The 57,671-nt window shown below is 45.2% G+C and carries 50 protein-coding genes and 3 pseudogenes (1 of these 53 running past the window's edge); 19 read left to right on the forward strand and 34 right to left on the reverse strand.

What is annotated here, in order from left to right; all coding sequences use genetic code 11:
- The first annotated feature begins 106 nt into the window (after positions 1 to 106).
- Positions 107 to 409: a hypothetical protein gene (locus tag NL643_RS10910; protein ID WP_253644395.1), complete on the forward strand. Its 303-nt coding sequence runs from the start codon at positions 107 to 109 to the stop codon at positions 407 to 409.
- 78 nt (positions 410 to 487) lie between these two features.
- Here NL643_RS10910 and NL643_RS10915 read toward each other — a convergent pair whose 3' ends face one another.
- From NL643_RS10915 to NL643_RS10955, 9 genes and pseudogenes are all read right to left on the reverse strand, one after another.
- Entirely contained in the window at positions 488 to 1,186 is a 699-nt protein-coding gene (locus NL643_RS10915; RefSeq protein WP_101911857.1) for an ABC transporter ATP-binding protein, read from the reverse strand.
- 22 nt (positions 1,187 to 1,208) lie between these two features.
- Positions 1,209 to 2,492: an ABC transporter permease gene (locus NL643_RS10920; protein WP_253644396.1), complete on the reverse strand. Its 1,284-nt coding sequence runs from the start codon at positions 2,490 to 2,492 to the stop codon at positions 1,209 to 1,211.
- A 2-nt stretch (positions 2,493 to 2,494) separates the two neighbouring features.
- Positions 2,495 to 3,709: an ABC transporter permease gene (locus tag NL643_RS10925; RefSeq protein WP_253644397.1), complete on the reverse strand. Its 1,215-nt coding sequence runs from the start codon at positions 3,707 to 3,709 to the stop codon at positions 2,495 to 2,497.
- The gene (locus tag NL643_RS10930) at positions 3,706 to 4,977 is read right to left on the reverse strand and encodes a TolC family protein (RefSeq protein ID WP_253644398.1); all 1,272 of its coding nucleotides are present in this window, start codon (positions 4,975 to 4,977) and stop codon (positions 3,706 to 3,708) included. The genes NL643_RS10925 and NL643_RS10930 overlap by 4 nt, the downstream gene beginning before the upstream one ends.
- Complete coding sequence (locus NL643_RS10935; RefSeq protein ID WP_253644399.1) at positions 4,970 to 6,103, reverse strand: efflux RND transporter periplasmic adaptor subunit; 1,134 nt, start codon at positions 6,101 to 6,103, stop codon at positions 4,970 to 4,972. Before NL643_RS10935 ends, NL643_RS10930 begins: the two co-directional genes overlap by 8 nt.
- Positions 6,104 to 6,330: 227 nt before the next feature.
- A pseudogene (locus tag NL643_RS10940) lies at positions 6,331 to 6,890 on the reverse strand (GNAT family N-acetyltransferase).
- A 3-nt stretch (positions 6,891 to 6,893) separates the two neighbouring features.
- Positions 6,894 to 7,319, reverse strand: a complete 426-nt coding sequence (locus NL643_RS10945; protein ID WP_176320014.1) for a GNAT family N-acetyltransferase — start codon at positions 7,317 to 7,319, stop codon at positions 6,894 to 6,896.
- Positions 7,320 to 7,338: 19 nt separating this feature from the next.
- A pseudogene (locus tag NL643_RS10950) lies at positions 7,339 to 8,094 on the reverse strand (class I SAM-dependent methyltransferase).
- A 25-nt stretch (positions 8,095 to 8,119) separates the two neighbouring features.
- Positions 8,120 to 8,332, reverse strand: a pseudogene (locus tag NL643_RS10955) (class I SAM-dependent methyltransferase); the annotation flags it as partial.
- 398 nt (positions 8,333 to 8,730) lie between these two features.
- Between NL643_RS10955 and NL643_RS10960 the strand changes: the two are divergent.
- The gene (locus NL643_RS10960) at positions 8,731 to 9,264 is read left to right on the forward strand and encodes a hypothetical protein (RefSeq protein ID WP_015297004.1); all 534 of its coding nucleotides are present in this window, start codon (positions 8,731 to 8,733) and stop codon (positions 9,262 to 9,264) included.
- A gap of 49 nt (positions 9,265 to 9,313) precedes the next feature.
- On the opposite strand, the gene NL643_RS10965 is transcribed toward NL643_RS10960, so the two are convergent.
- The 5 genes from NL643_RS10965 to NL643_RS10985 all read right to left on the reverse strand — a co-directional run bounded on the left by NL643_RS10965 (position 9,314) and on the right by NL643_RS10985 (position 14,958).
- A complete protein-coding gene (locus NL643_RS10965; RefSeq protein ID WP_253644401.1) occupies positions 9,314 to 9,829 on the reverse strand; it encodes a protein disulfide oxidoreductase in 516 nt (171 codons plus the stop codon).
- The gene (locus NL643_RS10970; RefSeq protein WP_253644402.1) at positions 9,826 to 11,937 is read right to left on the reverse strand and encodes a protein-disulfide reductase DsbD; all 2,112 of its coding nucleotides are present in this window, start codon (positions 11,935 to 11,937) and stop codon (positions 9,826 to 9,828) included. The genes NL643_RS10965 and NL643_RS10970 overlap by 4 nt, the downstream gene beginning before the upstream one ends.
- Positions 11,938 to 12,002: 65 nt before the next feature.
- On the reverse strand, positions 12,003 to 12,401 hold the full coding sequence (locus tag NL643_RS10975) for a hypothetical protein (protein WP_104975005.1): 399 nt from the start codon (positions 12,399 to 12,401) through the stop codon (positions 12,003 to 12,005).
- A 102-nt stretch (positions 12,402 to 12,503) separates the two neighbouring features.
- Entirely contained in the window at positions 12,504 to 13,106 is a 603-nt protein-coding gene (locus tag NL643_RS10980) for a response regulator transcription factor (RefSeq protein WP_253644403.1), read from the reverse strand.
- Positions 13,107 to 13,131: 25 nt separating this feature from the next.
- The gene (locus NL643_RS10985) at positions 13,132 to 14,958 is read right to left on the reverse strand and encodes a sensor histidine kinase (RefSeq protein ID WP_253644404.1); all 1,827 of its coding nucleotides are present in this window, start codon (positions 14,956 to 14,958) and stop codon (positions 13,132 to 13,134) included.
- A 180-nt stretch (positions 14,959 to 15,138) separates the two neighbouring features.
- On the opposite strand from NL643_RS10985, the gene dsrO reads away from it, so the two are divergent.
- From dsrO to NL643_RS11030, 9 genes are all read left to right on the forward strand, one after another.
- Positions 15,139 to 15,906: a sulfate reduction electron transfer complex DsrMKJOP subunit DsrO gene (gene dsrO / locus NL643_RS10990; RefSeq protein WP_182036440.1), complete on the forward strand. Its 768-nt coding sequence runs from the start codon at positions 15,139 to 15,141 to the stop codon at positions 15,904 to 15,906.
- Positions 15,903 to 17,033, forward strand: coding sequence for an NrfD/PsrC family molybdoenzyme membrane anchor subunit (gene nrfD / locus NL643_RS10995; RefSeq protein WP_182036439.1), 1,131 nt, complete (start codon positions 15,903 to 15,905; stop codon positions 17,031 to 17,033). Before dsrO ends, nrfD begins: the two co-directional genes overlap by 4 nt.
- A gap of 17 nt (positions 17,034 to 17,050) precedes the next feature.
- Positions 17,051 to 20,143, forward strand: a complete 3,093-nt coding sequence (locus tag NL643_RS11000) for a tetrathionate reductase subunit A (protein WP_253644405.1) — start codon at positions 17,051 to 17,053, stop codon at positions 20,141 to 20,143.
- A 160-nt stretch (positions 20,144 to 20,303) separates the two neighbouring features.
- Entirely contained in the window at positions 20,304 to 20,915 is a 612-nt protein-coding gene (locus NL643_RS11005) for a c-type cytochrome (protein WP_017448376.1), read from the forward strand.
- Positions 20,916 to 20,923: 8 nt separating this feature from the next.
- The gene (locus tag NL643_RS11010; RefSeq protein ID WP_199804033.1) at positions 20,924 to 21,976 is read left to right on the forward strand and encodes a c-type cytochrome; all 1,053 of its coding nucleotides are present in this window, start codon (positions 20,924 to 20,926) and stop codon (positions 21,974 to 21,976) included.
- Positions 21,977 to 22,273: 297 nt separating this feature from the next.
- Entirely contained in the window at positions 22,274 to 23,605 is a 1,332-nt protein-coding gene (locus NL643_RS11015; protein WP_006742665.1) for a paraquat-inducible protein A, read from the forward strand.
- The gene (gene pqiB, locus NL643_RS11020) at positions 23,598 to 25,244 is read left to right on the forward strand and encodes an intermembrane transport protein PqiB (RefSeq protein ID WP_199804034.1); all 1,647 of its coding nucleotides are present in this window, start codon (positions 23,598 to 23,600) and stop codon (positions 25,242 to 25,244) included. Before NL643_RS11015 ends, pqiB begins: the two co-directional genes overlap by 8 nt.
- Entirely contained in the window at positions 25,244 to 25,822 is a 579-nt protein-coding gene (locus NL643_RS11025) for a membrane integrity-associated transporter subunit PqiC (protein ID WP_047010031.1), read from the forward strand. Before pqiB ends, NL643_RS11025 begins: the two co-directional genes overlap by 1 nt.
- 208 nt (positions 25,823 to 26,030) lie before the next feature.
- The gene (locus NL643_RS11030) at positions 26,031 to 26,270 is read left to right on the forward strand and encodes a hypothetical protein (protein WP_005397103.1); all 240 of its coding nucleotides are present in this window, start codon (positions 26,031 to 26,033) and stop codon (positions 26,268 to 26,270) included.
- Between the two features lie 65 nt (positions 26,271 to 26,335).
- On the opposite strand, the gene NL643_RS11035 is transcribed toward NL643_RS11030, so the two are convergent.
- The 8 genes from NL643_RS11035 to sohB all read right to left on the reverse strand — a co-directional run bounded on the left by NL643_RS11035 (position 26,336) and on the right by sohB (position 35,437).
- A complete protein-coding gene (locus NL643_RS11035) occupies positions 26,336 to 28,174 on the reverse strand; it encodes an extracellular solute-binding protein (protein ID WP_164666438.1) in 1,839 nt (612 codons plus the stop codon).
- Positions 28,175 to 28,671: 497 nt separating this feature from the next.
- On the reverse strand, positions 28,672 to 29,373 hold the full coding sequence (pyrF, locus tag NL643_RS11040) for an orotidine-5'-phosphate decarboxylase (RefSeq protein WP_005397105.1): 702 nt from the start codon (positions 29,371 to 29,373) through the stop codon (positions 28,672 to 28,674).
- An 83-nt stretch (positions 29,374 to 29,456) separates the two neighbouring features.
- A complete protein-coding gene (lapB, locus tag NL643_RS11045; RefSeq protein ID WP_005376665.1) occupies positions 29,457 to 30,632 on the reverse strand; it encodes a lipopolysaccharide assembly protein LapB in 1,176 nt (391 codons plus the stop codon).
- 18 nt (positions 30,633 to 30,650) lie between these two features.
- On the reverse strand, positions 30,651 to 30,947 hold the full coding sequence (locus NL643_RS11050; protein WP_005397112.1) for a LapA family protein: 297 nt from the start codon (positions 30,945 to 30,947) through the stop codon (positions 30,651 to 30,653).
- 263 nt (positions 30,948 to 31,210) lie between these two features.
- A complete protein-coding gene (gene ihfB / locus NL643_RS11055; protein WP_005385816.1) occupies positions 31,211 to 31,492 on the reverse strand; it encodes an integration host factor subunit beta in 282 nt (93 codons plus the stop codon).
- Between the two features lie 213 nt (positions 31,493 to 31,705).
- Positions 31,706 to 33,376 (reverse strand): 30S ribosomal protein S1, encoded by a 1,671-nt coding sequence (gene rpsA / locus NL643_RS11060; protein WP_005385817.1) that lies wholly within the window; start codon positions 33,374 to 33,376, stop codon positions 31,706 to 31,708.
- Between the two features lie 110 nt (positions 33,377 to 33,486).
- Complete coding sequence (gene cmk / locus NL643_RS11065) at positions 33,487 to 34,167, reverse strand: (d)CMP kinase (protein WP_005397113.1); 681 nt, start codon at positions 34,165 to 34,167, stop codon at positions 33,487 to 33,489.
- 208 nt (positions 34,168 to 34,375) lie between these two features.
- Positions 34,376 to 35,437, reverse strand: coding sequence for a protease SohB (sohB, locus tag NL643_RS11070; protein WP_005385819.1), 1,062 nt, complete (start codon positions 35,435 to 35,437; stop codon positions 34,376 to 34,378).
- 254 nt (positions 35,438 to 35,691) lie between these two features.
- Here sohB and NL643_RS11075 point away from each other — a divergent pair, with 254 nt between their 5' ends.
- The 4 genes from NL643_RS11075 (at position 35,692) to NL643_RS11090 (ending at position 41,770) form a co-directional block, all read left to right on the forward strand.
- Positions 35,692 to 36,438, forward strand: a complete 747-nt coding sequence (locus NL643_RS11075) for a YciK family oxidoreductase (RefSeq protein ID WP_046874431.1) — start codon at positions 35,692 to 35,694, stop codon at positions 36,436 to 36,438.
- Positions 36,439 to 36,567: 129 nt separating this feature from the next.
- Positions 36,568 to 37,260 (forward strand): translesion DNA synthesis-associated protein ImuA, encoded by a 693-nt coding sequence (gene imuA / locus NL643_RS11080; RefSeq protein ID WP_253644406.1) that lies wholly within the window; start codon positions 36,568 to 36,570, stop codon positions 37,258 to 37,260.
- A 4-nt stretch (positions 37,261 to 37,264) separates the two neighbouring features.
- On the forward strand, positions 37,265 to 38,668 hold the full coding sequence (locus NL643_RS11085; protein ID WP_253644407.1) for a DNA polymerase Y family protein: 1,404 nt from the start codon (positions 37,265 to 37,267) through the stop codon (positions 38,666 to 38,668).
- A 27-nt stretch (positions 38,669 to 38,695) separates the two neighbouring features.
- Positions 38,696 to 41,770 carry an error-prone DNA polymerase gene (locus NL643_RS11090; RefSeq protein WP_253644408.1) on the forward strand — a complete coding sequence of 1,025 codons (3,075 nt, stop codon included), beginning with the start codon at positions 38,696 to 38,698 and terminating at the stop codon, positions 41,768 to 41,770.
- Positions 41,771 to 41,844: 74 nt separating this feature from the next.
- Here NL643_RS11090 and NL643_RS11095 read toward each other — a convergent pair whose 3' ends face one another.
- Together NL643_RS11095 and NL643_RS11100 are read right to left on the reverse strand one after the other, a co-directional pair.
- On the reverse strand, positions 41,845 to 42,798 hold the full coding sequence (locus tag NL643_RS11095) for a chemotaxis protein CheV (RefSeq protein WP_253644409.1): 954 nt from the start codon (positions 42,796 to 42,798) through the stop codon (positions 41,845 to 41,847).
- Positions 42,799 to 43,168: 370 nt separating this feature from the next.
- A complete protein-coding gene (locus NL643_RS11100; protein WP_253644410.1) occupies positions 43,169 to 44,386 on the reverse strand; it encodes an ROK family protein in 1,218 nt (405 codons plus the stop codon).
- A gap of 412 nt (positions 44,387 to 44,798) precedes the next feature.
- Between NL643_RS11100 and pyk the strand changes: the two genes are divergently transcribed.
- Entirely contained in the window at positions 44,799 to 46,241 is a 1,443-nt protein-coding gene (gene pyk / locus NL643_RS11105) for a pyruvate kinase (protein ID WP_005398214.1), read from the forward strand.
- A gap of 121 nt (positions 46,242 to 46,362) precedes the next feature.
- Here the strand turns inward: pyk and NL643_RS11110 are convergent, their stop codons facing one another.
- The gene (locus NL643_RS11110) at positions 46,363 to 47,514 is read right to left on the reverse strand and encodes a patatin family protein (protein ID WP_048625754.1); all 1,152 of its coding nucleotides are present in this window, start codon (positions 47,512 to 47,514) and stop codon (positions 46,363 to 46,365) included.
- Positions 47,515 to 47,558: 44 nt separating this feature from the next.
- Complete coding sequence (locus NL643_RS11115; RefSeq protein ID WP_005372970.1) at positions 47,559 to 47,651, reverse strand: YnhF family membrane protein; 93 nt, start codon at positions 47,649 to 47,651, stop codon at positions 47,559 to 47,561.
- A 127-nt stretch (positions 47,652 to 47,778) separates the two neighbouring features.
- Here NL643_RS11115 and NL643_RS11120 point away from each other — a divergent pair, with 127 nt between their 5' ends.
- From NL643_RS11120 to NL643_RS11130, 3 genes are all read left to right on the forward strand, one after another.
- Positions 47,779 to 48,369: an outer membrane beta-barrel protein gene (locus tag NL643_RS11120; protein WP_104974994.1), complete on the forward strand. Its 591-nt coding sequence runs from the start codon at positions 47,779 to 47,781 to the stop codon at positions 48,367 to 48,369.
- A 570-nt stretch (positions 48,370 to 48,939) separates the two neighbouring features.
- Positions 48,940 to 50,406, forward strand: coding sequence for a sodium-dependent transporter (locus tag NL643_RS11125; RefSeq protein WP_253644411.1), 1,467 nt, complete (start codon positions 48,940 to 48,942; stop codon positions 50,404 to 50,406).
- Complete coding sequence (locus tag NL643_RS11130; protein ID WP_005372963.1) at positions 50,403 to 50,498, forward strand: MetS family NSS transporter small subunit; 96 nt, start codon at positions 50,403 to 50,405, stop codon at positions 50,496 to 50,498. The genes NL643_RS11125 and NL643_RS11130 overlap by 4 nt, the downstream gene beginning before the upstream one ends.
- 63 nt (positions 50,499 to 50,561) lie before the next feature.
- Here the strand turns inward: NL643_RS11130 and NL643_RS11135 are convergent, their stop codons facing one another.
- The 8 genes from NL643_RS11135 to fabF form a co-directional block, all read right to left on the reverse strand.
- Positions 50,562 to 50,963: a hypothetical protein gene (locus NL643_RS11135; protein WP_005396996.1), complete on the reverse strand. Its 402-nt coding sequence runs from the start codon at positions 50,961 to 50,963 to the stop codon at positions 50,562 to 50,564.
- A 210-nt stretch (positions 50,964 to 51,173) separates the two neighbouring features.
- Entirely contained in the window at positions 51,174 to 52,604 is a 1,431-nt protein-coding gene (gene ptsG, locus NL643_RS11140; protein ID WP_006743155.1) for a PTS glucose transporter subunit IIBC, read from the reverse strand.
- Positions 52,605 to 53,048: 444 nt separating this feature from the next.
- Positions 53,049 to 53,816 carry a TatD family hydrolase gene (locus NL643_RS11145; RefSeq protein ID WP_005396993.1) on the reverse strand — a complete coding sequence of 256 codons (768 nt, stop codon included), beginning with the start codon at positions 53,814 to 53,816 and terminating at the stop codon, positions 53,049 to 53,051.
- Complete coding sequence (locus NL643_RS11150) at positions 53,807 to 54,769, reverse strand: DNA polymerase III subunit delta' (protein WP_104969633.1); 963 nt, start codon at positions 54,767 to 54,769, stop codon at positions 53,807 to 53,809. Before NL643_RS11150 ends, NL643_RS11145 begins: the two co-directional genes overlap by 10 nt.
- A gap of 27 nt (positions 54,770 to 54,796) precedes the next feature.
- Entirely contained in the window at positions 54,797 to 55,429 is a 633-nt protein-coding gene (gene tmk, locus NL643_RS11155) for a dTMP kinase (RefSeq protein WP_253644412.1), read from the reverse strand.
- Positions 55,426 to 56,442, reverse strand: coding sequence for an endolytic transglycosylase MltG (mltG, locus tag NL643_RS11160; RefSeq protein ID WP_170891255.1), 1,017 nt, complete (start codon positions 56,440 to 56,442; stop codon positions 55,426 to 55,428). Before mltG ends, tmk begins: the two co-directional genes overlap by 4 nt.
- Positions 56,439 to 57,254, reverse strand: coding sequence for an aminodeoxychorismate lyase (gene pabC / locus NL643_RS11165; protein WP_253644413.1), 816 nt, complete (start codon positions 57,252 to 57,254; stop codon positions 56,439 to 56,441). The genes mltG and pabC overlap by 4 nt, the downstream gene beginning before the upstream one ends.
- Positions 57,255 to 57,361: 107 nt before the next feature.
- Positions 57,362 to 57,671, reverse strand: the final stretch of a protein-coding gene (fabF, locus tag NL643_RS11170; protein ID WP_005396984.1) for a beta-ketoacyl-ACP synthase II. The gene runs 941 nt beyond the window's last position; only the last 310 of its 1,251 coding nucleotides appear in the window; the start codon falls outside the window, past its right edge; it ends in the stop codon at positions 57,362 to 57,364.

The following is a 57,671-nucleotide window of genomic DNA, read 5'->3' on the forward strand; positions in this document are numbered from 1 at the left end:
TCTGATCATCAAATCGATCTTGAATGTATTGAAATTATTGTGATTTAAATGTACAAATTAGTGGAAACATCACTTCACGTCACCCCTTATGCCATAAAGGATTTTCATGATCTTGCCCTGGGTTCCTATCTTGTTTGACAACACGGAATCATCCTATTTGGATAGTTACGGTGTCAGCGAAACCAAAGTGGTTTCAGAGTATTTTGGTACGGCGTCTGAAGGTGATGTCATCATTGCTACCGGAGTACAGAATGAGGATGGCAGCATTCATTACCTGGTTTTGCCTTTGAAGAGCAAAGATCTCAACGATAACAGTAAATTGTTTGAGGACACTAAGCTCGCAATCACTCTACTTAAAGAACAAAAGCATGACTTGATAAAAGAGAGACAAAGCGAACATCGCGAATAAAAATAAAGGAAGATAGCTTCTCCTATTCCATGGCTATCTTCCTTAAAATAACTCCAGTCTCAATCAAGAAAAATTCATTTATCTTCCCTCCGGAGCCCTATCCGAAATCACCTTGCCATCTTTGATGGTGATGATGCGTTTGGTGCGCTCTGCTAACGCATTATCATGGGTAACGATGATCAGCGTTCTACCTTCGGAGTGAAGTTGATTGAACAAGGCTTCAATCTCTGCGCCGGATTTTGAATCCAATGCACCCGTTGGTTCATCCGCTAAGATGATTTGCGGATCGTTGACCAAGGCTCTTGCAATCGCAACTCTTTGCTTTTGACCACCAGAAAGCTGGTTTGGTTTATGATCTAAACGATCCCCTAGCCCGACTTGCTCTAGCAATTTAGCGGCGCGCTGGCGACGTTCTTTGGCTTTGATACCAGAGTAAACCAACGGCAGTGCCACGTTATCAAGCGCCGTCGCGTATTCCAATAAGTTAAAGCTTTGGAAGACAAATCCGATCTTTTGGTTACGAATGCCAGCCAGCTCATTCGCACTTAAACTTGCGACGTTTTGGCCGCCAAGTTGGTACTCGCCATCGGTGGGCTTATCTAAACAGCCGAGCATGTTCATCAACGTTGATTTGCCTGAACCGGACGGGCCAAGAATCGAAAGAAACTCGCCTTGATTAATGGTTAAGTCAACGCCGTCTAGCGCGCGAACTTCCGCCTCCCCGCTTGAGTAGTATTTACAGATGTTGGTCAGCTCAACAAGCGGCTTGTTCGACATGTTCTCTCCAGAGTTATTGTTGTTATTCACTTTGTAGCGCCTCCAACGGGCTGACTTTTGCGGCTCGGTTTGCAGGTAACCATGCAGATGCCACACCAATGATCACTAAGGTGAGGATGACAATCGCGACAACGACCCACGATAACTCAGGGACAGGTTTACCCAGTTGTTCATAAAAGGCATTGCCTTCTAAAGGAATAGAACTGATGGCCGACACCAGCGCGTACGTCACGGCTAACCCAAGCGCGCCCCCCATCATCATTGTCAATAAAGACTGCACTAAATAGTGCATGCGAATTGCGGTTGGGGTTGCACCGACTGCCATGCGCACGCCGATATCACGCGTAGATCGCTTTACGGTGGCATACATCACATTGGCGATGCCAACGCCAGCAACAGCTAACGTCACGAAGCCGATAATGCCAAGAAAACTCTGCAAACCTATCAGAAACTGCTGCATACTCTTTTGCTTAAGGAAGATATCATCGACTTGGACGATCTGCTCATCGCTGACACTTGCCCCGTGCTTACGGGCAATCACTTGCCTGATCGTCTTTGCTAAGGCTTCTCGGTCTACATCGGCTTGTGGTTGCACATTGATGCCACCAATTTCACCGTTGACATGAAATCGCTTCCACGTCGCTAACGGCACAAAGCTGGAATAGTTGATAAGTTCCCCCTGTTCTATTTGGGCGCTGTTTTTCTCCAATACGCCCACAACGGTGAACTCCTCATTGCCGATTTTTACCTTTTGCCCCACAGGGTTGACTTGCAATGTGACTGTCGCAAACCAACTAAAGTCCTCATTCGGGTTGAATAAGTCGGCTGCCAGTTCATAACCCAGTACAACGACTTTGCGCGTCTCTTTTTGATCGAGTGGATTTAACCATCGTCCCCCCGCCATCGGCACCAAATTGGTCATGGATTGAAACTCGCTCGTGACCGCTAACGGCTCTTGCCACGAGCTTCTGTCACCAACGGTGATACGCTCTTTCCACTTCGCAGTTGGCGCAACACTTTTTACATCGGGTAACGCTCGAACGATCTCTGAATCGTCCATTTTTAATGTCAGAAATTTACCTTGGTGAAAAGCACCGTGGTCGACGGTGGCCATCCCTCCGGTCAAATAGATCAAGTTGCCGTTACCATTTTGTGCGGTTTTCAATACCCCCTGACGAATGCCCTCACCTACCGCCAACATAGCAGCGATACAGAGGGTCGCCCACGCTACAGCCAGAATGGTCAAACCCAATCTCAGCTTTTCTGCGGCCATTTCTTGGAAAATTTGTCTCATCGGTAACAACATGACTAAGCCCTCGCACTCAAAGCAATGACTGGCGTGAGACGCGATGCTCGCCTTGCTGGGAAATACGACGCCATCAATGCCAAGATAAGCGTCACAAGTAAAGACCAAGCAATGGAATCTGGCGTGATCACAGGTAAACCAATCCATTCCGGTAATGCCATGCTGCTTAGGACAGATACCACTGCATACGAAAACATCAGACCTAATGCCGTGCCCACGGCTACCAAAATAAGCCCTTCAAGAATAAACTGACTGAGTATGGATTTTTGAGTCGCCCCGATCGCCAAACGCACACCGATTTCACGCGTGCGCTCCGTGACGGATAAAAACATGATGTTGGCAACGCCAAGCGCACCGACCGCCATGGTCATCGCACCGCTCGCTCCGAGAAAAATCTGAATGCCACGTAAAATTCCACTGATGACCGCCACACCTTCACTAAAATCAGGTAATTCGACCGCATCTTTATCACTTGGGTCAAAATGAAGCTGCTTGGCGAAAAAGTTCACGATATTTTGTCGAAACGACGGTACATCCATCCCATCTCTCGGCTTCATCAATACCATCCAAGGTTTCGCATCCCACAAATCGCGGTACGTTGTTTGAGGAATGAAAACCGTGCGGCTATCGCCGAATGAAATGCCAGTGTCCTCACCAACGGTTATCCCAATCACCAAAAACGGAATGCCGTTGACTTTGAGCCTATCCCCGATCTGGATTCCGCCCATTTGCGCAATTTGATCGCCTAACACCGCCACGCGAGTATGGTTGTCCATATCACTTGGTGACAGGTTTCTCGAACCGGATTGCAGCTTGCGTTGCATTAAAGGAAAGTAAGACGTATCAATACCGCTGACCGTACTCGATAAGTTCTGTCCTTTGAGATTGGTGATATTCGCATCCCATTTGGCGTAAACGCTTGACGCCTGTTGCACGAAGCCTGACTGTTTGAGCATGTCGACTTTTTCTTGTGGAATATCAATTTGTCGTCTTGAAGCTAACCCTTGCCACGGTTTACTGGTACTCGACGGAAACACCACTTGCACATTGTTGATCATAAATGAAAACGACTGGGTCTGATGGCGATAAAAGCCTTCGCCAAGTGCGATTAACACCACCACAGAGATCACGCCCCAAGCAATCGCGATAATGGCCAGCACGCTCTTCATGCGGTGCGCCATCAACGTTTGCCAAGTTTGTTGCAATAGACTGCTCATGAATGAAAAGCTCGAGAGATCAACGCCATGGTATCGTCATCGAGTTTCCCTGCGGTTTGCAGTAAGCCGATTCTCTTACGCCAGTAGCTGTACAAGTTGGTTTGCAGACTGTTTTTCGCCTCAAACAAGCTGTTGTGTGCGCTGATAACTTCCGACACTTCAAGCAGGCCAGCGTCGTAAAGTTTCTCTTTGCTTTGCAACACTCTGGCGCGCGACTCAACCAGCTCGTTCGCTATCAAAACTTGATTCCAGTTGATATCGACCTGCGTAAACTGCTGAATAACTCGTTTCTGAATATCAATTTCCACTCTACGCATATCTTGCTTGGCATTTAAAATATTCAACGATGCTTCGTCCACTTTCGCTCGCACTGCACCATTGAGGTCAATCGGCAAACTCAAACTAATCCCAGCGTTAAACTCGCCGTTTGAACGATTGTCACCATCGCTGTAGCCCACACTGCCTTTGACGGTTGGGTAGTATCCTCCTTTAGCTGAATCTTTCGCGAACTCGCTCGCTTTCACCATCTGCGCCGCTACCAACAGCTCTGGACTACTGTCTTTCGCCAGCTTTAGCCATTGCTCCTGAGAGTCCACCAGCATCGGCGGCTGAATCAAAGAATCCGTTCGAATTTGGTCGACACTCTCCGGCATTTGATTGATTAACGCCGCAAGCTCTGCTTTTTTCACTTCGAGATCGGCTTTTGCATTGAGGATACTTGCTTGCTCAGAGACTTGATTCGCTCGCATCTCTTCAACATCAACCGACTTCACTTTGCCTGCTCGATAGCGTTTCTCGATGATGTTGAGAAGTTCCTTCCCCTCCTCCAGCTTGGACTGCGCCAATTTGAGGTCGCCCAGTGCGCTTGCCACATCTAGGTAAGCGGTGAGCAACTTCTGCGCAAGCTCGTTATGTGATTGAGATAGCTCTAACTGTGCTTTGAGATAATTGGCATTCGCTTGATCCAGTTCCGACCACAAACTGCTATCCCAAATAGTTTGAGATAAGGTAGCGCCGTAACTGTTGGAATGGCTTGAAGACTCATTCCAATCCGCTGACGCACTGGCACTTAAACCCGGCAATAACGCTCTGCGGCTACTCTGTACGCCAACCTCGCCAAGCTGGACGCCGATTTTCGCTTTTTCGTAATTTGGATCGTTCTGCTTTGCTTGTTGCCAAGCTTGTTCAATAGAAATTGCGTAGGTCGGCAAACTGAGCGTGGCAGCCAACAATGCAAAGGCGATTGTTGATCGTTGCAGCTTAACCATGCGCCGCTCCCATCATGCTGTTGTCGATAACCTCTTCATCAAGCTCCACGCCGTCAAGCACTTCGACATTGATGCCATCTGACAGACCGAGTTTCACCGGTTGTTTATGAAACCCTTGTTCTGAGCTGTCGGGGATCAGAACATTCGGTGCGTCACCATCAAATTGCAGAGCGCGCTCCGGTAGAGTGAGCACACTTTCAGACTTCTTCAGAATGATTTGAGCCGTCGATGAAAAACCAGAACGAAGCAACACATCTTGTGGGATCTTGAGTTCTCCCACTTCAACCTCAAAACCGTTATCAAAACTTTTTGCCGAAGCATTTCCCTCTGGTGAGTTGAGGTTCTCAGATTGAATCGCCACTTTGATTAGCACACCAGAAATCGCCACATCAGGATAAGGCGCCACCGTCAACATAACGGGCATTCCCGGAGACAACTGCGCAGCATCATGCTCACTGACGCTACCTTTAAAAATCAGACTGTTCATGTCGGCCAATGACATCATTTCAGTCGCGGCTTGGCTTGATTGAGTCGAGATGATCGGCTCTCCGACCTCAACTTTCTGGTTGAGTACCGTGCCATCAATTGGCGCGTAGATCGTCGACGTTAAACGTGCATCACCGATAGACGCCTCACCACTGCGGATGAGTTCGAGATTCTGGCGCTTTTGCAATACGTCCGCTTGCGCAGATTTGACTGCCGAGCGCGCACTTACGTATTCGTCGTAGTTACTTGGAATAATGTCCTGCTTGACCAAGCTTTCTAGGTTAGACAGTTTTTGTTTGGCGGATTCCAGATCGGCTTCGCTACGCATGAGTTCTGCCGATGCATCCGTTAATGCTTGGGGGGTTGGGTTTGGACGCACTTTGATCAGCGGCTGGCCTTGCTTCACCTTTTCACCAACTTTCGCGTAAATTTCACCGACAATACCGTCGATTTGTGACTTGATAGACACAGAGTGTGCAGGGACAATTTTACCAACAGCCACCGCTTGTTTTTCAATCGTGCCTTTTTCCACAATCAATGTAGGCAGCAATTCTGGTTGAGCAGCAGATTGGAGATAGAAATACGTACCACCGCCGAGCAGCGCGATGCTCACAGCGGAGACAAGCCAACGTTTCGTCATTATTTATTCCAACAATTATTGGGTAGTCTAATGACTACTCCTAAAACACAAAGTTGAAGGAATAATATCCTGCTTTAATAGCGGTTTGGTTGTCACAGTTGGTATGGTTTTGTCAGTCGTCTCTGACAATCAAAGACTAAAAAATCTCGAGGAATCATTCAGCAAAGACGCTGTCTACGATGGCGACTAACAAGCTCTGTAACCGCTCATTTCAACCTCCACCCATTTTATTCTGAACAATGTGCAAAATGGCGCAATTCTGTATCCTCCAATCGCATATCCATACAGTCTTGCGCCTCACGTCCTAAAGCTGGAAAAACCGCATGCGCTTTTAAAATGCCTTGGCTGATAAAGCCACATTTCTCCAACACACGAATACTTGCGTGGTTTTCAATATGCGGGGCAGTGCGAATGCGCGTTATACCTAAGCTTTGCAGGTAGACAACGCCAAGTTTGCAGGCTTGGGTTGCATAGCCTTTTCCCCGATAGCGAGCAGAAATACCAAAATGGATTTCACTGCTGTCTTGCTCAGGTATCAGCACCAGACAACCAATAGGAGTTTGAGAAGTGAGTTCTTCAATAGCGAAGACCAATAGATTGGGAGACTTTTGATCATATTGAGCGCCCATCTTTTGATGGCTTCAAGGGTTTGATTAGAATTTTGGTAGGCTTGGCGATTGAGGAGGCGGTATGCTTGCTCATCGCCTAAATAGTTTTCAAACAGAGGAGCAGAGTCTGTTGTTTTGAGGTGTCTGATTGCCACTTGTTGAGATTCAACTCTCATCATGATTTAGCTCTGATAAACATTCGGTTTCCAGATTTGCATGAAGTTTTCTACTGGAGCAATAGGAGTGAACCCAAACTGTTCGTACAACCCATGAGCATCGCGGGTTGCAAGCATCATACGGCGTAAACCTTGTAGTTCTGGATGAGCAACAATTTCTGAGATCAACCACTTACTGATGCCTTTACCACGATGTGCCTCCACAACAAACACATCGGCAAGATACGCAAACGTGGTGCGATCGGTAATTAACCGAGCAAAAGCAACGAGTTGATTTTCGTCATCCAAAACCGCGAAACAGAACGAATTTCGCAATGACTTCTCAAAGCGTTCTCTTGGAATACCCTTTCCCCAATAACTGTTTGAAATGAACTGGTAGATAACGTCTAAATCCATGTCATCTAACGACGTGGTAATTCGAAACCCTTGCATTGTATCCCTCAACATTGATTTATATTTTCTCAGCCACACAGACAAGCGATTTGGCATTCACCTCAAATGCTTGCGCTGACCACGACTGGTACTTCTCTATGATTCTGAATCCCGCTTGTTCAAGGAAAACCTCTATGTCTTCCAGCGGACGATATTTTAAATCAATGCTGGAATACTCAATCGCTCAACCTTCAAAATGGCGCTCTTTCTTCAAATACATGATGGATGTTTGCGAGTCATACTCGGCCTTCATACCTAAATAATTCACTTCACCATAAGTTGGAGAAACATAGGTTTGCCACAGTGCCATCTCATTATCCAATTCTAGATTCTCTGGCGTTGGTAACCGCGTATCGAAGACAAATCGCCCACCTTTTTCTAGGTGCTTTGATATTGAGCTCAGTGCGCCTGCCAGCATGTCGTCACTTAAAAAGGCCTGAAATGCATTCCCTGTCATTATGGCTAGGTCAAACTTCTTACCTAACGAAAACTGCGTTGCGTCGAGATGAAGAAAACGCAAGTTACTCCTGCTTTTGGCTTTGTCCTTTGCGTGTTTGAGCATCCCTTCAGAAATATCAATGCCAATGGCTTCGTTGAGTGGCTCAGAGACTGGAATCGTGACAATGCCGGAACCACAACAGACATCCAGTACACTTCGAGCATTGGTTTCTTCGATTAACCTTCTGATGAAAGCAATGTCGTGATGGTAATGCTGCTCGTATTGGGCATCGTATTCAATGCCCGATCCGAACTCGGTTAAATCTTGTGTTTTCAAAAACAGTCCTTGTTTGTTACTTATTTCAGCGGTGTGACTTTTTCAGCTCTAGCATCAAGTATCGACACACATAACCAACACCAGATACATAACCAATCACATTTTCTAGGGAAACCACTTCCAACCCCGCCTGCTGACAGAGTTGTTCAACTTCACTTTCGGTATATGCCGTATGCACGACCGATCCACTATAAGTATTTCGGGGCAAATCTTGTCCATCCGGATCGTGGTATTGAAATATCCATCATTTCGTCCTTGATAACCAGAACGATGCTCGAATGTAACACGCAATACGCACCTAGGCACTTATTAAATAGCTAATTTTCTATGAAACGTAACCGACTGGTTATTCAGCGCTAACCAGTAGAAATAGATGAAATTTTGAAAAGTACTAGCCCGTGATTCCGATGGAATTTTTAAGTGCATAAAGAAAAAATATGTCCTGATAATCTGCTTCGATTATTCAGCTAATCTTATTTCCATCATTCTATTCTCTGTATATAAAAACAATATTTAAATTAACATAACAAACCTATCGCTTATTATTTTCCATTTAAATAATGATTCTTATTTTTAATATCATTCTATAATTAAAGTGCTCAAATTCTCATGTTGTATTAACTTGAGGTTTAATTTATGAAACTAACTCCTTATTTAACTGCTGTTGTTTCGGTCAGCTGCGCTTTTGGCGCATTCGCAGCCGATGATTCAAAAGCACTTTTAGAAGATGCACTGAGTGCTGCACCACCGACTATTCGCGATAAAGTAACAGTGATGGACTGGAACAATAATGTTCTGCAAGAAGGTTCTAGCCAATACACTTGCTTCCCAACGCCTCCTCAATTGGAAGGCATTGCTCCAATGTGTATGGATGGTCCTTGGATGGAATGGGCAGACGCTTGGATGAACAAAAAACCTTTCCAAGCCAAAGCATTAGGTATTTCTTACATGTTAGCGGGTGATGGCGGTGCCAGTAACACCGACCCATTTGCAGAAGGGATGACGGACGATAATCAATGGATTGTGGAAGGACCACACTTGATGATTATTACGCCAGACCAAGCGTTGCTCGACTCTCTACCAACCGATCCAAGTTATGGTGGCCCATACGTGATGTGGAAAGGCACGCCATACGCACACATTATGATTCCCGTTGGAGCGAGAAAATAAAAAGAAAAAATCCGATATTCAGTATTTTGAATATCGGATTTTTATTTAGTTATTGAGCTAACCAAATTCTCGCCAATATTCCTATCGGCGTTGTGACGCCTGTCGTAATAGAGGTCACTTCACCATTTCTTAAAATATAAATGGTTGGAGTCACGCTAATTTTCCATTCACGCATAATATCGCTTGAAGGATCGTTTATGTTTTCAAAACGATATTCTTTTGCCTGCATAAACTGCGCCACACGCTCATTTGGCCCTGATGAGCCAGAAACACCAACTACGGCATAGTCATCACTCAGCCAGCTCACGCTTGGGCTTACAAATTTACAAGCGGGACACCAAGTCGCCCAAAAATAAACAACGACAGGTTGTTCATGACTTTGTGCGATTGCATCGAAGTATTCACCATCGCTCAATACGGAGCTCAATGGTGGTGCCTCCTGTTTGGGAATATCTTTGGTGCGATACCAATCCATCGCGATAGAAATAACGGTGACAATGAGCACCATCTGTACGATTTGAACGAGCCAATATCGGACTGTTCTACGCTGCTTTGTCGAACTCATTGAATGGATCCCCCACTCGCTTGTTTCACCGCGCTTAAAACAACATCATCAGTCAGAATCACAGGTAACGGGATACCTTGTGGCGCCGCCGGGCCATAGACGATGTTAAACGGCACACCGTAACGCCCATGAGCTCGTAAAAAGTCCGTTACCGAGCCGTCCGGATGCGTCCAATCCCCTTTTAACGTCGCCACATTAGGGCTTTGCAGCAATGAGTAGACAGGATCTTGCCAGATCACACCGATCTTGTTCGCTTTACACGTGACACACCAATCCGCAGTCACATCCACAAACACCACTCGCCCATTACTGACGTGCTCTTCAATCGCTGAATTAGAAAGCTTTTGCCAAGCTAAGTCCTCAGGAAGCGGTGTCGCCCATTGGTCGGCAGTGACACTACCAAGTAACAGGCCACCAGCTATCAACACTAATGACGCAGTTCCGGATACAGCAAGCGCTTTCTCACCATACACTTTCTTAACTCTTGCCATCATTACGACAAAAGCAACCACAGCGATGAGTGCAATCCATAACATCGGTACATGATTTGCCATTAATGAAAGTAGCCAAACGCTGGTTGCCAACATCATTATGCCAAACACGATCTTAACGACATTCATCCATGGACCGGGCTTTGGTAGTTTTAGCGCGATACTTGGAAACACAGCGACTAAGATCCAAGGCAGTGCCATACCCAATGCTAATGCTGTAAAGGTTGCAAATAACGTTAATACGTCCGCGCCCAAGGCAAAAGCAACGGCGGTGCCTAAAAACGGTGCAGAACAAGGTGTCGCAAGCAAAGTAGCGAACATACCTTGAACGTAGTGACCCACTAGAGAGTTATCACCTTTCGATGCGAGCCATGTATTAGTACCCGATGACAGACGGATTTCAAATAATCCCAACATATTGGCGCCGAACAAAGCAGTGACTAGTACTATCAATCCTAGGAACCAAGGGCTTTGGAACTGCACGCCCCAACCGATCGCGTTACCCGTAAGCTTCAACACCAAAATGAATCCAGCTATCAGCCAGAACGAAGTGAGAATCCCCAGAGAAGAAGCGATAAACTGGGTACGAATTTGACGGCGCTCTACACCATGCGCAGCCACAATACTGCTGAGCTTCATCCCCAATACAGGCAGCACACACGGCATGATGTTCAAAATCAAACCGCCTAACAGTGCAAATAAGAAAATACTCGCTAAAGAGGTAGTTGGCAGTGACGATGTAACCGCTCCTGCTTGTGCTTGTGTTACCTCTTCGACCAGCAAGTTATCATCTTTGATAGAAACATATAACGATTGTTCATTAAGCTCTACCTCACCCAGCCAGGTATCAACCGAGTAATTTGCTGTGACGATATCACCTTCTTGCTGAAGTCCATCCAACTTGAAGCTGTAGTCACGAATCGCATCACCAACACCATCCACCAACACTTGAGGATTTTGCCAACCTTGTGTGTTCTTTAGTTTGATTTGTAATTTGGATTGCGTCGCATCCCAATTTGTTTGCGTGACCTCAACAAAAGGCGAAGATTGAGGAACATTACTCACCGCTTGGGCGTAACTAAACATCACGTCTTCGTCCACTTTCAGCTCAGAAGGTAAGAACGTCAATTGGATTTGGTAGTCCGTCAGCACACAAATCGTCGTACAGGAAGAAAGCGTGAGCACTGCATCAATCGTGACGGGTTTCGACATATCGTCGATATGCAGCGTCATTGGGAACAAAGTGTCGCCTTTGTAACCGAGAGTCTCAATGCCCAATAACTCGAACTTTTGCGGATATGGCCATTGCCAATCAACCTTGCTCAGGTTTTGCGAGTTTTGCCAATCTATCGATGGCGCGACACCACCCTCGCCCGGCGATCGCCAATAAGTTTTCCAGTCTCCGCTCAACTTAACATCCAAATAACCTGTAAGTGTTTTGGCTTGCGGATCTTGTTGACCCGTTAGTACAAAGCGCGTTTGCACTGGAGGATGCTTCGGGTTGGTCATCCAACCGGTATCGGTAGTTTGTGCTGAAATATTCAGAGAGAACAAACTCAAAGCCAGCGTCATAAAGAACATAGACGCGAACTGAGTCAGTTTGGTAATTTGATTCATAGTGATTCCTAATAATAAAAACAAATGTGCTAAATCGCTGACTTTATTGGTCAGAAAGCACGTTTTTATTCTTGGAATACACAGAAAGTCAGATGGACCCGATACTTACGACCTATCGGCTCCGTCCAATGTTGTGCGCGAATATAAGTGCAGCACATCCAAATAGCCGACGCTAAAAGACCGACAAACAGAACAACAATAAATGCATCGAGTTGATGTTGAGAAAATTGAATTAACTTTTCAGACAATTCGCATTTGCTGGTTTCTTTAGCATCAATCGACTTGACGCTCGAACCCTCATCAGTAAGTGAAACAGCAGGCGATACCGTCTCGTACTTCATAGAGCATGACGATGCAAAACCTGAATTTTGCATCAGACACACGACAACCACCCAGCCAATAATCGCTAGTAGCCATTTCACCCGTTTATGTGGTGTGTGATGTCGTTTAGTCAATAAACTCATAAGAATTCAGATAAAGTAGGAACGAAGAAGATAATACGCGAGTCGTCATAAAGCTCAAGTTGTATCCACAAAATAGCATTAAGAAGCTTCACTCACTAAGCTCTAATCTAGCTTGCCATAAATATATGCCAACTCTGCGACGGTTTTCGCTGAGAACTTTTTCAATAGGTTGGCGCGGTGTACTTCAACCGTGCGCATTGCAATGCAAAGCTCATCCGCAATTCGAATGTTCCGCTTGCCTGCGATGATCAAACGTAAAATCTCTTTTTCTCGGGGAGTGAGCGATTCATACGCCGATTTTGCCGCCGCCATATCAAGGTTTGCAGCCGACTGCACTTGCCCCTGCAAAATGGCTTGTGCCAACTCATCTCCTTTGACTGGCTTTTGGAAAAAATTGACCGCGCCAGCTTGTAATGCATCGACCGCCATCGGGACATCACCATGTCCGGTCAGGTAAATAACGGCCAAGGGACTGTTGGCTTGATTTAAAATTTGATGGACTTGCTGACCACGAAGATTTGGCATTCGACTATCAAGAATGATACACCCCGCTTGCTGAACGTCCACCTCATCAAGGAAAGACTGCCCATCAGCAAAAGTGGTGACGTTGAAGTCATGTTCTTCCAACATAAAAGCGAGCGAGTCACGCACCGATTCATCATCATCGACTACAAAAACAGGTAGCTGCTTTTCACCGCTGCTCATTGAATGCTCCTATGCCTAGTTCAGATTAGTTTTGATATGGAAACACGAGCTCAACCAAACAGCCATGTGGCGCTGTCGAGCTGATGAGAAACTCGCCACCATGCATTTCCATTACATCACGACAAATGGCTAACCCCAGCCCGAGCCCCTCTTCTTTGCTACTCACAAACGCTTGAGTTGGATTCTCTTGCTGCAACCCTGTGCCGTTGTCTAATACTCGAATGGAAAGTTGATTGTCTTGGTAGTCACTATGCAGGGCAATTTTACCTTGATAACCTGACGAGTGATATTTCTCTTGGAACAAAGTACACGCATCAATCGCGTTACTGATCACATTAACTAAAACCTGTTGAACGCCCACAGCGTCGACAAGTACCGGACGGACGTTCCCTTCTATACTGGTCACAATCGAAATATTTTGCTTCTGCATTCGAAAATGGAGCAACTCAATCGTGTCATCAATGAGTAGTTGAAGGTCGCACGGCGCTTTGTCGACACTACGCTTGCGGATCAACGTTCTTAAGCGCTGAATAATTGCATCGGCTCGTTCAACTTGCCCCTGTATTTTCTCAAGCACTGGGACAATATCTTCATGAGGGCGCTTTTTGGCCAAGCGAAGTAAACCGCCTTCACTGTAATTGCGAATGGCCGCCAATGGCTGATTGAGTTCATGGGCAAGACTAGTGCCGATTTCTCCGACAATCGCGACTCTTTGTGAGTGTTCTAACTGTTCGCTTTTCTCTTTTAATCGTAACGATGTCTGCTCCAACGCTTGCTTACTCTTGCTAAATCGATACTCAAGCCAAAAGTGGTACGCGTTCAATACAATCACAAAAATGAACAGCGCCCACGCCCATTCTTGATGACTGCGCAACCAGCGCAGTGCCTCACTCCACCAAGGTTGTTGCAACGGATGGAGATCCAACGCCTGATAAAGTTTGTCGATGCTCAGCAAGCTGACGGGTGACGTCCAACCTGACGCGCCAGCGGCAATAATGGCGGGGTGATCTGGCGGCATAGCAAGCAAGACTTGCGCAATCTGTTTGGCGAGCTGAGCTGAACCACGCTCTGTTTTGGCAAATGACCAGTTTGGATATAACGGCGTAGAAACAGCGCACGAAGAATGTTCATTTGGCTGTTGATTTAGGACTCGAAAATCCCCTTGCTGTAACAGACCTTCATTTTGCATCTGTTCCAATAAACAAGCAGGGACGACAGCGGCTTCCACATTGCCATCACGTAATTGATACAGGTTGGCATCAATAGGAAAGCCGAGGTAACGGACATCAGCAAAGAAATCGTTCGGATTAAGACCCATTTCCACGATTTGATAGCGCAGCGTTAAGTAACCGCCAAAGGCTTTTTCTGATACCGCTGCAACAGGACGTCCTGAGACATCTTGCAATGTTTGATAGCTTGAACTGGCTCGAACCACCAGCGCCGAACCAATGCCGTAGTTCGAATTTTGCGGCGCTCGGCTGGTTAGCGTTGCCATCCACGACAGTGCGTATTGCCTACCCAATCGCACTGCCTGACCTGGGTTAGTTAAGATGAAATCCATCGTCTGAAACTTCACCGCTTCGCCCATTTCATCCAAGTTAAGGGGATGAAGAACAAAATGCACATCAGAAATTTGCTGATTGAGCCAATCAATGGTCGGTTGCCATCTCTGCTCAGCATAAAGGTGACCACGTATCGCTAACACGCCCACTTCGACTTTCTGCTTAGACTCTGGCTGCACTGCGTTTTGCTCTTGCAGATCTGCTTGTTCAGAAACAGCGCCCTGAGCTAAAGATGCAAAGGCAACCAAGCAAAGAATCCAAAACTGAAGCAACCGTGGCGTTTTGTTCATGATGAGTCGAATCGTTCCTTCGAAAATAATGAAGCAAGAATAACAGCTACCTTCCCTAAACCACATTTGTTTTAGATCAAGTTTGATCTGGGTATGTGGAAATCCACAATATAAGCCTCGCGGTGCATTTCTCACAATGGAATCAGTCAATTCAAATACAACAAAAAAAGCAGGTGAGTTATGGATTCCACCAAACGTCGCTTTCTCAGCGCGGTCACAGCCGGAGCCGCGTTAATTCCAGTCGCAGGCATTGGCACGGCAACTGCGGGAAACATTATTCGAAATAACCAGTCCGCTGACCGAAAAGGACAAGTCGGGAAGCGTTATGCCATGGTGATAGATTTACGAAAGTGCGTCGGCTGCCAGGCTTGCACCGTGGGTTGCAGCATTGAGAACCAAGCGCCTATCGGCCAGTTCCGGACCACCGTAAAGCAATACGAAGTCACACTGGATGACGGTTCGAAAGCCACGCGAGAAGCAAAGGCCTTTATGCTGCCTCGCCTTTGTAACCACTGCGAAAACCCACCTTGCGTGGCTGTGTGTCCGGTTCAAGCGACCTTTCAGCGCGAAGATGGCATCGTCATGGTGGATAACAGTCGCTGTGTCGCCTGCGCGTATTGCGTACAAGCTTGCCCTTACGATGCGCGTTTTATCAATGAGGACACCCTCACCGCAGATAAGTGCACCTTCTGTGCACATCGTCTAGAGCAAGGTCTATTGCCTGCCTGCGTGGAGACCTGTGTTGGCGGTGCGCGTGTGATTGGTGATTTAAATGATCCAACAAGCGAGATTCGCCGCTTAATCACAGAACATCAGGACGACATCAAAGTGCTGAAACCCAATGAAGGTACCAAGCCTCACGTGTTTTACATCGGCATGGATGAGCGCTTCACCAGCCACATCGACGGACAACCGGCCATTTACGACCCACAAGGAGAGCACGCATGAACATCACCGAAGTGTTAGTCCAACCTCAAGCGATGGCATGGCTACCGTGGGCGGTGCAGTATTTCTTCTACATCGGTTCGGCTTATGCGGCCGCTATTTTATTCTTAATCGCCCTATTATTTGAAAAACACACCAGCCACAGACTGCGCGCTGCGCTTGTGCTGACGCTGGCCATCGGCGCCATCGTGGGACCATTAGCGTTAACTGGTGATTTACACCAACCGGGACGAGCATGGCATTTTTACGCACACATCACGCCGTGGTCATGGATGTCTTTAGGGTCACTTTTCTTGCCTGTTTTCTCAGGTTTAGCGGTAGTGACCGCATGGCTGTATCTCCGCGAGGATCTGATCAACTTACGTAATCAGCCAGGGAAAGTACTGCCTCTAATTTCAAAGCTATCACTGGGTGAGTGGGTGCTCTCTCGTAGAGCCATGCTTATGGTATCTTCCATCACAGTGCTATCAGGCATCACTATTGCAGTTTACACGGGCGCTGAAATTGCGGTCGTTAAATCGCGCTCGTTGTGGCACCAACCCGCGTCGCCGGTTCTTTGGTTTGTCACTGCTTTTATGGGCGCAGTCGGCTTCGCTCTGCTGATTTGGTTACTGCTGCCTAGTCAGTCAAAGACGCTGACATCTGGCGATACTAATTTACTGAAAAAATCAGTGGTTACCAGCGGCGTATTAACGCTGATACTGCTACCGATTTGGGCATCCAACAATTCCGCATTTTCGCTCTATTCTAGCGAACAATGGATGCACAACATTGCCCTGCTCACTTTTGTCGTTTTAGGTTGTGTTTTGCTCGCTTTCATCTTCTTACGCGATACCAAAAAGTCCGCATCAGCCAGATTTCGTCACGTCATAGGGCTCAGTTTTGTGTCTGCTGCCGCACTGGCAAGTGCATGGCTGATTCGCTGGTTTACCATCATGGAAGTGCAAACCATCGCCAAGTTCGATGCAGGGCTGTATCCATACCAACTCACTATGGATGGAAATGGCTGGATAGGCATTATCGGCATGCTCGGATTATGGCTTGCACTCGCACTGCTCGGCTCTGAGCTGGTTCAGCAAAAACAAAATATCGAAGTAAAAGCATCATCACTCACCTTAACTGAACGCTAATCAAAGAGGATTTCATCATGGATAACAAACGCCGTCAGTTTTTGAAATCAGGCATTGCAGTGGGTGGGCTTGGCGCATTCGCTGCGGGTTACGCCACCACAACCAAACACATGGTCGAGGGTGCGCTCGAAGGCACTGCGGGAGAAAAAACGCGTGATATTCACCACGGTAACTCGCTTGAACCAGAGTACACGGTCAACAGCAAAGGCAACCTGATCCCGAATCCAAATCAGCGCGTTGCGCCATCCATGTGCTTTGGTTGTTGGTCACTGTGCGGATTGCGTGTACGCATTGATAACCGCAACGACGAGATTTTGCGTATTACTGGCAACCCATATCACCCACTCTCTCATCAGCAACACATTCCGTTCGAAACGCCCGTCAAAGATGCTTATTTAAGTTTGGCAGGAGAATCGGGGCTTGATGGCCGTTCGACCGCCTGTGCAAGAGGAAACGGGATGCTAGAAATTCGCAACAGCCCGTATCGCATCACTCAACCGCTAAAACGTGTGGGTAAACGTGGTGAAGGAAAATGGATTCCGATCAACTACGAGCAACTGATAGAAGAAGTCGTGGAAGGTGGTGATTTATTTGGTGAAGGCCATGTTGATGGCTTGCGCGACATTCGCGATTTAACAACGCCCGTAGATCCTGAAAACCCAGAATATGGCCCGAAAGCCAATCAACTGTTAATGACCAATGCCGGTAACGAAGGCCGAGACGACATTTTCAAACGCTTCGCGTTCAATAGCTATGGTACGCGTAACTTTGGGCATCATGGCTCTTACTGCGGCTACGCATTTCGTGCTGGCAGCGGTGCATTTATGAATGATTTGGATAAATTTGCCCATTTAAAACCAGACTTCGATAATGCCGAATACATCATCTTTATTGGTATGTCGCCTGCTCAAGCTGGCAACCCTTTTAAGCGTCAGGCGCGTCAACTCGCCAATGCGCGAACAGAAGGTAGCTTGGAATACACCATCATCACACCAAGTTTGCCTGCGGGGTCATCGAGCTTGGCGGCCGGTGACAACAACCGCTGGGTACCAATCAAACCAGGCACCGACTCTGCCCTCGTGCTTGGCATGATCCAGTGGATCATCGAAAACCAACGCTACAACAAAACCTTCTTAGCCCAACCGGGGGCGAACGCAATGAAACGAGCTGGCACCGCGCACTGGTGTAATGCTACGCATCTCGTGATAAGCGATGAGCAGCACCCGAGAAACGGCACGTTTTTACGCGCGTCGGATCTGAATCTGCCATTCGAGGGCGAAGCGTTGTCTGATTCCGACCCGTACGTCATCGTGGATGATCAAAGCGGCGAATTTGGTGTGCATACCCAGACAGGAGAAGCGGCACTGTTTGTCGATAAAACGGTTTCGCTTGCATCAGGCAAAGTGCGCGTAAAATCTTCCCTACAAAGACTCAAAGAAGAGGCGTTCCAATACAGTCTTGAGTTCTACAGCCAACAATGTGAAACCCCTGTCGAACAAATTGTTGAACTAGCAAAGCGCTTCACCAGTCACGGAACAAAAGCGGTGGTCGATACCCACGGTGGCAACATGCACACCAATGGGTTCTATAACTCGTTTACCATCATGATGCTCAATGCGTTGATTGGTAACATAAATATGAAAGGCGGCGCTATGGCCAAAGCGGGTGGCTACCCAACTTCCGCTGCGGGTCCTCGTTACGACTTCACCAAATTTGCTGGCAAAGTCGGCCCGAAAGGCGTCTTTCTGTCGCGCAGTAAATTCCCATACCACAAAACCAGCGAATACAAACGTCGCGTTGAGGCAGGTGAATCCCCTTACCCAACTCGCGCCCCTTGGTATCCGTTTGCCGCGCCACTGCTGACAGAGCACCTATCTGCGGCTATTGATGGTTATCCATACCGCGTTAAAGCGTGGATCAACCACATGGCGAACCCAATGTATGGTGTACCCGGTTTGAAAACGCTGCTGGAAGATAAGCTTAAAGATCCAAAACAACTCGGTTTGATTGTATCTGTTGATGCGTTCATTAACGAAACCACCGCATTGTCGGATTACATTGTGCCAGACACCGTTACTTACGAAAGCTGGGGTATGGCAACGCCTTGGCACGACGTTCCGGTGAAAACCGTCACCGCTCGCTGGCCGATTGTGGAAGCGCGAACAGAGAAAACCGCCGATGGTCGTTCGATTTGCTTAGAAAACTTTTTGATTGATGTCGCCAAGAAAATGCAACTAGGCGGCTTTGGTGACAACGCGATTCAAGATGCGCAAGGGAATTGGCACGCTCTCCACAGCGCTGAAGATTTCTACTTACGTTCCGCGGCAAACTTGGCGTATGTGAAAGGCGGCGTGCCTGAAGTTTCGGCAGAAGACATTGCGTGGTCCGGCCTAGAGCGTTTAATGCCAGCCATGCAGAAGACGCTGACAGCGGATGAGATGAAACGTGTGGCGTTTATTTTTGCTCGCGGTGGACGCTTTGAAAATGCAACCGAAGCGTATCAAGGTGAGCAAATGAAGCACAAATGGACACGACCAGTTGCGATATGGAATGAACGTGTCGGCAGCGCAAGAAACACCATGACCGGTGATTTCTACACCGGTTGCCCAACATGGCATCCACAAAAAATGGCCGACGGCACACCAATGGAAGACCAGTTCCCAAGCTCAGAATGGCCTTTCAGCCTGACTAACTTTAAATCCAACATTCACAGTGCGGTATCCAACCTATCGCCAAGGTTGAACTCGATAAAAGGCGTAAACCCAGTGTACATCCATCCAATCGATGCCGAACGCGCAGGCATTAAAACGGGTGATGAGTTTGTTATCGAGACTCCATCTGCAAGCACCAAAGCACTTGCGATGATAGTCAGCGGGATTCGCCCTGGCACACTAGGATTTGAACATGGGTTTGGTCATACCGAGCTAGGACAACGCTCGCACTGGATCGGCGATAAACAGCAACCCGTAAAAACGCGCAGCCAAGATGGCGTCAACATTAACGACATTGGCTTAATTGACCCTACCCGAGAAGGCAAAGGCGTGTTGTTGGATTGGGTGGTAGGAGCCGCGGCTCGCCAATCATTACCAGCCAAAATCCGCAAAGCTTAGTAGAAAACCTAACCTGAAGAGCTGTCATTTAGCAGCTCTTCACATCCTCTAAATATGTGGAAATCCACAATACCTTTCCTTATTGACAAGGCCGACAATATCGTCCCAGTGACTACCAAGTAGCACTTGGACATATTAATAACAATTAAAGTGAGTCAGCATGTCAAAAATACTACCTGTGGTGACGGCCTGTTTGCTGGCAACCACAATGGGCGCAAGCGCCTCGTCTATTCCTGAAAAAGCCAGCGTGTGCAGCGGTTGTCACGGCCAAGATGGCATGGGTCAACCAAACATTGCGCCTATGATTGCTGGTCTGAACGCGAATTATCTCAACACCCAAATAGAACTCTTCCTTAGTGGCGAACGACAAAACGTAGTCATGCAAGGCATGGCGAAAGAGCTTAGCGATCCTGCCGTTCGTAAAGAAGTCATGGATTACTTTGCTAACCTTCCAAGCTACGAGTTCACTAACCCAGAGCAACGCGGCGACCAAGCCGACATTCGTAACCCGTATCGTAAATTGATCTTCCAAGGTGATTGGGATAGAAACATTCCAGCTTGCGCGACTTGTCATGGAGCCAGCGGAATGGGCGTCGACAAATTCCCTCGCCTCGCAAGCCAACATGCTGATTACTTAAAAACGCAATTGATGGCATGGAAAAACGGCACTCGCAGTGGTGACCCGCTCAATATGATGGGTACTATCGCGAAAAATCTCACTGACGAAGAGATTGAAAACCTTTCCTACTACTTTGCCTCATTACGTTACTAGGAGCAGACATGAAACGTTTATATTCTTTGTTCGCATTGCCTCTCATCTCTGCTGCTACTTTGGCCAACGAGCCACTGCCGGATCGTCAAACTGAACTGCCCGCGGTGAAAAAAAAGAATCACGGTGAATACTTAAAACCGCGTGATCTAGGCACCATTCCAAATACCGAATTTGGTGAGCAAGTAAAACGTGGTTATTCCCTATTTGTTAACTCGCAACAAATGCGCGGAAAATACGTTGGCAACGAACAAAACTGTGTGAATTGCCATATGGAAGCAGGACGAAAAGCCAACGCTGCACCTCTATGGGCGGCATACATGGCCTACCCTGCTTATCGCAAGAAAAACGATCGCGTAAACAGCTATGCTGACCGTATCCAGGGTTGTTTCGAATATTCCATGAACGGTAAAGCTCCCGCTTACGATTCGCCAGAAATTGTTGCCCTTAGTGCTTACGCCTACTGGTTGGCGATGGGCGGCTTGCTCGACAAACATGGTATGACGGATGAACCAATTCCGGAGCTAGACGCAAAAGCGTTGCAAGTTGGTGGAAAAGCAAAAGACTTCCCGCTGCCAGAAGCCATCGCGCAAGCATTACCAATTGAAGAACGAGGTAATCTCTCTGGACGTGGCTACCCAAAAATCGCCGCCCCTGAGCAAGAACCATCACCAGAGCGAGGGGCATTAGTCTACGAAAAGAACTGCGAAACTTGCCATCGCGCCGACGGTTCAGGCATAAAAGGCACCGACGGCGATTCTTACATTCCACCACTTTGGGGCGAATATGCGTATAACTGGGGTGCAGGTATGCACCGTATTAACACCGCGGCCTATTTTATTTACGAAAACATGCCGCTTGGGAAAAGTGTCCAGTTAAGCAAACAAGAAGCGTGGGATGTCGCGGCATACGTCAATAGCCACGAGCGTCCACAAGATCCACGATTTAAAGGCAACGTGGCCGCAAACGCAGAGAGATATCACCAACATCAAGGCTATTACGGAAAAACAATTAGTGGTAAGCAAGTCGGCTCGAATGCTTTCAAGAGCGGTACCGTCGAGTAAAAGACAACCATTCATCTTAAATACCAGTGCTCCCTGCTCAGGCTCTCTGGGCAGGGTTGTTTTACTCTCCTGAAGCAATCACTGCCCCCCTCCAAACCAGCAACGTTAAGTAGTTTTCGGCTTCCAACATACCCATCTTCTCAGTAAAATAGTGCGCCAAACGCAACTTTGTTTATATCTTAGAGCTTCCATATACTATGATGCCAAAAGTAAGAAACTCGTAAACTCCTGAATCAAAACAAGCGTGCCTAATGAAAAAAGAGTATTCTTAGGACAAATGAATCCAAAACCTACCCGATGAGTATTCAACCTAATTCCCGTCAGTTAATTTCATGCGAAGAATGCGGCCTTGTTGTTCGTATTCCCGATATCGATCAAGGGCAAAAAGCTCAATGTCCTCGATGCGCGCATTCTCTGACAAAAGTGAATGCTAAACCCTATCAAAGCGTGATCGCCATTTCATCGGCATGTTTGATCATGTTGGTGTTAAGCATTTCTTTCCCTTTTATGTCGTTCAGTGTGCAAGGGCTATCGCAAGAAATCACCTTACTGCATGCAGCCAAAATGCTGGCTGAATTTCAAAATGTACTTTTAGGTGTGTTACTTCTCGCAACGGTCGTCGTATTGCCTGCTATCTATGTCGGTCTCATTCTCTTTCTTCATCTCGAAGCATTAAAAGCGCGTAAACATACGCCATCCAAAAAACAGCAACGAATGGCGAAAGTTTTATGTCGCCTTCTGTTTCGAGTCGAACCCTGGCTGATGGTCGATGTATTCTTGATTGGCGTATTAGTCAGCTTAATTAAAATCGCTTCTCTGGCAGACATTGGAATGGGGACTTCATTCTGGGCGTTCTGCGTTTATACCGTACTGGTAGTCAAATGTATTTCTATGGTTGACAAAAGCTGGCTCTGGGGACACTTCATTCCAGCCATCGTGCTGCCCGATGTAAATGAGGGCGATACGCACCATAACCACAACCATATTGGTTGCCATACATGTCACCAACTCAACCCAATTGAAGCGAAAAAGCACCAATACTGCATTCGTTGTAAAAGCCCTATTCACAAATACAACCCAGCTGATAATTTACAAAAAGCTTGGGCGCTTTTGTTTGCGTCAGTCATTTTCTATATCCCCGCGAACCTTTATCCAATGATGTATACCGTAAGCCTTGGACATTCAGAAGGCTCGACTATCATGGAAGGGGTAATACTGCTTTGGCATTTAGGTTCTTACCCTATTGCGATGGTAATTTTCTTTGCTAGCGTATTCATTCCAATGGCGAAAATGCTGGCACTCGCGTGGCTGTATTACAATGCGCAAAAAGCGCGATATCTTCCTCCTGAAGAAAGTATTTCACGCTTAAAGATATACCGCTTAACTGAGTTTATTGGTCGTTGGTCCATGATCGATATCTTTGTCGTTGCCATCTTAGTTGCACTGGTTCAGTTGCAAAACTTAATGGCGATTTATCCAGGCCCTGCTGCGCTCTCTTTCGCGGCAGTGGTCATTTTCACTATGCTTTCTGCAATGATATTTGACTCACGTTTGTTGTGGCAGTTGCCACAAAACGAAGTGCAGGAGCCGATTTCTGACAACTTAAACGAGAAAGCCAAATATGAGTGATGAGAACAACGTAACCGCTCAAATAAAACCGCAAAAGCAGATTTCTGCGATCTGGATTGTCCCGATCCTTGCGCTAGCCATGGGAGCGTGGATGCTGTTCCAATACATCAACAGTACAGGCCCACAAATTACTCTCCAACTGCCAACCGCAGATGGGATTGAGGTTGGTAAAACCGAGGTCCGAGCATTGAATGTTAAAGTCGGTCTGATTACCGAAGTCACTCTCAGTGAAAACTACGATCACATCATCGCTAAGGCGCAGATGAACAAAGATGCTGAACGCATGCTGCGTGACGATACCATGTTCTGGGTGGTGAAGCCTCGTATTGGCCGTGATGGCGTTTCAGGTTTAGAGACCTTGCTATCTGGCGCTTATATCCAACTTCAGCCGGGTAAATCTAAAGTAGAAAAGGAGCACTTTACGGTATTAGATGTGCCACCGGTCGCTTCTCCTGATGCAGAAGGCCTACGTCTTGTATTAACACACCGCGAAGCTGGCAAACTAGGTGTTGGTGACCCGGTTATTTATAAAGGCTTTACCGTTGGTCGTGTAGAGAAAACCAGCTTTGATGTTGATACTCGCAAAGCGCTGTATCAACTCTTTATTTTCAAACCTTATGACAGCTTAGTGCGCACTCGTACTAAGTTTTGGCTGAATTCTGGTGTTGATTTACAGCTCAATGCCGAAGGGTTTGAAGTTAAGTTTGGCTCGCTAGAGAGCATGCTAACGGGTGGCGTTACCTTCGATACCGTTCCAGGTCTTGAGTCCGGCGAACTACTCACAGAAGACATGGTTAACTTCCGCTTGTACGATGATATTAAGCAGCTGAGAGAAGGTATGTACGATGACTACATTGAGTTCGTCATGTTATTTGATGAATCGGTACGTGGCTTAAAAGCGAATGCGCCTGTTGAGTACCGCGGTCTTCGTATTGGTACCGTAACGAGAGTACCGATGCGTTTACCAACACCAGAAGAAAACTTCTCTGCGAAAAAAATTCCTGTTTTGGTGCGCGTTGAGCTCGGTCGAGTGTACGGAGATTTAGAATCCCAATCTTTATCTATGTTCAAAGAAAAGTTGAAGGAAGAGTTTGCTCGCGGTCTCCGTGGCACCTTAAAGACTGGTAACTTGTTAACTGGCGCGCTTTATATTGATGCAGACTTTTATCCTAATGATGATCAGTACGTTCCAAGTGAATATGAAGGTTTAGATGTATTTCCAACCATGCGTGGTGGTTTTGCCCAAGTTCAGCGCCAAGTTAATGACTTCCTAAATAAGATTAACAGCTTACCAATGGAAGAAACGCTTAACTCTCTCAATGCAACGTTAAAAACGTCGGAAAAGACGTTGGCGTCAGCAGAACGTGTCGCGGACAGTATTGATAAACTTTTAAATCAAAAAGAGACGCAAGAGATCCCAACAGATATTCGCCAAAGCTTGCAGCAGTTGCAAAAAACACTCGATGGTTATGGACCAAACTCAACCATGTACAATGAAATGGAAGCCACGCTCAAAGAACTAGAAAGCGTGATGACAGAGTTTAAACCCGTACTCAAACAGCTAAACGAAAAGCCAAACTCTCTCGTGTTTGGAGAAGATGAAATCAGTGACCCAATCCCAGTTAAAGGCCAAAACTAATGAAACGAGTATTCTTTTTGTCTATCGCGCTATTTGTCGGTCTAACGGGTTGCAGTAGCGCTCCAGAAACTAAAGGGGCTTTGTACCTTCTACCTAAGGCGGAACCAGTGACGCTGAGCTCTTCTGATATCTCACAGCGCCCTACTTTAGTTGTTCGTCCAGTAAAACTGGCAAGTTATTTAAACGACAGTGGTATCGTTTACCGAACCTCTGAGACTCAAGTTATCCAGGCAAGAAACAATCAATGGGCGCATAGTATTTCCGAGCAAATCACTCAGAGAGTCGTCACAGAACTACGCCACAAACAGACTCATTACTGGCCGACTGAAATGAACAACCTGTTGGATCAAAATGGTGAAGCCAAACTACAGCTTACGTTAAATAAATTTAATGGTAGCTACAAAGGCAATATCGAAATTGAGGGGGAATGGTTACTCATCAATGCTGAAGGTAAGGTAGAAAACAGTGCACCAATACAAATCTCTCAGCCTCTACAGGACGAAGGCTATGGAGCACTTGTCGACGCACTGTCCGTCGGGTTGGAAGAAATGACTTCGGAGATTGCCAAAAAAATCTAAGATCGATGTTAATTACAGGGAAGCAAGTTGCTTCCCTTTTTTGTGCTGCAAGAAGTTTTTTCGATCGAAATAGATGTAGATAATCAAGCGAGACAAATTGATCTTAGTCAGACTGCAATCCGTTCTTTGGTGCTACTCTACGGCAAAATATAAAGCCCCATCCTATGACCTTATGTAGAGGTCTTGTTGATAAGGTTCTTGAGTAGCAATGTCGATTAACATTTCCGATTTAACCACCGCCCTAAATAAGGTGGAGCATATTCATAAAGTTCAACTTGAAAATGTGCATCAGTTCTTTAAAGCAAACGAAGCTTTCTCGGTAAAAACGTTCAGCCAACTTATATCTAGTGACTCACTTGATGAGCGATTTAAAACCATCGACAAGGCCTTCTCTTTGCTTGGTGATGTGAAAACCTACCTTTTAGAAGCGTCCTACTTAGTTAAGTAAAAATAAAAAAGCCCCTGTAACTTAATTACCTGGGCTTTCATTTTTATCGCCGCTAAGTTGTGGAGTTACAACTTGTAGCGATCATCAATGACCGTTGTCTCTGGGAAGGTTTTACCCTCGTCCATCGCTTCCTCAGTCTCTTCTTTTACTTTGCTATCGATCCAGAAATTACCAATATCCATTGGATGAAGCACCCATTCTGTCGCTTTTGTCATGCCATCTTTAGGAATTTTAACCCAGCGCCAATGCGCAACTCGAGAATAAGGCACCATGTATCCAGGAACGATGATATTCGCTTTGCTGACATAGTTTTGGATTTGATGCGATAAATCGTAACGCTTCTCCTGATCAAACTCAGAGTCATAAGCTTCAATCAACTTGTCCAGCTCAGGGCTGCTGTAGTTGGTGTGAGCATTCGTTTGTGGTCGATTCGCATTATCAGAGTGCAGGTATTCCCAATACGCAGGAATCTCACCAGAGCCCATATTCAAGAACGCTAACTGATGCTTTTTCTCAAGAATGTATTTAAACGCAGATGAGCCATCCACCAAGTTTAACGTGAACTCTAGACCAGCGAGTTTCGCTTGCTCTTTCAGGTATGCAATACGTGGAGTCCAAGAGTTGTATCCGTAGGTGATAGCAAAGCTCAAGCGTTGACCCTTATCGTTGACACGAATACCATCTGCGCCCACTTTGTCAAAGCCCGCTTTTTCGAAGTGTTTAACCGCCGCATCAGCATCAAACTTTGGCGGTGTATTGTTAGGATCATCGTATTCGCCATGACCAAAGCCGAGTCCATGTGGTTTACGTGAATAATCCCCACGCATGATATTTTCAATCATGCCGTCATAGTCAGTGGCTGCCATAACACCCTTGCGCACTTCTAGGTCATCCAACATTGGCATCGCGGTGTTCATCCAAAGGCCACCGGCGCCTTGTGGTGCTTCGTTAAAGCCCCAGTACTTTTGGATATAGCCTTTTTTGTACACATCACTATCGGTTTTGTCATGCCAAAAGCTTGGTAGCACCATCTCAAAGTAATCTAAGTTACCTTTTTCAAAGTGCTTCATGGCAATATCAGGATCGCGAATCACCTTAATGCGGACTTTTTCTACGTTGTAGCGGTTTTTATAGTAGCGGTTGTTATACCCCCACCAATCTTCGCCCACGTGTTTGAATGTCACGCTCTTACCTTTCTTCACTTTATCAATGTAGTAAGGCGCCGCAGTTGGCTCAGATTTAAAGTTGAACTTTCTGACGAAGTTATCAGGCATGCCATCGTTATTTGCGTCCTTTTCTCCTTCAAAGAAGTGTTCCGGACGAGGCTGAAAACCATTACTCGGCATGTTAATCATAACCATGAGCGAGTCATGACTTTGAGCTACAGCGAGATTGACTTTGATGGTGTAGTCGTCAATTTTTTCAACACCAACAACGCTGTTCGTGAAGAAGTCGTTGTACCACGGGTCGATAATGTCTTTTGACGTGTAGTACTTCATCATAAAGACGTAATCATCTGCCGTAATTTTTTCACCATCTGACCACTCGGCCGTTTCATCAAGCTTAAAGAATACGGTTTTGTTGTCCTCTCCAAATGCCCATGACTTAGCAAGTTGGGGGATCCATTTACCAGTATTTGGATGACGCTGAGCAAGCTTTGGTGAACCATCCATTAAATATTGGCGCAAGCCGGAGTTCGCATCTGGACCAACACTTCGTAATGTCTGAGGAAAGCTCTGAATGTACGTACGATAAGTACCACCTCGTACCGCTTCTTCAGAGGCGAACAGAGGTTCATTGTTATTTGAAATCCATTCTATATCAGCAGGTAGCTCTGCCGCACTCAGTTGAAAACTGGCAGCGGTCAGTGTTGCAAGTACTGAAAATGGCAGTTTTTTAGTCATGTTTCTTCCTTGTTGTGTTTGCGATTAAGGTCGTAGCAAGGAAGACGGAGTGTGAAAGCTGCAAATAGAAAATACGCAGATAGGAAATAATAGGAGCGTAATATGAAGTGACTTCCTGCCAGCTTCTATATTAATTTCAAAGAGTTTCACTAGGTCATCCTAGACCTTACAACGCAGTGAATGCATCTTCGCCATAGTATTCTTTAGGCTTTTGTAACGCAAGTCATCAATAATACATGGTCGCATTTTCTATGCATCACAGTGAGTTATGTTACAAAAGTGTGATCGATACAGTACCAAGCCCTACTTTCCTCATAATAAACCGTAGAACCTTTATCCGAATAAGCTCCCCCCTACACCAATTAAAGCAAGCAAGTAAGCGAGCAGATATAACTGGTTAAAATGAGCAGTTACTTACTACGGTTGGTATTTTTATTAGATACAAAAAAGGTGAGGCATCACAGCCTCACCTTTCTTTATACAATACAAGACTGTGCTTACATACTAGACAAGCTATCATTGATCGATTTCAACACTGCAGCAGGATCCACAGCTTGAGTAATTGGACGCCCAATAACAAGATAGTCAGAGCCTGACTGAATAGCCTCTACTGGTGTCATGATACGGCGCTGGTCACCTTGCTCAGAGCCAGCAGGTCGGATTCCTGGTGTAACTAACTTAAAGTCTTGACCAAGTTCGCTCTTAAGCAATGAAGACTCTTGAGCTGAACATACGACACCATCTAAACCAGCGTTTTTGGTCAATGTCGCCAGACGAATAACTTGATCCTGAGGCGCAATGTTCAAACCAATACCCGCTAAATCACTTTGTTCCATACTGGTTAGTACCGTTACTCCAATCAGAAGTGGGCGATCTTTACCGTATGGCTCAAGAATTTCACGTGATGCCGTCATCATGCGCTCACCACCGCTCGCATGCACATTCACCATCCAAACCCCTAATTCCGCGGCTGCGCGGACCGCCTTAGAACACGTATTTGGAATATCGTGAAATTTCAAATCCAAGAAGACTGAGAAACCACGTTTGTGGAGTTCACGTACGAAATCAGGACCAAATAGCGTAAACATTTCCTTGCCAACTTTTAGGCGACATGACGCAGGATCAATTCTATCTACAAACGCAAGTGCGTCTGCTTGGTTATCATAATCCAGTGCGACAATAACTTTTTGGTCGATCATTTCATCTCCTAACTATTTTGGTTCTTATTAAATAAAAAGTTAAAAAAATGCAGCGGACAGAAACTCTGTCAGCTGCATTAAAATTATTCACCATCCAATCCGCGGATTGGCTTGATCGTCCCCCACCCTTTACAGGATGGGCAGTGCCAATAAAGGGAATGAGTAGAAAACCCACACTTCCGGCATCGGTAGTGTGGTTTCACTTTTAACTGTTCACCCACCATCGCTTGTAGCGTCGATAGACTGTCCTTCGCGCGACCGTCTTCTGCTTCAGCAATGTGGTAGTCAATTAATCGATAAAAGCCCTTCATGGTTGGATTTTTCAGCAGCTGTTTGGTCAGCAGCTCTTGTGCAGCCCCGACGTTCTCGTGGTGAGCAACCAACTGAGCCAACATTAACTCGGCTGATACGCCTGCTTTCTTATCAATACAAGCTCGCAGAAACTCTACAAGTTCATCTTCCTGGCCCAAATGATGGTAGCACTCTGCAATGGTTGGTAAGACATCGCTGATAAAGTCTTTGTCTTGCTCAAGCACACCCGTTAGGTATTTTATCGTGTGTTTATAATCTTCAGACTCTAGATAAATTCGTCCCAAAGCAATACTCGCTCGAACACACTTTGGGTCTTCTGCTAGGGCTTTTTTAAAGTGCTGTATTGCCTTATTAGTATTACCATCGGCTTGGTCGAGCATGGCAATTTCACACCAAAAATGAGCAATATTCGCACGCATTCTGGAGCGTTTATTACCCAACTTAGCCAATTGATTGGCGTAATAAATTGCTTTTTCCCATTCACGTGTTTGTTGGTAAATGGTTACCAATTGCTGAAGGGCCGCTTCTTTGTAATCTGGCTCTTCGACTAACTGTTCGAAGATTTTCTCTGCACGATCGAGAAAACCAGAGACCATGTAATCTTTCGCCAACTGTTGAAGTGCAAGATTCTTTTGATCCAGTGTTAAGCCAGAGCGAGAAATGAGATTTTGGTGAATTCGGATTGCGCGGTCGACTTCGCCACGAGACCGGAACAAATTACCCAACGCAAGGTGAGTATCGATTGTCTCGTTATCAACTTGGAGCAATTCAATAAAGTGATCAACAGCCTTATCTGATTGGTCAGAGAGCAGCAGATTAAGACCCGTCATATACTGACGAGAGATTTGATGAGATTGCTTCTGCTTGTCTTGCTGAGCGCTGCGATGCCCCATATACCAGCCATACGCAGCAGCTATAGGCAATAACAAGAAGAGTAGTTCAAGCATTAAAGTTAAGCCTTATCCTTATGCCTGTTTTTCGATGGCTGGCTTATCAGCAGGTTTGTTTGCATCTGTAGGTTCGTACTTTTTCAGTTTTTTCTTTAAACGACGAACTTGTAGCTGAGTTTTCAGCTGGATACTACCAAAGATAACCCACGCTAAAGCAAAGCCAACCACAAATACCACACCTAATAGTGTAGATAAGTGGAACTCTCCTTTGGCTAGAAGATAGTTAAAAGTCACGAGCTCTTGGTTTTGAGAACCTAACGCCAATGCAATTAAAAAGAGAGCTAAAACAGCAACGATTTTTATAATTTTCATTTACATCACCCTTCTAGGAGTAAGTCGGTAAGATTATGCAGGAAAATGCTTCTTCAGACTACGTATATTAGCAATAATCTATACCCAAGTAACCTCAAGATGCTTAGTTTGTAGACACGCCTAGAAGTTAAAGTTACTTGGGTATAGAAAGCTGCAAAGAAAACAGTCAGAACCAACAGCTCGCTTCGTAAACTGCTTGGATACATTACAAAAAAGCGGCATACACAAACGTATGCCGCTTTTTTCAAACTAATAAGAGTGCGTTAGCCAATATTTACACGCTCACGAAGCTCTTTACCAGGTTTGAAATGTGGAACGTATTTACCTTCCAATTCCACTTTATCGCCCGTTTTAGGGTTACGACCTACGCGAGGCTCGCGGTAATGAAGAGAAAAACTACCAAAGCCACGGATCTCGATACGGTCACCGCTCTCTAGCGTAGAGGCCATGTGCTCTAAAATATCTTTTACAGCATCCTCTACCTCTTTCGCTGATAAGTGTGTTTGCTCAGCGCAGAGTCTTTCAATCAGTTCAGACTTAGTCATAGTTGCCCTCTTTGAGTATCTTTATCACTTATTATAGTAAGTAATACTAATTCCAACAAACACTTGCTGACAATTCTAGACAAATTTTATGCAAAATGCGCAATGAAGAAATGCCTTTTATTAAGATAGTTTACCGTCATTAGTATTACTACTTAAATATGCTCAAATATAAAAAAGGAGCCTTGCGGCTCCTTTTTTGCTTAAGCGAGTATATTATTCGCCTTTAGCAGCTTTGAAAGCGTCAGCCATTGCGTTACCGAATGCATTGTCATCTTGCTTATTGATAGATGCCATTGCTTCTTGCTCGTCAGCTTCGTCTTTAGCTTTGATAGATAGGTTGATTACGCGGTTCTTACGGTCTACACCTGTGAACTTCGCTTCAACAACATCACCAGCGCTTAGGATTAGAGAAGCATCTTCTACGCGATCGCGAGATACTTCAGAAGCACGGATGTAACCTTCAACGCCTTCTGCGATTTCAACAGTAGCGCCTTTAGCGTCAACAGCAGTTACAGTAGCGTTAACTAGAACACCTTTCTTGTTGTCAGCAACGTAAGCATTGAATGGGTCGTTTTCCATTTGCTTGATGCCTAGAGAGATGCGCTCACGCTCAGCGTCTACTGCTAGAACAACTGCAGAGATCTCGTCGCCTTTCTTGTACTCACGTACAGCTTCTTCGCCAGCAACATTCCAAGAAATGTCAGATAGGTGAACTAGACCGTCGATGCCGCCTTCTAGACCGATGAAGATACCGAAGTCAGTGATAGACTTGATCTTACCAGTAACTTTGTCGCCTTTAGCTTGTGCTTCAGCGAATGACTGCCATGGGTTAGCTTTACACTGTTTCAGACCTAGAGAGATACGACGACGTTCTTCGTCGATTTCAAGAACCATAACCTCAACTTCGTCGCCAACATTAACAACTTTAGAAGGGTGGATGTTCTTGTTAGTCCAATCCATTTCTGAAACGTGAACTAGACCTTCAACGCCTTCTTCGATTTCAACGAAGCAGCCGTAGTCAGTTAGGTTAGTTACGCGACCAGTTAGTTTGTGACCTTCTGGGTAACGCTTAGCGATTGCTACCCATGGATCTTCGCCTAGTTGCTTAAGACCTAGTGATACGCGAGTACGCTCACGGTCGAACTTAAGAACTTTAACTTGGATCTCGTCACCAACGTTAACGATTTCAGATGGGTGCTTAACGCGCTTCCAAGCCATATCAGTGATATGTAGAAGACCGTCAACGCCACCTAGGTCAACGAACGCACCGTAGTCAGTAAGGTTCTTAACGATACCTTTAACTTCAGAACCTTCTTGTAGAGTTTCTAGAAGCTCGTCACGCTCAACGCTGTTTTCAGATTCGATAACAGCACGACGTGAAACAACTACGTTGTTACGTTTTTGGTCAAGTTTGATAACTTTGAACTCTAGCTCTTTGTTTTCTAGGTGAGCAGTGTCGCGGATTGGACGTACGTCTACTAGAGAGCCAGGAAGGAAAGCACGGATACCGTTTAGTTCAACAGTGAAACCGCCTTTAACTTTACCGTTGATGATACCAACAACAGTTTCAGCTTCTTCGTAAGCTTTCTCAAGTACGATCCAAGCTTCGTGACGCTTAGCTTTCTCACGAGAAAGTTGAGTTTCACCGAAACCATCTTCAACAGCGTCTAGAGCTACGTCTACTTCAGCGCCAACTTCAACTTCAAGTTCGCCAGCAGCGTTCTTGAACTGTTCAGCAGGGATAGCAGATTCAGACTTAAGACCAGCGTCAACAAGAACGAAACCGTTCTCGATAGCTACTACAGTACCTTTAACGATGCTGCCTTGTTGGAATTCTGTTTCGTTTAGAAACTCTTCAAAGAGTTGAGCAAAAGATTCAGTCATTTAGTTAATCTTCAATAAATTAAACGTCCACGGGTATCCTACCGCATGGGGTTATTAAATTCGCCAGTCATCATCCTTGCGACCAACGCTCTTAGTCTAGCCGAGTATCATTACTCAGCTAGCTTCGATTCGATATATTGTAGTGCCTTTTCTACTACTTCGTCGATAGTCATCGACGTAGAATCTAGCACAAGCGCATCCTCAGCAGGGCGTAGTGGCGCCACTGGGCGGTTACGATCTCGGTCGTCACGCTCTTGGATCTCGCTTAAAAGGTCAGCAAATTTAACATCTAACCCTTTCTCTTGCAACTGTTTAAGGCGTCGATTTGCACGCTCTTCTGCGCTCGCATCAAGGAAGATTTTCGCTTGTGCACTTGGGAATACAATTGTGCCCATATCACGACCATCAGCCACTAGGCCCGGAGCGGCCTCAAATGCACGCTGACGACGTAATAATGCTTCACGAACACGTGGCAGAGCCGCAACTTTAGATGCTGCCATACCCGTTTCTTCTTTGCGAAGCTCCCCTGACACATCTTCGCCTTCTAGAACGACCTTAACTAAGTCACCCTCTGCGATAAATTGAACGTCTAGGTGTGTTGCCAGTGGGACAAGTGCGTCTTCTGACTCTGTGTCGACACCGTGGTGAATCGCAGCGAGTGCAAGTACACGATAAATTGCGCCAGAATCTAAGAGTTGGAAACCCAACTTTTTCGCCAGCAACATACATAAAGTGCCTTTACCTGCACCACTAGGTCCATCTACGGTTACAACCGGAGTTTGAGAGGACATGTTCTTCTCCACCTATAGTTTCTTTTCAGCAATTTGCTCGGTTTTCGAGGCGCGCATTATACGGGTAATCGCCCTTTGGAGCGAGGAAAAATGTCGTGTAAAGCATTACACCTAATGCGCAATTGGATTCATCAATAAACATAAGGTTCAACAAAAACGGCGAGAGCTTCCACCCTCGCCGTTTCAAATGTCATGATCTTAGGTTCGATTAAACAATCGGTTTTTGACCACGCTCAGCTAACTTTAAGATCACACTGTCAGCAACTTTGCCCGCGACACCTGCTAGCTTGTCTGCCAGTTTTTTCTTCTGCACATAATGCACAGAAAGTACGGTTTTATCTTTGCATGCCGCAACAACGATATCATCAGATGTACTAATATCATCCACCAAACCAAGCTCTTTCGCTTGTGTACCGAACCAGTGCTCACCTGTAGCTACTTTGTCTAGGTCCAAACTAGGACGACGCTCGCGAATAAAGTCTTTAAACAAGACATGTGTTTCTTCAAGCTCTTGCTTAAACTTATCGCGCGCTTTATCGGTATTCTCACCAAACATCGTTAGCGTGCGTTTATATTCACCCGCGGTTAGTTGTTCGTACTCAATGTCATGTTTCTTCAACAGTTTGTTGAAGTTAGGAATTTGTGCGATAACGCCAATAGAACCCACAATTGCAAATGGTGCAGAAACAATCTTATCTGCTACACATGCCATCATGTAACCGCCACTTGCCGCAACTTTGTCAACAGAGATAGTCAGAGGAAGACCCGCTGCTTTGATTCGGTCCAGTTGAGAAGAGGCAAGGCCGTAGCCATGAACCATACCACCGCCAGATTCTAAACGAAGTAATACTTCATCACCTTCACGTGCGACAGCCAAAATAGCAGTGATCTCTTCACGTAGAGACGCGACTTCTTTTGCATCTATGCTACCGTTAAAATCAAGAACAAATAGGTGTGGTTCACGCTTGCTATCTAATGAACCGTCTTTGCTCGCTTGTTTGATTTCTTTCTCGCGAGATTTGTTCTTCTCTTTTTCTTCTTTTTTGACGGCTTTATCTCGAGCCTTGATGAAAGCATCGTCATGCAAATGATGTTCTAACTGCTCAACAGATTGTTTGTGTTGCTCTGAAAGGTTGGTAATCTCTAACTCCCCTTTCGCCGCACCCGATTTGCCACCAGCCGATTTTGCAATAATGAGCAGAACAATTATCGCAGCAACCACCGTGATAATTTTGGCCAGAAACAGACCATAATCTAATAAAAATTCCAACGAGAGCTCCTTTATCTCATTTCAGATGACGTTAGTATGTTACGCAGAAACATCAGCGAGAAGGCAGCGCGGTTTGTAACCACTTGTTCTGATTGATAGCATACCTAACGAAAGTTCTGGAATTGGTATAACACATGAATTGGTGTATTGTAACCATCTTGTCACGATTACCAAGATTTTCCATTGAGAAACAGGCGTTTTTTAGCGTCAATTAACTATCATGGACCCTCTTACAATAATAAGGATTTATCGCCGTGAACTACTCCGTTTCAGCTGATGCTCTAAAAGGTAAAGTCATTCTTGTTACTGGCGCTGGTAATGGCATCGGCCGTCAAGCCGCGCTTTCTTATGCCGAGCACGGTGCAACTGTTATTCTTTTGGGTAGAAATGTGCAAAACCTTGAATCTATCTATGATGAGATTGAAGCAGCTGGCTACCCACAAGCTGCTATCATTCCTCTGGATCTCAAGGGCGCAACTAAGCAAAATTACATTGATATGGCAGAGACAATCGAAGGACAGTTTGGTCGTTTGGATGGCCTATTACACAACGCAGGTGTCTTGAGTTCGCTGTGTCCATTTGATCAAATCAAAGAGGAAGACTTCGACGATATCATGCAGATCAACGTGAAAGCAGAAGTGTTAATGACTCAAGCACTACTGCCTGTGATGCGTAAATCAGAAGCTGGGCGTATTATCTTTACCTCTTCGACCGTCGGCCACTCTGGTCGCGCTTTCTGGGGGCCATACGCTATCTCTAAATTTGCCGTAGAAGGCATGATGCAAGTTTTGGCTGACGAGCTGAGTGATACACCGATCCGCGTTAATGCAATTAACCCTGGTGCCACTCGTACTCGCATGCGTGAAAAAGCATATCCGGGTGAAGATGCGAATACTCTCAAAACGCCATTGGATATCATGCCGCTATATTTGCACTTAATGGATCCAGCGGTTACCGATGTGAATGGTCAGTGCATCGACGCTCAACCGAAGCGTAAATAACGAATTCAGGTTACCTCACATAATCGATTGAAAAGGCAGCAAACGCTGCCTTTTTTCATTTCTCTCTTCATAAAAATCTTGCGACTTTCTGCCATAGAAATATACTGTACATATATACAGGTATTTATTATGCACGATATTATTCAGCACTTAAAAAGCCAGCACCTTGTTTGGCAAGCAAATTTAACGAAAACAGATCCTCAGCAGTTGCAGACTAGTTCCGGTTTTTCTGAATTAGATGATTTGCTCGGCGGAGGCTTTCCACCTCATGGCGTGGTGGAGATGGAATCTATTGGTAGTATTGGTGAATTGCGTTTGCTCGCTCCCTATTTAAAAGCCACTCAGACCAATGGTGTGACCGCATTTATTCAACCACCTGCGTTAGTGAATTCTCTGTTTTTGCACTACATAGGGTTGGATATAAACCAAGTGTGGGTTGTTACTCCAACTCACCCCAAAGATGCTCTTTGGGCTGCAGAGCAATGTCTGAAAAGTGGGGTATGCAGTAATGTTTTGTTATGGCAAGAAGAGCTTGAAATACATCAAGTGAAACGCTTACAGGTAGCGAGTGAACAAGGTACTTGCCCTCTCTTTATGCTTAAAACAGATACTATCAACCGCTTGTCTTTGCCTGTGTCACTCAGTTTAAAACTGAAAGGCGACGAGCAAGGGATTAATGTTGAAGTGCTGAAAAGGAAAGGAGGCTGGAATAGAGGTAGCGTTAGTATCGGCTTCCAACACCATTACCCGCAACTGGTGAAACCATCATCTAAAACTCTGCACTCGACTGTGGTCAATTTCCCACTGGCGAACCAAGGTTAGTGATATGGCTTTGTGGATTTACTTGCACTTCCCTCGCCTACAGCTAGACGCACTCTTTGGTGATAACCAAAATCACCCCGTGGTGATTGTAGAAAGCCAACGTTGTCAGATCATTCAATACAACGGCATTGCCGAGCAACAAGGTATTAAGCCTGGTATGGGCTTAGGCAGTGCTGCGTCCTTGTGTCGAGATTTACAAGTGCATCCTTATCATCCACAAACCGAATTAAATAAATTACAAGAGGTAGCTCAGTGGTTGTATTTGATCACATCTGACGTTGTGTTGATGCCAAACCAAGGTATTTTGCTACGTGCCACACCGATGCTCACCCTATATGAAGGGTTAGACAATTACTGGAATAAAGTCAGTGCTCACTTAACTAAACTGCAGTTAAGCTTTCAATTTGGTTGTGGTTTTTCACCTCTGTCAGCCAAGTTAATGGCATTGGCAGGAGCAAATGTTCTTAGTGACGACAAATCTCTTATCGAACAAATGTTATTCCCATTACCTCTGCCTCTAACCGATTTATCGAGCTCTATGGTTGAAAAGCTGCACCGCGTAGGCGTTACTTCCTTAAAAGGGTTACTTGAACTGCCGTTGCAAGACATCGCTCGACGCTTTGATATCGATTTGGTGAACTACGTTGGTCGACTGACTGGGCAGTTTAAGCATCCTGTCGACTTTTATCACCCGACCGAATCCTTCCAAGTTTATTTAGAACTGCTGTTTGAGTTCGAAAACGTTCAGTGGATTGAAAAGCCGCTGGCCAAGTTACTTCGTCAACTCGAAACCTTTCTTAAATTAAGAGATAAGGTCGCTTTTGAGCTGTGTTTAACACTCCACCAGCGTGAGAAACAAGAGCAACACCTTCAACTCACTTCTGCGCAAGGTGATTACCTATGTCAGCGTTGGCAGCAGTTAGCGAGTTTAAGCTTAGAGTCACTCTCGCTCAATGGCCCAGTCACAGGGCTAACGTTAAAAGTCGTCCGTCAAGGTGAGCCTCTTAGTGCATCACGCGATCTCTTTGCTGGGCAAAAAGGGAACATGAATGCTTTAGAACTGCTCTCTTTACTGCAAGCTAAATTGGGGAAAAGTGCTGTGTTAAAACCCAACATCGCTTGTGATCCTAGACCAGAAAAGGCCAGTCAATATCGCCCTGCTGATGCTCCAGATGAAAAGGAGCACGCCATACCATCCATACTACGCCCCGCAATGCAATTGCCCACTCCCATTGCATTGCAAGAGCAAGTCTCTTTGGTCCACGGACCTGAGCGAATCGTTTCTGGATGGTGGGATGGTGATGAGATCATGCGTGATTACTACATTGCACACACCAAGCAAGGCCGCTGGTTATGGATATTTCGCGATCAGCACAAGCACTGGTTTCTTCATGGCTATTTTTGTTAAATCGACAGTAATTTTTGTTGGGTCATTATGAGTTACGCGGAACTATTTTGTCAGTCTAACTTCTCTTTTTTGACTGGGGCTTCTCATGCAGAAGAACTGGTACTCCAAGCTGCTTTCTATCGCTACCAAGCTCTAGCCATAACGGATGAATGTTCGGTCGCGGGCGTTGTCAAAGCCCATGCGACCATCGAACAACATAAACTCGATATCAAACAAATCGTTGGAAGTATGTTTTGGTTAAATGATGAATGCCAAATCGTACTGCTTTGCCCTTGTCGCAAGGCTTATGCCGAGTTGTGTCGTATCATCACAAACGCAAGAAGACGAAGTGGAAAAGGCAACTATCAACTGTTCGAATGGGATTTGATGTCGATTCGACATTGCTTGATATTGTGGCTGCCCACACATCAAGAGAGTGACCACTATTGGGGACGCTGGCTCAATCAACACCACGCTAATCGCTTGTGGGTAGCGATTCAGCGCCATTTGAGTAACAACGATACTGAGTACATTGCGCACTGCGAGCAGTTAGCACATGAATTTCAATTACCTATAACTGCCTGCGGAGGCGTTCTCATGCATGATGTTGAACGCTTGCCATTACAGCATGTACTTACCGCTATAAAGCATGGGTGTAGCGTCGATAAACTCGGTTTTGATCGTATTTCGAATACAGAACGAGCGCTTCGTCCTTTTAAAAAACTGGTTCGGATTTACAAACCAGAATGGCTGGAAGAAAGTACTTACATCGCCGATTTATGCGAGTTTAAGCTCTCCGATTTAAAATACGAATATCCTACCGAGCTGATCCCAGATGGTTATACACCCGACTCTTACTTACGTATGTTAGTCGAGCGTGGTAAAAAGCTGCGTTTTCCTGAAGGCGTGCCAGCAGAAGTCAATCAAACCATCGAGAATGAACTTGCGCTTATTCAAGAGCTGAAATACCACTACTACTTCCTTACCATCCATGACATCGTAATGTTCGCGAAACAACAAGGCATTCTTTACCAAGGTCGAGGTTCCGCCGCAAACTCTGTGGTGTGCTATTGCCTGGAAATTACCGCCGTCGACCCTCGACAAATCGCAGTCTTATTCGAACGATTTATCAGTAAAGAACGTAAGGAACCGCCGGATATTGATGTGGACTTTGAACACGAGCGCCGTGAAGAGGTTATCCAATATATTTACAAAAAATATGGCCGTGAGCGTGCAGCACTTGCTGCAACAGTGATCAGCTATCGCTTTAAAAGTGCCGTGCGTGAAGTCGGTAAAGCGCTAGGGATTGAAGAGACCCAATTAGATTTTTTCATTAAGAACGTTAATCGCCGAGATCGCAGCCAAGGCTGGCAAGCTCAAATTATTGAACTTGGCTTACAACCAGAATCTCTCAAAGGGCAGCAGTTTATCCAATTGGTCAACGAGATAATTGGCTTCCCACGCCACTTATCTCAGCACGTGGGTGGTTTTGTAATTTCATCTGGCCCTTTATATGAGTTAGTACCTGTTGAAAATGCCTCGATGGAAGATCGCACTATCATTCAATGGGACAAAGACGATTTAGAAAGCTTGAAGCTATTAAAAGTCGATGTACTCGCACTCGGCATGTTAAACGCCATCAGAAAGTGCTTTCAACTGGTCGAGAAACACCACCAGCGCTCCCTCTCGATTTCCGAGATCACTCGCCGACAAGATGATCCACACGTGTACCGCATGATCCAAAAAGCTGACACGATAGGCGTATTCCAAATTGAATCTCGTGCACAAATGAGCATGCTCCCTCGCTTAAAGCCCGCTTGTTATTACGATTTAGTGATTCAAATTGCGATTGTTCGTCCAGGCCCTATTCAGGGTGATATGGTGCATCCTTTTTTAAAACGGCGTGATCACAAAGAGCCTGTCAGTTATCCATCGGAAGAAGTAAAAAGCGTTCTTGAGCGGACTATGGGCGTCCCAATTTTCCAAGAGCAAGTAATCAAGTTAGCCATGGTAGCAGCTGGGTTTAGCGGCGGCGAGGCCGATCAACTCCGTCGAGCGATGGCATCATGGAAAAAGAATGGCGATCTCGCTAAATTCAGGCCAAAACTGATCAATGGTATGCAAGAGAGAGGTTATGACTTAGCGTTTGCTGAGCGCATTTTCGATCAGATTTGCGGCTTTGGTGAGTATGGCTTCCCTGAAAGCCATTCAGCGTCTTTCGCAGTGCTGGCATATTGTTCTGCATGGTTAAAATATTATTACCCAGCAGAATTTTACACTGCACTGTTGAACAGCCAACCAATGGGGTTTTATAGCCCATCGCAATTAGTACAAGATGCCCGCCGACATGGCGTCGAAGTATTGCCGGTGTGTGTCAATCACTCAAAATATCAGCATCATCTCGTCTCACGTCCGAATGGCAGGCTGGGCGTGCAACTTGGTTTTCGCTTGGTGAAAGGCTTTAACGCAGAAAGTGCGCAAAGGCTTATTGAGCGCAAACCACTTAATGGTTACCGCTCGATTCAAGAAGTAAAGCAGATATTAAGAAGCCGAAGTGACATTGAATTACTGGCTTCAGCCAATGCATTTCAGATCCTATCGGGGAATCGTTATAACGCACGCTGGGCAGCAATGGATTCCTTATCTGACCTACCATTGTTTCACAAGGTCGAAGAACCCGGTGTTAGCTACCAAACTCAGCCCTCTGAATATGAAAATTTAATTGAGGATTACGCGAGCACAGGACTATCTCTTAGCCGCCACCCGATTAAATTATTAGAAGAAACGGGCAAACTCCCTCATTTTACCCGCATGAGGCAATTGGCAGAGAAACCGCATAGGTCATTGGTCACAGTGGTAGGCGTGGTAACGGGAAGACAATCTCCAGGCACCGCCGCTGGCGTGACATTTTTTACGTTAGAAGATGACACTAGCAACATTAATGTGGTCGTTTGGCAAGCGACAGCACGAGCCCAAAAGCAAGCGTATTTAGGCGCTAAAGTATTAATGGTGAAAGGCATTCTTGAAAGAGAGGGAGAAGTCACGCACGTTATTGCTGGCAAGTTGATTGATTGCACGCACTATTTGAATAATTTACAAAGTAAATCTCGCGACTTTCATTAGTACAGAGATATTAATAAGCGAGGCATTAAAAATCAGAGGGAGAGATGCTCCCCCTCTGATTTCACTATATCTAATCATGCACTTTTAGAAAGCATCTGGCGTAACCGGTCTTGAGCAACTTCAACCAACAGATCTGGTTGGAATTTAGAGAGAAAACGATCACAACCTACTTTTTGTACCATGGCTTCATTAAAGCTGCCGCTCAGAGAGGTGTTCAACGTAATAAACAACTTAGACATACGTGGATCTTGGCGCACTTCATGAGTCAGTTTATAACCGTCCATTTCAGGCATTTCAGCATCCGTAATCATCATCAACAGCTCTTTTTCTACGTCTTTCCCTTCATCACACCAGCGTTTTAAAACTGTTAGCGCTTCTAGTCCGTCACGGCACTCGATGATATTCATACCCAATTGAGAAAGCGTATCGCGAACTTGATTACGAGCTGTAGATGAATCATCCACAATCAGAACATTACGCCCGACCATTGCTTGGGCAAGTTCTTGATCCAGAATGTCCGCTGAAATCGTGACATCGTAATGCACGATCTCTGCTAAAACTTTTTCTACGTCAATAATTTCGACAATTTGAGAGGCATCCCCCTCTTTGATTTGCGTGATCGCCGTGAGGTAATTCGAGCGACCAGACGTGGAAGGAGGCGGCTGAATTTCAGTCCATGCTGTATTAATAATATTCTTGACCGGACCGACTAAGAAGCCCTGCACCGTGCGGTTGTACTCTGTCACGATCAAATTTTCTTCTTCCGCTTCACCACGCAAAGCTGGGAAACCTATCGCGCCACGCAAATCAATCACTGGCACTGCTTCACCTCGTAAAGAAGCGACCCCACGAATGTTGTAGTGTGAGCCAGGAAGCTTGGTTAACGGTGGCAGCTTGATGACCTCTTTCACTTTGAACACATTAATCGCAAACAATTGGCGACTATTTAAAGTGAACAGCAAAAGCTCTAGTCGGTTTTCACCAACCAAGTTCGTACGCTGGTCAACCGTATTTAACACTCCGGACATACTACTACCTAAATTATGGATAATTCTTATTTTTACTCAAAATCAATACAGACACATCAAGGTTCTAAGCCCAAATAACCTTAAGATATTTGTTTTTCAAGCATGGCTTGAAAGTACAACGGTTTCAGCGCATTACTTCCCTTCTATTTGTATCAGACACAAAGTCACTCTACACATTGAAAGCCATTTGGGTTTATTTACTTGAGCTTTTTAGGAAATTACATGAATGGCGCAGATATAGCAATGCAGCACAACTCAAATTCACCTTCTAGTAATAGGCGATCAAAAAGGGTGAGCTGTTAAGCCTCACCCTAAATCATCTAAAAATGTATAGGCTCGACACCTAAGCACTTCATCATGTTTGAAGCAATTAGCCTTCCACAACCTTCATCAATAACTGACCATCGTACAACGCTTGCTTGATCAGCGCGGCACCAGGCATTGTTGCTTGCTTATAGAAACGAGATTCCACCAGCTCAAGATCTTGGTGATAAACCGGTAAACTCTGCTCTTCGATACAGCGACGCACCGCAGGATAAAGTACATCTTTTGCTTGGTTAATCACACCACCGATCAAGATCTTCTCAGGGTTAAATAAGTTGATCACAATAGCAATTGCGGAACCTAAGTAGCGTCCAAGCTTTTCAATCACATCAACTGCCAACGGATCACCGTTCGCTGCCGCTTCACAAATGCTCTCAATACTCATTTCTTCTTGTTCAGCAAGAATAGAGTCTTCGCCATCAGCAACTCGTCTTACGACTTCTTCACGAATGGCTTGAGAACTGGCAACGGTTTCCAAACAACCAATGTTGCCACAATGACAACGTTTTCCATTTGGATCGATTTGAATATGCCCAAGCTCACCAATGTTGCCGTGACGACCTTGCAAAACGCGCCCATCCAGAATGATGCCGGCACCTAAACCATGGTGAATAGAGATAAGAACGGAGTTGTCATTATCTTGAGAATGGCCGAAAAGCTTTTCTGCTAATGCCCAAGCTCGCGTGTCATTGGCAATGAAAACTGGCAAGCCCGTTGCTTTGTATATCTCTGGTCCAAGAGCAAGATTTTCGACATTGTAATGAGGCATTTGCAGCACGACACCTTGCTCTGAATTCACAAGGCCAGGCAGCGTAATTGCAATACTGGTAACACGGTCAAGTTGATACGCGTAAGTTTGGAAGAATTCATCAATTTCGTAGAGCAGACGCTCAAGCACATCGTCTTGGTCACGTTCGTGTATCTCGATTTTAGTATCGATCAACACATCGCCACCTAGCTCATGCAGAGCAATAGTTAAATAACCTCGCCCCAAACGCATTGACAGAAATTGCCACCCTTCGTTGTTGACCTGCAAACCGACGGCAGGTCGACCACGACTCGTCGCTTCTTGTACTGTGGTTTCATGAATCAAGTGCGCTTCAATTAATTCTCGAGTGATTTTGGTGATACTGGCAGGAGCAAGCTCACTCTGCTTGGACAAATCAATTCGAGAAATAGGACCTTTTAGGTCAATTAGTTTATATACACGACCAGCATTGACCTGTTTGATATGATCAATATGGCCCGGTTGAGCCATGTACATCTTGCACTCCGAAATTCTATAACGAGACAATTTTTTTACTTTGCGAACTAATTGTGAAGTGAATTAATAAATCCCCGTGACAAGCATCACGTATAAACCTGTTTGTTTGTGTATTCAATCAAATAACGAAGAATCTACTCCTGTTAAATTGTTTGAAAAATAACTTATTTTTATTCACTAAATTATGAAGCAACTCCTGTTACAACAGCGCATTCTCTTCAATAGAGGCTGAAGCCTATGGAATATCTGTCTGTTTTACCGGGATTACTCTTAATGTAAACATTCTGTGCATATACTTATACTCAAGCAGCTTTAAGGTGTGGGCTCAGCAACGAGGCAGACCTTGAGAGCGATTGAGAAAAGTAAGGATAGAGTTCAAGTTACCTTTACACATACATTCATCGGAGAATCTATGACTTCCAAACTAAGACGAACAAAAATTGTCACCACGCTTGGTCCTTCAACGGATAAGGACAATGTACTTGAGGAGATCATCAAAGCCGGTGCAAACGTTGTCCGTATGAATTTCTCACATGGAACCAGTGAAGACCACATTCAACGCGCCAAAAAAGTCCGTACTATTGCGGCAAAACTTGGGCGTCAGGTTGCAATTCTTGGTGACTTGCAAGGCCCTAAAATCCGCGTATCGACCTTTAAAGACGGCCAAGTCATGTTAAATGTGGGCGATAAATTCACATTAGACAGTGATTTACCAAAAGGTGAAGGCAACCAAGAGTCTGTAGGGCTAGATTATAAAGAACTGCCGCAAGATGTGTCACCAAACGACATTCTGTTACTCGATGATGGACGCGTTCAACTGCAAGTCACCAGCGTCGAAGGCAATAAAGTTCATACCCGTGTGATTGTTGGTGGCCCACTATCTAATAATAAAGGTATCAACAAAAAAGGCGGCGGATTGTCAGCCGATGCGCTCACAGAGAAAGATAAAGCCGACATTCTTACCGCCGCAGAAATTCAAGTGGACTACCTTGCTATTTCGTTCCCGCGTAACGGCGAAGACATGCATTACGCTCGACGCCTAGCCAGAGATGCAGGCCTCGAAGCCATGTTGGTGGCTAAAGTCGAACGAGCAGAAACCGTCGCGACTAATGAGTCTATTGACGATATTATTCTCGCATCCGATGTGGTGATGGTTGCGCGTGGCGATCTGGGTGTAGAAATCGGCGATCCTGAACTTATTGGCGTCCAGAAAAAACTGATTCGCCGCGCACGCAGTTTAAACCGCATCGTAATTACTGCGACACAAATGATGGAGTCCATGATTACTAGCCCGATGCCGACGCGTGCTGAAGTGATGGACGTGGCCAATGCGGTTCTAGACGGCACTGACGCCGTGATGCTGTCTGGAGAGACCGCAGCAGGTAAATACCCTGTAGAAACGGTCAAATCCATGGCCGAGGTATGTGTGGGCGCAGAAAAGATGTCTGAGGCAAGCCTATCCACTTATCGCTTAGATCGCACCTTCGAAACCGCTGAAGAAACCATCGCAATGGCAACCATGTACTCTGCGAATCACATGGAAGGAATTAAAGCGATGATCTCGTTAACAGAGTCCGGCAGGACTGCGTTGATGATGTCTCGCTTAAGCTCTGGCTTACCAATATTTGCCTTATCACGTAATGAATCAACGCTCAATCGAGCTGCACTATACCGAGGCGTGACACCGGTATATTTCGAGTCAAAAAGTGATGCAGGTTTACCGACAGCTCAAGCTGCGATTGCCAGCCTTAAAGAACAAGGGTTCTTGCACAAGGGTGATTTAGTCATGATCACTCAAGGCGATGTAATGGATGTCGTTGGTTCAACCAACTGCATGAGAATTCTGCAAGCATAACCTTTATACCTAACCCTATTAACCACAGAGATTAGGTACGCACACGAATGAGGCTCCGTGTTTGGAGCCTCGTTTATTTACACTTCACTTTGTATTTAGCGTATGTCGTTAATACAAAAGGTTATGCACTCTCTCTGCCATCAATTTCAATATTCAGTTGGTCATAGAGTTGAACCAGATTAAACCCCGCCTGAAGTCCGAGTTGATAATCATGCTCTAGTGATTCTTGGTCACTTAACAAAGAAGAAGAACGAAGCCCCTCTTTAGGCGCGATTTGTAAAATGAAAGTGTCGTCAGGTGGAGCAGATATAAAGGCCTGAGTGAGCTCAAATGTTTGATAGTGAATCATCAGCATGTCGGCTAAACCTGAGTCAAAATTCTCACCGATTAAATGGCTTAAACGATACAAATTATCAGCACCGAACAACCAACGGCCTCCATTTAGTAGCATTTTTCCGGCAAGCTTCGATTGATGGGCGGCATTAATTTTTTGTTGGAAGAACGAAGCCCAATCCAACTTCCATCGATTCACTTTTTGCTGCCATGATTGCTGCACCGAATTGATAGACTCTCGATACCACTCGACAGGCACATCCCCTACTTCACTTTGCGCTCTCGCTTCAATCTCCGAGAACGGTTCTGTTCGGATGACAATAATGTTGCGAGCATTCTGACGCCACGCTTCTTGAACAGGGATAGAAGCCGACACACCACCATCAACAAACTTATTGCCATTAACGTCGACAGGTCCGTGGTACAACTTAGGAATCGCGCATGTTGCTAACATGGTGTTAAACCACGTTTCACCTAGGATTGGTAAATATTGATCCGATAGCGTCTCCACATTTGTTACCGCTGCAAACGCACCTCGCCCTCCTAGTGCACTGCGGCCTAAATCAAGATCAAGCTTGTAAGGGAAATCTTGAATCCGCTCTAACGCCCACTCTAAACCCAAGTACTGCTGCTTTCGAATATAACGAAACAGATTAAAAAACTCAGGAGACGTTGTCAGTTCGGTAATAAAAGCTTTGCCCATACCGTGTTGACGACATAAGTAAGAGCATAAATTAAGTGCCCCAGCAGAGGTACCGTAGAATTCATCGAAAGGATCAAAGTTGGAAAGTAAAAATGCGTCTAATACGCCAGCGGTAAAAATCCCTCTCTGCCCTCCACCTTGCGTGACTAAAGCAGTTTTTCCATGCCTGAAATGCTCATAAACTTTGACATCAAGCTCAGTGTGGCTTTCTGTGATTATACCGCTGTTACGTATCATAGGCTCACGCCATTTTGTTAAAACGTTTGGTAAAAGTAGTTATCTTAAGCCGTTGTAATCGCAATGATACCAAACGACAAAAGTACTGCAAAAACAGTCACCACGATGATTAATGCGGATTTTAGATCGTGTTCCATAAACACCTCCTTAATATGTAACAAATTAATAACACCAGTGTGAAATATGTTCAAGATTTGCTTAATTTAGTCGCGCAATTTTGACTAACCCATCACAATTAGCTTAGTCATAATAAGGAGATAGGACATGAACCAAAAACTCAGCTGGCTGGTAGGAAGCATACTGCTCAGCACCGCGGTAAGTGCACAAGCCAATATTATCGTTACTCCATTCATAGGCTATACAGGTGGCGGTCAAGTAGAAGACGAAGGTGGCAATACATACGACCTCGATCCCGCAGTGAACTACGCAATTTCAATCGAGACGCCTTTTGAGAAAGGAAGAATTGGATTATTTTACTCCAACCAATCAACAGAACTTGAAAAGTTATCAAATTCGGCAGATATCCATTACCTGCAATTTCAAAGCAGCATGTACTACCCTGTTGCAGAAAACTGGCAAACCTATATTGGTGTTGGCTTGGGAGCCTCTTACGCAGATGTTGATTGGGTAGACAAAAAATACGGATTTTCGGCTAGCGCTTTTGCAGGGCTGGAATATGAGTTTTCAAAGAACTTTGCGTTGACAGCCCAATTGAGATGGTTAGGAACGGTCGTTGATAACGATACCTCTGGAGCCTGCACCCTACCTAATGACGGCTCAAACTGCATCATTAAGTTCGATACCGATTGGATGAACCAATTCCAATCAAATATTGGTTTTAGTTTCCGTTTCTAATTTTTTGTACACTTCACTTCGTAGGGCTCGCCACAAAGAGTGCTGGGCGAGCCCTACACAAAGCAGATAGAGAATATCATCTAAACATCATCGCTTAGAAAAGTAACGAAGCATTCTCTAGCGGGGTGCGCAAAAGATAGCCGTACGCCCTAGTCCATCAAAATAGTTTTAAACACCAAGTCGATTATTGGATTCTAGTCATTTGTTCCATACAACCTACCAATCCCCCACACAAAACCATAATCAAACTCAAATTTAACAAGATTAAAACCAGACAACGCACCTGAGTTAACATTTAGATTCTATTGCGCTAAGTATTATTAGAAGTTAGTCTGATTAGTGAAAACAGATAAATATTTCAGTTTTATCAAACACACATCAAAACTTTAAGATTAATAATCTACTTTCTCTCACAGTAACCAGAATATAGCTCTAGAAAATTATAATAAGCTAGAATTAAGGATAGAAAAGCTGATGGATAACAGCGGTCCTTTCTTCCAACGGTTTGCGCAAATATTACTGTGTTACGGAGAGAGCTTCATTCCTCAGGGAGTCGTATAGGAGTCAAATATGAAGCGAGAACAATGGGGATCCCGAGCGGGATTCATCTTAGCAGCAGTCGGGTCTGCTATCGGTTTGGGAAACATTTGGCGTTTTCCATACATGGCCTATGAAAACGGTGGCGGCGCATTTTTTATTCCTTACATTTTCGCCATGATCACGGCCGGTATTCCATTTATGATCCTTGAGTTCAGTATGGGACAAAAGTACCGAGGCTCAGCACCAAAAACGCTAGCGAAAATTCATTCTAAATTTGAATGGCTTGGCTGGTTCCAAGTTGGTGTTGCAGCAGTTATCGCCGTTTACTATGTTGCAGTTATCGGTTGGTCAATTTCTTACTTTGGGTTGTCGTTCACTCAAGGTTGGGGAGCCGATACAAACGCATTTTTCTTTAGTGAGTACCTAAAGTTAGGTGACAACTCACCAACAGACTTAGGCAGTATTCAATGGAAGATTGCCTTATCTATGGTGATTGCTTGGGCCATTACTTATACCGCCATTGCCAAAGGCGTGAAATCAGGGATTGAGCGCGCATCTAAAATCATGATGCCAATACTATTTTTGATGGTGATTTTTTTAATCGGACGTATGGTTTTCTTGCCAGGAGCTTTGGATGGCGTTAACTACATGTTTGAACCCGATTTCAGCAAAATTTGGGATGTGAGAGTATGGGCAGCTGCGTACGGTCAGATCTTCTTTACCCTAAGCATCGGCTTCGCGATCATGCTGGCTTACTCTAGCTATCTGCCAGAAAAATCAGACATCACGAATAACGCGTTTATGACCGTGTTGATCAACTGTGGCTTCTCCATCCTAGCTGGTATTATGATCTTCTCTGTCTTGGGTTACATGGCTCAAGAACAAGGTAAACCGCTAACAGAAGTGGTATCTGCAGGCGTTGGCCTTGCTTTTGTTACTTTACCTGCGGCAATTAACTTATTACCCGCACCATATATTCTTGGTCCTCTGTTCTTCTTTGCACTGGTGGTTGCTGGTCTAAGTTCGCACATTTCTATCATGGAAGCCGTAACCTCCGCCATCATCGATAAGCTAAAGTGGAGCCGAAAAAAAGCTGCAAACGTTGTAATTGGAACTGGTTTTGTGGTTTCTATGGCATTCGCAACAAATGGCGGTCTATTGCTGCTAGACCTAGTAGACCACTTCGCAAACAACGTTGGCATTATGGTAGGCGGCTTGGTTGAGATTGTATTGATGGCGTGGCTATTGAAACGCGTGCCTGAAGTGCGTAATTACGTAAATGAGCGCTCTGATTTCTCTATTGGTCAATGGTTTGAGATCTGTTTACGCTTCGTAACACCGATTATGCTCGCCATTATCTTAGCGACTAAGCTTTATGCTTTATTTACTGAAGGCTACGGTGGTTATGATCTAACTGTAGGCTGGGCACTTATCGTCGCACTATTTATCTTTGGTCTAGTGATTAACGCAGTGAATCGCAAGGAGACAGCGAAATGACAATCAGCGCAATTATTATGATGGTTATTGGTTTAGGTATCACTTGGGGCGGCGCTGCCGTTTGTATCAAGCGAGCCATGGATAAACAATAGCAGTATTGCATTCCAAACAAAAAACGCCGGTATTTACCGGCGTTTTTTTATGTTTCTTTTATTCTAGAAACTGTATTTGATGCCAACGGCACCACCAAGTTGTAAGTCAGCACCTTTGTAAAGATCTAGCTCTGGGTGTATTTGACCATAAAGATCCCAGCCGCGTGATAAATCCCAGTTCACACCGAGAGGTACACGCACGCCAAACTCATCATCCCATTCATACCAACCACCAACGCCAACATACCAGGTCACAGGCATGTTTTGATCGAATGTTCCACGTTTAGCGATGTAATCAAACGCCATACCATCGTTACCGATAATGCCGCGATACTTATTATCTAACTCAACAACAACACTCAACTGTTGATCGACAGCCATACCAACAGACAAGTTCGTTGGCTCATTTGCCGCCATTGCGGTACTAGAAACTAGTCCTGCTAATAAAATTAATTTGCTCTTCATACACGTTATCAATTATTAAAAAAACATCATGCGCTATTCAAACATAGTGGTGCTTCAATATGTCAACGATGAGTAAGCGCGATGTATGAAAAGACTGGCAAAAGTAAAGATGAGTTTAGGATCACACTCAGAAAGCACTTTTAGCAATGAGAGAGGAACTAAAAAAGGAGGCCGAAGCCTCCTTTTATTCATTGTTATGAATGACGGTGATTAGCCGTGGTTACGGATCCACTCATCCATTTCAGTTTTTAGGTTGTCAGACTTAGTACCGAAGATAGCCTGTACACCACCTGCAACAACTACAACACCAGCAGCGCCAAGTTGTTTCAGTTTGTCTTGGTCAACAGCTGCTGTATCTGCAACCGCGACACGTAGGCGAGTGATACATGCGTCTAGACCAGTAATGTTAGCTTTACCACCGAACGCTGCAACCAGTTCACCACCCATGTCAGAGCCAGAAGTTGCTGCCGCACTTTCTGTTTCATCTTCACGACCAGGAGTTTTTAGGTCAAGTGCTGTGATTACGCCACGGAACACTACGTAGTAAATCACTGCGTATACTAGACCAACAGCAATCATTAGACCCATCTTCTGAGCGTTACCAGATAGAACTAGGAAGTCGATCAGACCGTGAGAGAAAGAAGTACCGTGTACAAAGCCTAGAGTGTTAGAAACAATGTATGCAGAACCAGCTAGTAGAGCGTGGATACCGTATAGTAGTGGAGCAACGAATAGGAATGAGAATTCGATAGGCTCAGTAATACCAGTTAGGAATGAAGTCAGTGCAGCTGACGCCATGATACCCATTACTTTTGCGCGGTTTTCTGGTTTAGCACAGTGAGCAATTGCGATTGCTGCAGCTGGTAGACCAAACATCTTGAACATGTAACCACCCGCTAGCTGACCGAAGCCATTACCAGCAGCACGAGATGCTTCATCAGCAACTAGGTAACAAGTTAGTACGCCGTTTTGAGCTTCACCAGCAGCGTTAACACAAGAACCTGCTTCGAAGAAGAACGGTACGTTCCATACGTGGTGTAGGCCGAATGGGATTAGAGAACGCTCTACAACACCGTAGATACCGAATGCTAGTTGTGGGTTTTGGTGCGCAGCCCAATCAGAGAATGCAGAGATTGCACCGCCAATTGGTGGCCAAATTACAGAAAGGATAACACCAAGGATGATCGCTGCAAAACCAGTGATGATAGGCACTGCACGCTTACCAGCGAAGAAGCCAAGATACTCTGGAAGTTGAATTTTGAAGAAACGGTTGAATGCCCAAGCAGCCACACCACCGACAAGGATACCACCTAGTACACCTGTATCGATTTTCTCAACACCCATAACACCCGCCATTACACCTAGCGTTGCCGTCATGATGCCGTAACCAACGATTGCTGCAAGACCAGCAACACCGTCGTTATTAGTGAAGCCTAGAGCTACACCTACTGCAAATAGAAGTGCCATTTGGCCGAATACTGAACCACCAGCTTGTTCCATAAGATTAGAAACGATCTCTGGAATAAAGCTTAGATGGGCAGCACCCACACCTAATAAAATACCTGCAACTGGTAAAACTGATACTGGAAGCATCAGCGCCTTACCAACTTTTTGCAGGTTAGCAAAAAGGTTCTTAAACATGTTTATGCTCCTGATAAATTTATAAGTATTATTTGGGCACTAACGGCACACCCCCGTAGCCTAAAGGTTAGCACCCAATGAAAATGTAACCACAACTGCATTATATTTTCCGGCTCTAAATATATATTGATGACCCTCAAACTTTCCACACAGTTACGAAATTTAGTTTCAAAACAAGTCTTGGATCACACCCAAAAACAGCTGATGAAAAGGTTTGCATTGCAGCTATATTACTGTTTTATAAAGAGTTTATTATTTATATAATTAATTTTAAGGCGTAAATAAAATACGCCCCAATGTTATTTTTAGTAACAAAATTACATTTGTGATTTTTGAATGTTATTAAATCAACATTTTTAGTAAACATTAAACTCATGAGTATATCTGTTGTTTTTATCAACAAAAAAGGAGCATACGCTCCTTTTTTATGCTCTTATTGATTTTTCATCGCAAAAAAAGATTTCGGAAATTTTCGGTGGTTTTTTGTGCCACTTCAGAAAGAGAGCACGATTTGAGTTGCGCAATATAAGAAGCCACCTCGACAACATAAGCAGGTTGATTCTCTTTACCTCGGTGAGGGACTGGAGCCAAGTAAGGAGAATCTGTCTCAATGAGAAGCTTTTCTAGAGGTAGAGTCTTCACCACTTCTTTCAACTCTGTAGCTTGACGGAAAGTGACAATCCCCGAGATAGAAATATAAAACCCCAGCTCAAGTGCAGCTTCAGCAAATGGAAGATCTTCTGTAAAACAGTGGATAACACCACCACATTTCTCCGCCCCACCCTTACGCAAAATATCTAGAGTATCCGCACGTGCGTTTCTGGTATGGATAATTAAAGGTTTGTTAAGCTCCACCGCAAGATCAACGTGTTGCTCAAAACGCTCTTTCTGTAACGCTGCCGTTTCTGGCTTATAATGATAATCCAAGCCTGTTTCACCAATGGCAACGACTTTTTCATTCGATGCGTGGTGACGTAGCACGTCCATCGAAAAGTCGCTTTCAACATCAAGTGGGTGTACACCGCACGAAGCATAAACATTCTCATAAGGCTCAATCATTTCCATCATTTTAGGGAAAGAATCCAGCGTAACTCCCACAGAAAGCAGCTCGGTTACCTTTGCTTGTTTAGCTTTGTTAATAACGTCTTCCACATTGATGTGGAGATCGTCGTAATTCAATTTGTCTAAATGACAATGAGAATCTACGAACATAATGCCTCTCGTGATTCAATTAACCAGTTCATTGATAGTAGCTCAAGGTTTAGACCAGGAAAGGCTTGCACCTGAGCTTTGAGGTCCATCAGCGCCTTCGCTGATGAGTACAAACCGTTGTAGTTGTTCGGCTGAAACTTTATAGCGCCAGGAAGCATTTGTGCTTCTGATACACCAAACTGCGCTTTCTGAGCGTCTGTCAGTAAATACCACGCCCAGTCTAGTGATTGCTCCGAGTGTTTAGCCATTAAAGAAGCACACTCAGAAATGTCTGAGGCAGGAGAAGACATCGCCTTAATAAAAGTGCGCTCAAAAGCCAAGTAAGCATCGAGATCGCCATTATTTAACGCATCCAATGTTTTTATAGGAGAGCCCATATTCAGTTTTAAGGCGTAAGCAGGAACTTGCTGCGCCCCTTGTTCGCGCATCCATTGCATCGCTTGTTCCGTTGACGGCGGCGCAACAACCCAGTGTTGGCAACGGCTACGAATCGTTGGAAGCAGGCGCTCCTGATTGTGGGTAACGAGCAAAAACAAGCACTTTGCCCCAGGCTCTTCTAGCGTTTTTAATAATGCATTCGATGCCGATTCATTCATAGAGTCCGCAGGCTCTATAACAAATAGGCGATAACCATTAAGCTGTGATGATTCCTGTGCAAGACGGTTGCAAGCTCGAACTTGGTCCACCGTTATCGCTTTTCCTTCTTTTTCTGGTTTGATCCAGTGTAAATCTGGGTGGTTGTGTGATTGATTTAATTGACAGCTATGACAAAAACCGCACGCTTCACTGGCGTAATTTTGGCAAAGAAGTGCTTGGCTAAAAAACTCGATAAGCTTTTCGATGCCTAAGCCTTGCTCGCTTTGCAATAAAAGCGCACCTGGTATTCTGTCCGACTCTAGCCCTACTTTGAGGTTATCCCATACTGGCTGCAACCATGGATAATCATTTAACATGAGTCACCTAAATTTAAGTTTCACTTATTATTGACGAGCTAACCACTCGTTAAGAGCGTCCCGAATATCACGCGACACGTCTTCGATCGCCTGCTCAGCGTTAATGATAACGATAGAAGGATCAGCATGAGCAATCTCCAAATAACGCTCTCGTGTACGTTCAAAGAAGCTGATATCCATCTTCTCGATACGATCGAGCTCACCACGCCCACGCGCACGCTCAAGCCCAACGCGAGGGTCAATATCCATATAGAGAGTGAAAGCAGGTTTAAAATCACCAAGCGTTGTGTCTCGAAGGTTTTTCATTAGCGACGCGTCAATCTGACGGCCACCACCTTGATAAGCCTGCGACGACATATCGTGGCGGTCACCCACCACCCACTGACCGTTCGCCAAAGCTGGTTTGATCACGTTCTCAACCAACTGGACACGTGCAGCATATAGAAGAAGCAACTCCGTCATGTCTTTAAGTTCTTCGCCTTCATGCTCTTCTTTCACCAGAGCGCGCATCTTTTCTGCTAGCGGCGTGCCTCCTGGCTCACGAGTATTTACGATATTTTTAATACCTGCCGCTTTTAGCGTATCTAAAACGGTTTTAATCGCAGTGCTTTTACCCGCGCCTTCTAGGCCTTCAACGACAATAAAGTTTGCTTTCATCATTTGTTCTTTCTTAGTTCTCTTAAATAGGCTCGAACAGCACGATTGTGCTCTGCAAGGGATTTCGAAAATACGTGTCCGCCCTTTCCACTTGCTACGAAATATAAATAGTTGCTGCTTTCTGGATTCAAAGCCGCTTCAATAGAGGCTTCACCTGCCATCGCGATTGGGGTTGGAGGTAAGCCATTGATGGTATAGGTGTTATATGGTGTCGGCGTGCGCAAATCTTTCTTACGAATATTTCCGTCGTAAGCATCACCCATACCATAAATAACCGTCGGATCCGTTTGTAAACGCATGCGTTTGTTCAATCGGTTGATAAACACAGAAGCGACGCGCTCACGCTCAGAGTCAATGGCCGTCTCTTTCTCGATGATAGACGCCAGAATCAAGGCTTCATATTTGTCTTGCAATGGCAGCTTTTCTTGACGAGCTTCCCAGTTAGCATCCAGAATCTTATTGAGTTTTCGATGCGCTCGTTTTAATAACTGGCTTTCACTTGCACCCGCCGTGTAATGGTAGGTTTCTGCTAAAAACAGTCCTTCCAGCTTTTCTCGCTCAATACCCAACTTTGCTGCCATGTCTTTTTCTGAGAGATCGGTTAAGTCATGCTCTAAATAAGGAGCACTTTTCAATTGCTCTACCCACTCAGAAAAGCGGCTGCCTTCAACAAAAGTGATCGCAAACTGGTATTCTTTTCCGGTATTCAGGTGCTCCAATGCTTGCGAAAGCGACATACCAGGCTCTAGTTGATAAGTGCCCGCTCGTACTTGCAACAGTTCTGGATATAAATGAGGTATTAAACGGATGTACTCCGACGTTTCAATTACCTCATCTTCAACTAAGGCGCGCATGACATGATGAAAGCTTGTACCACTTTCTACAGTAAACAGCTGAGGTTGTTCCAATAGAATAGGCTTTTCAACGTATTGTTTAGCCTGTGAAATTATATAAAAAACAGCTGCTGCGCCTATCACTGCGATCAGCACAACAAAAGCCAACAGTTTTTTAATCACGTAGTTAAATTCCCTTGCAGTCGTTGAGTCAATTTTCCTATCGGAAATATAGTCTTAGAGTTAGATGGCACTATGCTGCGAATTGGTGCGACACCTAATATTGAGTTACACATGAAAGCCTCGTCTGCGCTCAGCAAATCTGGAAGTATAAAACGCCCTTCGATGACTTCAATATGACTTACTTTTAGTAACTCAAGCACCTTACGACGCATTACGCCCGCAACGCCAGATAAGGTCAGCTCCGGTGTAAATACTTTATTACCTGTAACCCAAAAAAGGTTGGCCATTGTAGTTTCAATGACATGGTTTTGCACATTTAACGTTATTGCATCTGCAAACTCGGTATCGTCGATTTCAGCCTTGGCGAGAATCTGCTCTAAACGGTTGTTGTGCTTGTGTCCAGCAAGTAAAGGTTGGATCCCGAGACGAGTCTCACAAACGCCCAAATCCACGCCTTTTTCTTGCCAAGAAGAGTAATGAGAAGGAAACGCAAAATTGGAGATCGTCACGATAGGGCCTTCAATCCCATTAGGACTATACCCTCTCCCACCAATACCACGGCTAACGTGAATTTTCATCCCAGCTTGTGCGTCAGATAAAGCCGCTTTGCTTGCCCAATCATGCACAACTTGCCAGTCAGGGGAAGAGATCTTCAATGCGTCAAGGCAGGACTTCATACGCTCAATGTGTTCTTGCCAGTAAACCAACTCTCCGTTTTGGGTCAGGATGGTGGTAAAACCTCCATCACCGTATTGGAATGAGCGATCACCCAGTTCTACATGCGTTTGTGGAACTCCATTTACCCAAAACATACGCGTACCTTCAAATTAGCAGACAACAAATAAAACAAAACGGCTCAATGCTAAGCATCGAGCCGTTAGAATACAAGTTTCGCTTATCTAAATAAGGTTAGATAGTGTTACTCAGCGAACTTTTTGAAGATCAAGGAACCGTTTGTACCACCAAAGCCAAACGAGTTACAGATAGCGTATTCCATACCTTCAACTTTGCGCGCAGTGTGCGGCACAAGGTCGATGTCTAGACCTTCTTCTGGATCATCAAGGTTAATCGTTGGTGGAACGATTTGGTCAACCAAAGACATAACCGTGATAATTGCTTCAACAGAGCCTGCTGCACCTAATAGGTGACCAGTCATAGACTTAGTTGATGATACAAGTACTTGCTTCGCACCTTCTTCACCAAGAGCACGTTTCACGCCCTTGATTTCT

Origin of the sequence: Vibrio sp. Y42_MX_L11, assembly GCF_024181785.1 — a bacterium.
Lineage (GTDB): Bacteria > Pseudomonadota > Gammaproteobacteria > Enterobacterales > Vibrionaceae > Vibrio > Vibrio diabolicus.

Coding starts and splice junctions, on each gene's coding strand:
- NL643_RS10910 (WP_253644395.1), top strand. CDS start 107: ATGATCTTGCCCTGGGTTCCTATCTTGTTTGACAACACGGAATCATCC.
- NL643_RS10915 (WP_101911857.1), bottom strand. CDS start 1,186: ATGTCGAACAAGCCGCTTGTTGAGCTGACCAACATCTGTAAATACTAC.
- NL643_RS10920 (WP_253644396.1), bottom strand. CDS start 2,492: ATGTTGTTACCGATGAGACAAATTTTCCAAGAAATGGCCGCAGAAAAG.
- NL643_RS10925 (WP_253644397.1), bottom strand. CDS start 3,709: ATGAGCAGTCTATTGCAACAAACTTGGCAAACGTTGATGGCGCACCGC.
- NL643_RS10930 (WP_253644398.1), bottom strand. CDS start 4,977: ATGGTTAAGCTGCAACGATCAACAATCGCCTTTGCATTGTTGGCTGCC.
- NL643_RS10935 (WP_253644399.1), bottom strand. CDS start 6,103: ATGACGAAACGTTGGCTTGTCTCCGCTGTGAGCATCGCGCTGCTCGGC.
- NL643_RS10945 (WP_176320014.1), bottom strand. CDS start 7,319: ATGCAAGGGTTTCGAATTACCACGTCGTTAGATGACATGGATTTAGAC.
- NL643_RS10960 (WP_015297004.1), top strand. CDS start 8,731: ATGAAACTAACTCCTTATTTAACTGCTGTTGTTTCGGTCAGCTGCGCT.
- NL643_RS10965 (WP_253644401.1), bottom strand. CDS start 9,829: ATGAGTTCGACAAAGCAGCGTAGAACAGTCCGATATTGGCTCGTTCAA.
- NL643_RS10970 (WP_253644402.1), bottom strand. CDS start 11,937: ATGAATCAAATTACCAAACTGACTCAGTTCGCGTCTATGTTCTTTATG.
- NL643_RS10975 (WP_104975005.1), bottom strand. CDS start 12,401: ATGAGTTTATTGACTAAACGACATCACACACCACATAAACGGGTGAAA.
- NL643_RS10980 (WP_253644403.1), bottom strand. CDS start 13,106: ATGAGCAGCGGTGAAAAGCAGCTACCTGTTTTTGTAGTCGATGATGAT.
- NL643_RS10985 (WP_253644404.1), bottom strand. CDS start 14,958: ATGAACAAAACGCCACGGTTGCTTCAGTTTTGGATTCTTTGCTTGGTT.
- dsrO (WP_182036440.1), top strand. CDS start 15,139: ATGGATTCCACCAAACGTCGCTTTCTCAGCGCGGTCACAGCCGGAGCC.
- nrfD (WP_182036439.1), top strand. CDS start 15,903: ATGAACATCACCGAAGTGTTAGTCCAACCTCAAGCGATGGCATGGCTA.
- NL643_RS11000 (WP_253644405.1), top strand. CDS start 17,051: ATGGATAACAAACGCCGTCAGTTTTTGAAATCAGGCATTGCAGTGGGT.
- NL643_RS11005 (WP_017448376.1), top strand. CDS start 20,304: ATGTCAAAAATACTACCTGTGGTGACGGCCTGTTTGCTGGCAACCACA.
- NL643_RS11010 (WP_199804033.1), top strand. CDS start 20,924: ATGAAACGTTTATATTCTTTGTTCGCATTGCCTCTCATCTCTGCTGCT.
- NL643_RS11015 (WP_006742665.1), top strand. CDS start 22,274: ATGAGTATTCAACCTAATTCCCGTCAGTTAATTTCATGCGAAGAATGC.
- pqiB (WP_199804034.1), top strand. CDS start 23,598: ATGAGTGATGAGAACAACGTAACCGCTCAAATAAAACCGCAAAAGCAG.
- NL643_RS11025 (WP_047010031.1), top strand. CDS start 25,244: ATGAAACGAGTATTCTTTTTGTCTATCGCGCTATTTGTCGGTCTAACG.
- NL643_RS11030 (WP_005397103.1), top strand. CDS start 26,031: ATGTCGATTAACATTTCCGATTTAACCACCGCCCTAAATAAGGTGGAG.
- NL643_RS11035 (WP_164666438.1), bottom strand. CDS start 28,174: ATGACTAAAAAACTGCCATTTTCAGTACTTGCAACACTGACCGCTGCC.
- pyrF (WP_005397105.1), bottom strand. CDS start 29,373: ATGATCGACCAAAAAGTTATTGTCGCACTGGATTATGATAACCAAGCA.
- lapB (WP_005376665.1), bottom strand. CDS start 30,632: ATGCTTGAACTACTCTTCTTGTTATTGCCTATAGCTGCTGCGTATGGC.
- NL643_RS11050 (WP_005397112.1), bottom strand. CDS start 30,947: ATGAAAATTATAAAAATCGTTGCTGTTTTAGCTCTCTTTTTAATTGCA.
- ihfB (WP_005385816.1), bottom strand. CDS start 31,492: ATGACTAAGTCTGAACTGATTGAAAGACTCTGCGCTGAGCAAACACAC.
- rpsA (WP_005385817.1), bottom strand. CDS start 33,376: ATGACTGAATCTTTTGCTCAACTCTTTGAAGAGTTTCTAAACGAAACA.
- cmk (WP_005397113.1), bottom strand. CDS start 34,167: ATGTCCTCTCAAACTCCGGTTGTAACCGTAGATGGACCTAGTGGTGCA.
- imuA (WP_253644406.1), top strand. CDS start 36,568: ATGCACGATATTATTCAGCACTTAAAAAGCCAGCACCTTGTTTGGCAA.
- NL643_RS11085 (WP_253644407.1), top strand. CDS start 37,265: ATGGCTTTGTGGATTTACTTGCACTTCCCTCGCCTACAGCTAGACGCA.
- NL643_RS11090 (WP_253644408.1), top strand. CDS start 38,696: ATGAGTTACGCGGAACTATTTTGTCAGTCTAACTTCTCTTTTTTGACT.
- NL643_RS11095 (WP_253644409.1), bottom strand. CDS start 42,798: ATGTCCGGAGTGTTAAATACGGTTGACCAGCGTACGAACTTGGTTGGT.
- NL643_RS11100 (WP_253644410.1), bottom strand. CDS start 44,386: ATGTACATGGCTCAACCGGGCCATATTGATCATATCAAACAGGTCAAT.
- pyk (WP_005398214.1), top strand. CDS start 44,799: ATGACTTCCAAACTAAGACGAACAAAAATTGTCACCACGCTTGGTCCT.
- NL643_RS11110 (WP_048625754.1), bottom strand. CDS start 47,514: ATGATACGTAACAGCGGTATAATCACAGAAAGCCACACTGAGCTTGAT.
- NL643_RS11115 (WP_005372970.1), bottom strand. CDS start 47,651: ATGGAACACGATCTAAAATCCGCATTAATCATCGTGGTGACTGTTTTT.
- NL643_RS11120 (WP_104974994.1), top strand. CDS start 47,779: ATGAACCAAAAACTCAGCTGGCTGGTAGGAAGCATACTGCTCAGCACC.
- NL643_RS11125 (WP_253644411.1), top strand. CDS start 48,940: ATGAAGCGAGAACAATGGGGATCCCGAGCGGGATTCATCTTAGCAGCA.
- NL643_RS11130 (WP_005372963.1), top strand. CDS start 50,403: ATGACAATCAGCGCAATTATTATGATGGTTATTGGTTTAGGTATCACT.
- NL643_RS11135 (WP_005396996.1), bottom strand. CDS start 50,963: ATGAAGAGCAAATTAATTTTATTAGCAGGACTAGTTTCTAGTACCGCA.
- ptsG (WP_006743155.1), bottom strand. CDS start 52,604: ATGTTTAAGAACCTTTTTGCTAACCTGCAAAAAGTTGGTAAGGCGCTG.
- NL643_RS11145 (WP_005396993.1), bottom strand. CDS start 53,816: ATGTTCGTAGATTCTCATTGTCATTTAGACAAATTGAATTACGACGAT.
- NL643_RS11150 (WP_104969633.1), bottom strand. CDS start 54,769: ATGTTAAATGATTATCCATGGTTGCAGCCAGTATGGGATAACCTCAAA.
- tmk (WP_253644412.1), bottom strand. CDS start 55,429: ATGATGAAAGCAAACTTTATTGTCGTTGAAGGCCTAGAAGGCGCGGGT.
- pabC (WP_253644413.1), bottom strand. CDS start 57,254: ATGTTTTGGGTAAATGGAGTTCCACAAACGCATGTAGAACTGGGTGAT.